Below are 57671 nucleotides of genomic sequence, written 5' to 3'. Positions count from 1 at the left end.
CTGGGCCTGCCCGGCTTGACCAGCCTGGTGCGCTACATCCATGGCTCCGATGCGAATGTCGGCTTGGTGCGTGACGGCACGTCGTGGGAACGCGATTTCGAATTGGCCTACACAGTGCAAAGCGGCCCGTTCAGAGACGTCAACCTGAGTTGGCGCAACTCCAGCGTGCGCAAAAGCTATGGCGAGGATTACGACGAGAACCGGTTGGTGGTGGCCTACAACCTGAATCTGTTTTAACGCTTCTGGTAGCCAGATAGCCGGTCTGCTTTTTCCGGCTCTCCCGCTAGAGATAACTCAAGCCTGATTTTTTTCTTAAAACGTATTACCCCAGGCTATCACTGGATGCGCACAAGTGATTATCCAGCACCCGCCCCCGTGGCTAGAGTTTGCGGACTTGAAGCGCTGGGTTGTCGGCGCTCTGCTCAACTGAAGGAGTTGAATAATGAAAATAAAATCCATCCGTACTCGTGTCTTCGAATGGAAGGGCAAGGTCGTGCCGCCCCAGGCGCACTTTTGCACCAATGCCAGCGACATCCTGTTCGAACGTGGTGACGCCATGGGCTCGTTCCGTTTCCATGGTTGGCTGGTGGTAGAGGTAGAAACCGATACCGGCTTGGTGGGCATCGGCAACTGCGCGCTGGCGCCGCGTGTGGCCAAGGAAATCATCGACACCTACCTGGCGCCCATTGCCATTGGCGAAGACCCATTCGACAACGAATACATCTGGCAGAAAATGTACCGCCAGAGTCACGCCTGGGGTCGCAAGGGCATTGGCATGGCGGCCATTTCGGCAATCGACATCGCCATCTGGGACATCATGGGCAAGGCCGTCAACAAGCCGGTGTTCAAGTTGCTGGGCGGGCGTACCAAGGAGAAGATCTGGACCTACGCGTCCAAGCTCTACGCCAATGACGATCTCGATCTCTTCTTGGAAGAGGCCCAGGGCTATCTAAACCAGGGTTTCACCGCGCTGAAGATGCGTTTCGGCTACGGTCCCAAGGATGGTCCAGCGGGCATGCGCAAGAACATTGAACAAGTGCGGGCTCTGCGCGAGCTGGCCGGGCCGGACGTGGACATCATGCTGGAGTGCTACATGGGCTGGACCCTGGAGTATGCGCGGCGGATGTTGCCCAAGCTGGCCGAGTTCGAGCCGCGTTGGCTTGAAGAGCCGGTCATCGCTGACGATATCGAAGGTTATATCGAGCTGAAGAAGATGGGCATTATGCCAATCTCCGGTGGCGAGCATGAGTTCACCTCTTACGGTTTCAAAGACCTGCTGGAACGTCGTGCCGTGGATGTGATCCAGTACGACACCAACCGCGTCGGCGGGATTACCGCTGCGCGCAAGATCAACGCCATGGCCGAGGCCTGGTCAGTGCCGGTTATTCCCCATGCCGGGCAGATGCACAACTACCATCTGACCATGTCCACCACGGCCTCCCCGATGGCCGAATTCTTCCCGGTGTTTGACGTCGAAGTGGGCAACGAATTGTTCTACTACGTATTTAAGGGCGAACCGCAACCGGTCAATGGCTTCATCCAACTGGATGACAACACCCCGGGCTTGGGTCTGGAAATTTCTGATGAGTATTTGCACGACTTCAACATCATCGAATAAGGCGGGCCTGACAATGCGATTGATTCAGTTTGAAGATCCGCAAGGGCAACGGCAGGTTGGCTGTGTCGACGGTGCGCAGATCCAGGTGGTGCGGGATACCCGCTCTACTCGTGAACTAGCACTGAGTGCGATTCGCAATGGAGTCAGCCTGCGGGATGAGGTGTTCAGACGCGGCACCGACGCGGGGCCGTTGTATGCCGAGCTGCAGGACACGGCACGGGTCCTGCCACCACTAGACCATGAAGACCCCGCCCACTGCCTGGTCAGCGGCACCGGCCTGACCCATCTGGGCAGTGCCGCGACCCGTGACCAGATGCACCAACAGGCGGACAAGGGTACGGCGGCGATGACCGACACCATGCGCATTTTCAAATGGGGCCTGGACGGTGGGAAACCGCCTGCTGGCCAGCCTGGTGCGCAGCCGGAGTGGTTCTACAAGGGGGACGGCAGCATTGTGGTACGCCCCGGTACGGACTTCCCGGTGCCGCCGTTCGCCGAGGATGCCGGCGAGGAGCCGGAGTTGACCGGTCTGTATGTGATTGGCGATGACGGGCAGCCCTGGCGCCTGGGTTATGCCTTGGGCAACGAGTTCTCCGACCATGTGATGGAGCGCCGTAATTATCTGTACCTAGCCCATTCCAAACTCCGTTGCTGCTGCTTCGGCCCGGAGCTGCGGGTCGGTGAGCTGCCGGCAGACCTGAGTGGCATGAGCCGGATTTTCCGTGACGGCCAAGTTCTGTGGGAGAAGCCGTTCCTGTCGGGTGAAAGCAACATGTGCCACAGCTTGGTAAACCTGGAATATCACCACTTCAAATACGCCCAGTTCCTGCGGCCGGGGGATGTGCATATCCATTTTTTTGGCACAGCCACCCTGTCGTTCGCCGACGGGATTCGTGTACAGCCGGGGGACCGTTTCGAGGTCAGTCTCGACGCCTTTGGTGCGCCGCTGCGCAATGGCATCATGCTGACCGATGACGTACTGGCGATTGGCGCGATCAAGGCGTTGTGAACCACCCCATATTTTTCCAGGAGCTAACCATGTCTCAAATCAGTCGTCATAACTACATCGGCGGCGCCTACAGCGCGGCAGGCGATACCATGCTTCAGAGCTTCGATGCGGTTACGGGTGAAGTGCTGGACGGCCAGTTCATCCAGGCGACCCGTGAAGAGATCGATGCTGCTGCTTTGGCTGCGAGCGCGGCGTTTCCGGCTTATCGCGGCATGGCGGCGGCACGCCGTGCCGGGTTTCTTGAGGCGATTGCCGAAGAACTCGATGCTCTGGACAGAACCTTCATTGACATCGTTTGCCGCGAAACCGCATTACCCGCTGCACGCATCGAAGGTGAGCGCAGCCGTACCAGTAACCAGTTGCGCCTGTTTGCGCAGGTGTTGCGTCGCGGCGACTTCTATGGCGCCCGAATCGACCGCGCCTTGCCCCAGCGCCAACCCTTGCCGCGGGCCGATCTGCGTCAGTGCCGCCTGGGGGTCGGGCCGGTGGCCGTGTTTGGTGCCAGCAATTTCCCCCTGGCGTTTTCCACTGCTGGTGGCGACACCGCAGCCGCACTGGCGGCCGGCTGCCCGGTGGTTTTCAAAGCCCACAGCGGGCACATGCTCACCAGTGCCTGGGTGGCGGCAGCGATTGGTCGGGCTGTGGAAAAAACCGCGATGCCTGACGGCGTGTTCAATCTGATCTATGGCGGCGGTGTCGGTGAATGGCTGGTCAAGCACCCGGCTATTCAGGCGGTAGGGTTTACCGGTTCGTTAAAAGGCGGCCGGGCCCTGTGTGATATGGCTGCGGCACGGGCGCAGCCAATCCCGGTGTTTGCTGAAATGTCGAGCATCAACCCGGTGCTCCTGATGCCGGCGGCGCTGGCGTCTCGTGGTGAAGCACTGGCGACGCAATTGAGTGTGTCAGTAACCCAGGGCTGCGGTCAGTTCTGTACCAAGCCGGGATTGTTGATGGGGGTGCGCTCAGCCGACTTTACGGCGCTGGTCGAAAAGCTTGGCGCAAGCCTTGCTTCCTTACCAGCACAGTCCATGCTCAACGCCGGGACGTTGCGTAATTATGAACATGGAGTGCGACGCTTGCATGAACACTCGGGGGTCCGCCATATCGCGGGCGCACCACAGCAGGGTAATCAGGCATGGCCCCAGTTGTTCCAGGCCTCGGCGCAGTTGCTGCTTGATGTCGATAAGGTGCTGCAAGAGGAAGTGTTCGGTCCCGCGACCGTGGTTGTGGAGGCTGCCGATGATGTGCAACTGCAGCACATCATCAGTGCCTTGAACGGTCAGTTGACTTTCACCCTGATCGCCGATGAAGCAGACCTAGCGCAGTGCGCGCCGCTGGTTTCGCAATTGGAGCAAAAGGCCGGGCGCTTGCTGCTCAATGGCTACCCGACCGGCGTCGAGGTGTGCGATGCGATGGTGCATGGCGGGCCTTATCCGGCAACCTCCGATACTCGGGGAACTTCGGTGGGAACTCTGGCCATCGACCGTTTCCTGCGCCCGGTGTGTTACCAGAACTACCCGGACGCGTTGTTGCCGGCGCCGCTGAAAAACTCCAATCCGCTGAGAATTGCCCGCTTGGTGGATGGCCGAACGACATGCGCCGCCCTGGATTGACCAAACCGACAATTTTCTAATGGCAGTTGTGCAGGTCTGCCCATTAGCCGCTACCGATTTGCTCTTGGTGTTGCTGGTTGGCAAGCAGAACTATCGTGCGGAGCAAATTACAGAGCAAATACGCTGTAGGCTGCACCACGTCAGCCAGTGGGCCGTGACATGTGTTCTGGTGCTCTTTGATTGTACTCATTTGCATTTTTCGCGTCCGCCGATTGAGGGTAACACCAATGATTAAATCTATGTTGGCAGGGAAGATACATCGTTTGCGTCTCGTCGGAAGACAAACGTTAATTGAAGGTTGTTTTTAGGATAATTGCTTTTATGAAGGTGGCTATCGTAACGTTGGTGATGTTGAGGCAGACGGCACGTTTCGCTATCGGATCAACTTATCTAGTAGCACACCAAAATTCTCTAGGTATATAGGTAGTCACGTGGATGGCTTGACATTGACTCATGTCAATGGAGACGTTTTTGAATTAATCGAACAAATAGCTTTAACAGTAAGCGCAATTCGCTAGAAGGCCCATGCACAGCCGGTGCCGTCTACACCATCGGCGGCTAAGTAATAAGAATATGGATCAATACTGCCTGTCAGAGATGTATGTATAGTGCATATTCTTGCTCGTTGTTGAATACAGTTCTTGTGTTTGCTGATTCCTTTACCGCAGCCCAATTCACACTTGATGTTAGCCCTGCCGATATGGGCAGCTCCTAAAGGTATTTTTTGAAACTGGAGACAGTGATGTAAACCGACACGCCCAATAACAACGAGCACGGCAGCAAAATCAGTAATGGGCTGATGCTGATTGGGATAGCCAGGTAAATCGTCCACGGAACGATTGCCAGCGGAATAATGGTTCCGCGCGCTTTGTGATACAGGTAGCTCGACTCCCTGCCAGACCCGAACTTGCGCAGATCACGTCGCACCAGGCCATCCACCAGGCCCGTAAACGCCGCCAGTGCAAATAGTGGAATTGTCAGTATCAGGATGACCATCCGTACGCAAAAGGTGAGCACGGTATAAAGCGTGGCCAAGCCGTAATCCTGGAACTTGATCATGACCCGACCGAGTTCGTAGCGCAGGTCGAACATGCCGGCGTGCTGCGGCGACGTGGAGCGAGCGTATTGTGTCAATGTGTGAACGCTGTCCTGCAGGCCGCTTTTTACCATCAGCCATTCATAGGTTGTTTTTGCCAGCCAGGTTGCGGTGCGCCCGGGCTCTTTGATGACAACGCTGTGTAACAAATCCTGGGACAGCCAGCCCAGCTCGTGCTCAAACATCTGCTGGGCGTGCCTCCATCCAGCATCCGGCCAGAGGACGTACATGCACAGCCACTCAACGAGGATGGCGACCAGCAGTGAGCCGAACATCACCCCCAGGAAGTGAAAGGGCGCTGAGATCACCATGCCCAGAAAGGATTTTTGCCCTTCCTGCTGTTGCTGGGTTTTTTCCGCGATATCGGCCATCGCTATGCTCCTTTACGCTAAGCGACTTTGTCGTCCTTGGCCATAAGACGGAAATCGTCGACCAGGTCTTCGGGTAGCGATTCGCTTAGTGACTGATATCCCGGCGCTTGCCACCATTCGCTGTTGGTTCCTGATCCTTTACGCATTCCTTCAACCAGGGTCTGCAGATCCTTGGGCATCACCTCGTCGGGATCACTTGCCGGCAACGGCATACGGATTTTCCAGAGGTTGCCTCCTTCGATCAGGGCAAAGCATTGCCCCTTGGGCAGAGCAACCACATGCGCCGGCTCGATCATTGGCACGCTGACGCTTTGGATCTGGTCGTGGGTGTTGGAGGTAAAGGCCGTCTTGCCGTTGATTGCATCATTGGCGCTGCTGGCCGGTGTGCTGGTAAACACCTGAACCTTGGGTAATTGATTGGTCAGCAGCTCGGCAGTGGCGGTCTCGCGCACACGCAACATAAACAGGTTGTTGAAGTTACCAATGACCTGGCCAGCTTTTGCCCGGTTACCGATCTTGGCTTCAATGTCGCTCATGGTCTGGGTATAGGCGGTGACTTGCATGCCGGCGCCGCCGCCTTTGTTGATCATCGGTATAAATTCTTCGCCCATCAGTTCGTTAAACTCATCAGCATGCACGTTGATCGCCACCTTGGCGCCGGAGGCACCGGGCAAGCCGTCGTCGATACCGAACTTGTAGATGTGACCTGCGACTGACACCAGGTCGCTGAACATTGAGTTCCCAACTGCAGCAGCCACTTCGGTATCCGACAATGCATCCAGTCCCACATAGACCACCGCTCGTTTACGGATGACCTGCATCCAGTCGAAGATGGGCCGCGGATCTTCAAGATCCATGTAGTCAGGCGAAAGCAGCTCGGCAATGCGTCCTGTGGTCAGTTTCTCCAGCAGCGGCAGCAGGCTGGCAACGATCTTGTCGAAGTAGGTTTTGTCATAACGAACTGCTGATCGCAGCCCCTCCATCACAGGGTCGGATATGCGTTGCTGAGTCAGGTACATGTCCAAGGCCACCACGCGCAGCGGGCGGTCCTTCATGGCGAAACTGAGGTTTTTGCGGTCGATCTTGCCCTCAAGCTCGACGATGGTCTGCCAGGCTTTAGGATCATGTTCGGCAAAGTGCTTCTGTGCATACTCGATGAACAGAGCGTCGATGTTGGTCACGTGCTTGAGGATCTGCTCGTAATCAGGCCGACGTCCGAGGGCCACCAAGGCGCGCGCGATGATATTGACGAACCGCCAGGCGAACTCACGGAACGCTGCTGAGTTGCCTTCTCCTGATAGCTGACCGGCAATTCGAGTCGCCACCTCTGAAATACGGCCAAAGCGGCCCACGGCGTTGTAACGTGCGGAGTAGTCAGGCCATCCCAGGTGGAATACATAAAATTCGTCCAGTCGGCCGGCACGCATGCATTCGATGTACATGCGTTTGAGAAGGTCGGCATCGCCTTTAGGATCGAAAACAATCACCACCTCGCGATCAAGGTTCATCTCTTCGTTTTGTGCCGCTGTGCGCTGGCTACGATGGACTGGCTGAACGCGTCGACCCATCTGAACACGGCGTCGAGACCGGCTTCGGCTGCGGGTGCGTCTGATGTCCTGGGTGATAAAAAGTTCTGCCAGACGGGTCTTGCCCACCCGGGTAGTGCCCAGTACCAGGGAGTGTCCAACGCGCTCACCCAGCGGCAAGCTGACGTCAATTTCATGGGGTTCTATACCGTGTAAACGCGGTAATCCACCCACTGGCGGCAGTGGCCGCACCGGGTTAATCGCTACGTTCCACGAGGTGGCTTTGGTCAGGAGTCTGAGTGGAAAGGGGGCGAACTCCAGCCGCTCCTCCATGCGCCGTGCCAGGGAATAGATCGAGGTTGGCTCGACATACTCGGCGTATTTGGGCAGATAGGTGTCCATCAACCGCTGGGTGTGTTTCTGAGTCCAGCGAAAGCCCTTACCGATGAACAGGCGTTCATTACTGACCGGCATGTCCTTGCTGGTCATGGTGTAGTGGGGGAGACGCCGAATATTGCGTCGATACCGCAATACAACCAAAGCCTGTCTCAGGCGCACATATCCAAGAATCAAAAAGCCAAAGGCGGAAACCGCTCCAAATAAGGGAGTCAGTGCAAAGGCCCAGGGCGCAAAAATACAGAGCAGTGCTGCAGCGGCGCAGACGCAGACCGTGTAAAGCTCGACGGCAGGACGAAGCAATGCCTCAATGGTGAAAGAACCGGCCATGGTTGGAGCCTTATATCGCTAAGGGGTTTTCAATGGGAACTGTTCGTCCAGCTCCTGGCTTACTTGTGATATCTCGTGTGAAGCCAATTGATCAGCTAATTTCAAGCGCATTGCGATGGCATCACTTTGTTCTGTGGAGGTCACTCGACCGCCATACAGCCAGACCACATACCTCACTTGCTCCAAGATAAGCTGGCACGTTCGCGGGTCTTCCGGTTGTCTGATCACCACGGTGAGTGACTGCGGTGGTGGCATCCTTGCCTCCTATTGCTGAATGGCTGTGGCAGTAATGAGCAGCGGGTAGTGCTTGATTCCAAGACGTTGCGCCAGATCATTCGAGGGGGCTGGGACCATCTGAAGGCCATCCGCCCAACGCTGCACCTCGGCAAAGCGTTCGGCGCTGGCTACATTCACTACGATCCCGACTGCGTGTAGTTGCTGCAGTTGGTCGCGGCGTTGCGAAAGCCAGGCTTTTGACATTGCGTCGTCGCCAATCAGGAATAGGGGCTGCAAGCCTGGTGCATTGATCACCCGGCCTTGTAGTTCTCCAGGTGTCAGTTGGTCAGAGCGCACTGGAAACGAACCTTGACCGCGCACGCCAATGTTTTCTAACGGTGCAGACTGCCCGGTTGGTTCTGGGACCAGGTCTTGGTAGTAGGGCACGGCGGAAACGCCGCCATGATCTTCAACCACAATCAATGAGCTGGCATTCGCCACGATGGGCGAGATCGAACACAGCAACAGCATTAAGCTCAACATTCTTTTCATGGGTTGTTCGCCATCAAGTTTATGCCGGTTACGCGGCTAAGGTGTTTGGCAAAAGCACGGCGGTAGCGTGCTGCAGGTTCACCACCAGCCGGGCGGTGGTACCGGCCGGCGGCCGTGATCCAGTCTCCGCCCTTGGCTTTTTGTTCTGCGAGGATCTGGGCGGTAACGGAGAGGTTCTTGTAGGGATCCAGACCTTCGCACGGGGAGCTGTAACGGTGACCATTGGCACCTATGTTGGTTTGACCTAGACCAACGTCGACCCTACTGGGGCCTGCGGTTTGAAGCGCAATCATCAAAGCCCTGCACGCATCGCTTCGGGTCGCAAACCGGTAGCCTGCGCCGGCGACATTCAATGTCCAAGGCCAGGGCACTATTTGGCCGCGTAGTCGCGTGCCGCTCTCTTGCAGCGCGACGGAATAGAGCACCTCGGACGGAACGCCGGCAGGCAAGGCAATCAATTGATAGGCCGGTGGAGGGACCTCTGCGCTGTTGGCCAACGCCGCGCCCAACATAAGACAGCCTGCCAACACGGCGCGTACTACTGTCGCTGCCATTGCCCATTCACCTTGCGCATCACCGCAGGAAGCTCGCCGCCGAGCCCAAGGCCGAGCCAGCGGCCTGCATCGTGATTCAGTGTTATCTGGCGGCTGCGTACGCTGGTTGGCTCGATGCCAGCCAGGATTGCCCAGCGGCGGATGGTCTCGTCGTCCCCTTGGCTGCCCACGAAGTAGAGATCGAAGGGTTGTTTCTGAGCCTGGAGGTCTTTCACCCGGGCAATACAGCTGGTGCAACTGTCTTGAACAAAAACGGCTAATCGACCTGAGCCTTTGAGAGCATTTGCCGCCCCGAGGGTTTTAGGAGACAGCGGCTCTGATGAAATTTGAATGACTTTTTCGTTGGGGTATAGGCGAGCGAAGGCTAGGTCATACGCCTTTTGATAAGCCAGTTCCTTGTCGATACGTTGCCGTTCAGCTTGCACCTGCAGTTCAGCGTAACGCCGGCGTTCTTCCGCTGATTTAGCTTCGATACCCAGTGCAGTTAGAGGATCCAGTCCTGGTGAATAGATGCCCCGGGGACCTTCCATGACGGTGCGATAGCGACTCCACTCTTGGGGTGTTAATCCCCACTCGCGGGCCAGTTCTGTCTGGCTGGCCCCTTGAGAAGAGTTCTGGGTTTCGCTGTTCTGCGTACTGGTGATGGACGTTGAAGGCCCTGGAGCAGCTGAGCAACCATAAGCCATCACAATGGCTGCCAGACCAATTATCAACGAGGCGTTTGTAGCGTTCATTTTCTTTGAGGGTTTGAGAAGGCCAAACATAAAGAAGGTCCTATTGCGCGACGGTTATGGTTTGCGGTGTTCCGGCCACCTCGAATCGTGCGGATTTGCCGTCCAGAGCGTTTAGGCGCCAGGCCGTACCCGCCACGGCATCACCCGGTCGGATGAGGTAGATCTGGTTTAACTGCGTGCTGCCAGGCGGTGCTACGGACAAAAAACGCTCACCGCCCCGGTATTCAATACCGACGATGGTGAAGGGCGGCGCTTGCGGTGTGATAACGCTGGTACTGGGCTTCTGGGCGGGACGAGGCTTGCGTACAGCAGCTTTGGGCTTAGACGGTGGGGCTGAAGGTTGCTTGATCTGGGCTTGGCTTAATTCGTGAACACGGCTATCGAGCGTTTCGACATTTGCCTTGAGCACCACCAATTCACCAGAAGACGCGACATTACGAGAAAGATCTTGCACTGATTCGGTTGCTTGCTTCGCAAAGGCCTGCGCGGCATCGATTCGATTTGACAGCGCTTGTTGTCCGGAGCGGAAGTCATCGTTGCTGACCCACTGCTTGCCATCCACAGAGTCTAACCGTTCGTCGACTTTGCTCAGGCGTGTCAGCATTGCAGCGAGGGACTCTTTATCAGCAGTCGTAGACATGCTGATCCTGAGTAGAGATAGTTGATGATGCTCATAGGCCAACATGCCTGTCAGGGCCACAAGGCAGAGGCTGAGTATCACAGTGGTTCGAGTAGGGAGTGGTAGGTTCATGAGCGTCCTCGCGCTTAAGCGAGGGCACCCTCTCAAACCAGTTCCTACAGTGCAGTAGGAAATAGGTTTTCCAAACTGCTTTGATTTTAGGGCTTACCGGTTTTCAACGGTTTGCCTATGGAAAAATTGGCTCACTTGCTTGGCTTTAATCCGTCATGAGCGGCTACCATCGGCCAAAACCGGTCATTTGTGGTAGCTAAAAATCGCCGGAACCGGACATCTGATCCAGTCTGTCACAGGCTTGGAAACGCTGCCTTACCCTCGAAATTAGCCGTATATACACCCGAACTCCACTCAAGCGTCCATGCCGGGGCTCGCAAATACGTAAACCGTTGAAAGCAGGAATGCCAAGGATCGTTTCCAGACGCGACAATCTCCAAGCTTTTTGCCATGATGTCATTTTGCAGGCGCTGAATTTCAGCCAATCGAAGGAGTGAATGGTGCATCTGATTAAATCTTTTACAATTGAAAAGTTATGGGGGCACGCCCCGACTATTAGTGCCAACTTGGATGACCAATTTAATTTTATAATTGGCCGTAACGGCACAGGGAAAACCACCGTTATTAATCTTTTGGCTGCCGTCCTAACCGTTGACTTTGAACGGCTCGACAGGATAGATTTTGAAAAAGTAACTATAGTTTTTAAAGAGCCGGGCAAACGAAAAAATCCATCTGTGGAGGTAAATAAAAAACAAAAAGAGGGTATGCCTTATTGCGACATTAATTATGCATTAAGGGAGTCATCTAAAGATACACCGGTAATCTACGACTTGGACGCACTAGAGCAAGAGCGTTTTTACCGCGGCGCTCCATCCCGCATGATGAGAGAACGGATTTTTCGGGAGCGGTTTGCTGATATTCGCGAAAGCCTTAATTCCCTAATTAAGGTCTCTTGGTTGTCGGTGCATCGTTACAGTGATGACGGGCGCTCACAAGATGAGCGCAAGTTTGTACCAGCAATTGATCAGAAGCTCCGGGATTTAAATAATAGTCTGGTTCGATATTTTTCCACCCTCACAAAAAAATACGCCGATCATACTTTGGAATTTCAGCGGAAAAGCTTCCTTTCTGTATTGACCCCCGAGCGTTTCGAATCAGTATTCAGCTTCGCTAAAAAACTCGATCTTGAGCAGGAAAAGGGGACGCTAGGTGAAATTTTTCAGGTATTAGGCGTGGAGCCCAGACAATACAATCAAAAATTAAAAGTTCATTTTGAAAAGTTGACCAAGGCAATTGGATCGACACGCGAGAATAGCCAAGCTATCGCAGTGGACGATTTCGCAACTCTATATAATGCTTGGCGAGCACACTCACTAGTTGCTGACTATGAAGAGCTCCAGGGTAAAAAAACAGAGATATTCAAGCCGAGAGACTCATTTCTTGAGATTATAAATGCGCTTTTGGAAGGCCGAAAAAAAATTGCGCTGTCAGAAAAAAATGAGATCACTTTTAGCACTGAAATGAGGCTTGGACATGGCAAGCAAGCTAAGCGAAAAGATATTCTTCTAGAAGAGCTTTCGTCAGGCGAGAAGCAATTATTGATTATTTTAGGCGAGGCGCTATTACAACAATCAGCACCATCAATATATATTGCAGACGAGCCGGAGTTATCTCTGCACGTGTACTGGCAAGAGCAGCTTACCTCGGCAATTTCCCAGTTAAATCATAATGCACAGATTATTTTCGCTACGCATTCGCCTGACGTTGTAGGTATACACGACGATAAAATCATAGACATGGAAGAGATTTTGGCATGAAATTTACTCGAACTCGAAGTGGTCTAAAAAATTTCGGCCTATTCTTTGGCGCGGAAATAACTCTTTACGTCGAGGGAAGATTGCTGACGCAGCTTCCAATCGAAGACCCAACTAGGCCAGATACAAAATTTTATAATGCTTTGTGCTCACAGTATTTGTCAGGAAAAAAGGTAAAGGTAAAACTCACAGGAAATCGAAAAAGCGCACTTGGTTATCATGAGAAAATCATCCAGTCATCGATACCAAACTCGCTCGTTATAGTGGATAGAGACTATGATGGCCTGCTACTAAGTCCTTTGGTTAAACCTAAATTGATCCTGACTTATGGTTACAGTTGGGAGAACGACTTCTGGACCGAACCATTGCTTCTGCATACCTTGAACATTTCTACCGCTTCGGATGCGAGTGCAATTGCTCTTGCATCAACAAAATTACGACGCGTCTTGCGGAGATTATCCAAACTAAGCGCGCTTAATGCCGCCGCCCACATTAACGGTGCGTCTATATTTACTGGCAAGAAAAATTCGAAAGGCTTGAATATTGACGCATCATCAATGTTTCCGATATCTTTATCTGAGTACAGGCGGCTTGCCAACAATCTGCCCAATATGTGCCAAGTTATGAGGGAAGTGCACCGCGCTGCACTACAAGCTAAGCAGGAGAACATTATTCAGGGGCATCTTTTAGAATGCGTATCCCTGTTTTTACTATCATATGTTTACACGACATCAACTAGTAGTACTCTGAAGAATAATACAATCCTAGTTAATATAGCTCTAAGTCTTTTTTCCGAAAATCCCGGCTCATACATCTCACCGGCGGCCGATGATTATTACCGAAGAGAGTTTGCTCGTGCTGTTTGATTTTCGGCAGAAGGAGTGGAGTTATTCATCTGAAAGCATCCAGTCGTCCGAGCCCTGTGATATTTGACTTGGAAGTTTTTTATAATTTATTTAACTCATCGCCCTTCCGACGACTCTTGTTCGTTTGCAGCCAGTGACAAAGGGCTGAAATCAATCCGTAGCAGCCCTTCAATTGATGCACAAAACGGCCAATTACGATCGATCAACCGCGCAAATCGCTGAGATCGAGGCTTCGATCAATGCTGCGCGCAATTTGATTGGCCGGGATGTGATCTTCAATGTTGAACGAGTAAAACAGTATCTCTTGTCCGCTCGACAATTGCCCCATTATGCTGCGAGTCCTCCCGCTGGCCGATGACCTGATTCTGCCGTAGACCAAGAAGGATATCTACTTTTCAACAGAATCGGCCAAAAGCGGCCACTCAAACGACTTCTCTTTAACAAGATTATTCATAAGGTCGCCAATCGCATGAAGCCCGGATTGGAAAGGAAAATAAATTTGCCTCCCCTTCGACTTTCAAGGTAGTAATGCCGACAAGGCGGGTAAAAAAGGAGCAACAACTGGACCAAGTACTTGCATATGATCAGCAAGCGATCCCATAAACTTATGGTAATGATCCTTGAAACCTCGCTCTCCAAGGGTAGAGCGCATTCCATTGATGCTACTTTCTAATCCAGGTCTGACCTCGGAAGGAATATCTAACTGTCGTATAGCAGCAAGTAAATCGTTTAAGGTTCCAACTCCACTTACCTCCGAGGAAGTGGCTTCCTGCGAGACATCTCCAGCGTTACCGGTCGCTAGGTTCTGAATGTTTCCTGTTACATATGTATTGAAGATTTGATGGATCTTTTCCTGTGGAATAGGATTTGAATTCAATTGTGCCTCTCCAGCAGTTGGGTCGGTAGCTTCAATCTCAAGAACAAAATTGAGGACTCGCGTTCGCACAGCATCAAGCGCGGCAACTAATGACGCAGCTGGGATTACTTTCCAAGCCTGCATGCAGTTCATGTTTTGATATATATTACTTCCGACCACCGCCACTAAATTTGGATTCCATGCCTCTTGCAGGGTCCCTTCGCTGCTATTCTGAATAAGGGACTCCATGGCAGCAACTGGCATCGTGAAGTAAGAGCGCTCTAGACCCTCTCTCAACTGTTCTGGAATACTAAATATGGGTATGTCAGCGTTCCGAAGCCCAGAGCCGAAAGCTCCGGAAAAATGCCCCTTAGAGTTAACTTCAACAACGCGATAGTCGGGAAGTTCTTCCGTGGAATCGTAACCAGATAACTCATTCTCCACCCACTCTTTAAACTCACTACTACTAAGTCTAGCCGCAAGAACTTTGCAACGCCGCAGCAGCGAAGCAACATCTGCTTTTGAATCGATGGCCGCGTCCTGAATCTGGCGTAAAAGCGACATCAACAGCTCCTTTTTAGTGTATCTATCAGCCGATGGAAAATAAGAACCGGTCTAGATTTGTAGGAATCTAAATTACCGCAATTTGACGCTACTTACCTAGAGGGAAAACTGGCAATCTTCTCGAAGCAGCCTGTCTTAGGCCCGCCATTCGGACTGCCGCTCGTGCTACTGGCGCGGGTTCCTCAATGAGTCCGGTTCCCCTAGAACTAGAAGCTCACTCCAGCTCCACAGGCTCGCTCAAGAAGTCGATGAGCTTCGCCCCTAACTCCGTGGTCCTGCGGGCCAGAATGCCTTGGCGCGACATGGTTGTGCCAAGGCCATCTGTGTTGATAAGGCCGCGCTGATAAAGGTCTCCCCAGATGACTTTGTAGATCCGCTCTTTGCCTCGGAGATCCGGAAATGCATGCTCAATGGCTTGCGCTATGCCGCCCATGCTCCAGCTACTCGGAAACTCTACTCCATGCTTCTGACTCCATTCTTCAGGGCCGTTCATAAGGCTGAGTAGGCGAATGTGGGTCACCGTGCAGACATCGATAAAATTGAGGAACAGCTGTCTCAGATCCTCTTCTGGGCCATGGCCGATTGCGACGTTCAGCACTGCGTTGCGGAGCGCCTCCAGCTTTTCTTGCTGATGACTTCGTATTGCCAACATCGATGCTTGGGACACGGTGGTGATGAATGTTTCGTTGTGCTGCAAGCCTTGCTCGGTTAGCACACTCTTCTCGATCAGATCGTTCAACGCGTTGCCGACCTGATTCATCCACTGAATCCTTCGCTCATTCATTGGCGTGTCGATGATTGAATTGAAAATTTCAACCCCAGCACCGCCTAGGACGGGCACTGCGCCAATCATGATTCTGGCGACGCGGTGAGCTTTTTCGCCATCTGGTTCAATGATTGGGTCGATCAGCTCGTTGTCGATTTTGTTCATCTGGAGCTCCATTAGGTGGCGGATGGAGCAGACATACCTGATACCTCATCCTTAGCCAAGCGCAATGTGGCGGATGAGGCGGCGGCAGGTTGGACGTGCCGCCTAAAGGGCCACTATTGGCCGATAGCTGCCCGCCACGAACGGCGGATATCGGCCAAAAGCGGACCATCGACATGCTATTAACACCTTTGTGATCTATTCATGTCGGTTTGCAGATTTGCATCGATAGTTGATGGAGTTGGGGCATACCTTGTGCAAATCAGCTCCACTCATGCTTAAAATCTGAATCACGTGCAGTCGGCTGCTTCTGAAGCGCGGCTGGCTGTGAACACTGCGCATTTTCTAGTCATTACCGTATGGAATTGAGTCATGCAACGCATACTTTTAACTATTTATTCTAGCGGCCTGCCTCTGGCAGCGGCTGTACTCGAACTTTAGGCTTTCAGGATCGTTATGCGACCTCACTCACTAAGCACTGCACTTATTACTGAAAATGCTTTTCAACTCGTCGCTTGGAGCGCCGGTGCCAAAGAAGCTCAGAGCCATTTCGTCGATAGCGATGACCATGGCGCATTTGGAGCTACAAAGCCGCACTACGTTTACCGTTTGCAAACTACAATCAGCGAGCTGTTGGTCGTAACTGCTACCAAGATAAGAATTCTCCAGGATTCGCTGAGCAAGCTAATTTTTGATCCGGGGGAGATGGCAAAGGTTGACGCTAACGTCTCGGGAGAGCACCCATCGGCGTATCTGACGAGCAGCCAAGTCCACCTCTCGATCCGGGAGACATGCAATAAGATTATCCACGCGACATCAGTGGCATTCGTAATGCGAAACGCATATGGGCAGACGGAAGAGTTTGCATACTGGTCAGAGGATCTCGCAGGTTTTTGGTTCAGTGGAGAAGTTCGCCTTAAAGGTGAAAACAGAGGTAAGGAGTGGGAAGTTTTACTTAACCCTGCCCAATTTGGTGTCTGTATTGTCGACTACATTAATGAGCTGGAATCGGGTCATGAGATTCATAGGGCGTGGGAATAAAAACCAACAGTTCGCTCTAACCGACGATATCGAAATGTCGCTACTGAAAGGTTTCTGCTTTCTGCGAAGAGCATTTAGGGGGGGTAGCTGTCGTCTCGAGGTAGCTAGCGACCCAGAGCTGACATTCTCGGAGCGCTGGTATCATGCCTGAAGGACAGAAGAGTCCTCCTCTGAGGCTGTTGTGTGTCCCAAAACCGAGTGTTCGATGAGGCTCTCATAATGTAGTGGCATTTAGTTAATTCGAAAGGCAAACTAAAGCTCTTAATTCCTACGGAAAAACCAAGGAGGTTCCGTGAGTCCTGAGATCGTCAATACATATGAACAAATTTCCCAGTTGCCGGCCAAAGTCCTGCCGCTTTTCGCGAAGCACAACATCGACATTGATCCAGATTCGGACCTTCAAAAGATGCTTGATCGCTGTGCTTTAGCGGGTCAAGGAGTCTACTCAAGTGCAGATAAGCTGGAGGTGTGTCGCGCACAGCGAGTCTTGCTTGCCATAGTCGCCTGCAGCGACGAGCCGGAAATTAAAGAGCCGCTAAATCGTATTGCATCGAGCAATCTCGACTTTTGCTCTACTGAACATTCGCTAGGACAAGATGCTGTTTTTGAACTGGAATTCTTGCAATACGTCAGGCATAGAGGACTGACGGCAAGATTGGGAGAGCCTGACATTATCGTAAGCGCTCCATTCGGCGACTATTTTGTCGCGTGTAAGTGCATCAACTCATTAGCTAACTTCAAAGGGCAATTGCGCTCAGGCACCAGCCAGGTCAAAAAGCTCGGTCACGGCTGTGTAGCGTTCAATTTAGAGCGGCAAAGCAAGCTGATACAGCCGTTGAAGGTGGAGCAGGCCAAAGAAGTTAAGGCGATTTTGGACGCAGAACTCAGTGAGTTTTATGCCCATAACACAGAGCGGTTCAATCGTCTGCTGGTGGACGGAAGCCTTGATGGTGTCGTGCTTCAGATTTCTTGCTTCGCGGATATAGCAGAGAGCGGCTTGGATCTCAACGTGTGTACACACACGGTCTTCTACTCTCGTCAGAATCTCCAGGGGGGCGAGGCGCATGATCGTTTTGATGGGTTTAGGCAATCTATGAGAGGACAGATGGGGTGACGCTAGCTTTTCATCGATGAACAGTACGTCCGAGGGATCCCCCTAAAGCTCTCAGAACAAAGCCCGCGCCAAGAGGGCCGGCGCGGGTCATCTGTCAAGCTTTCCCGTATCTGTATTCGTGCCGTTATACGCTCGGTTCGACAGAGAGGGGAACGATTAAGCCACAATTTTGAAATCAGCGGAGTGGCGCGACATGGCATGTGATGATCATTTTTCCCTTATTTCCCTTCAGCTTGGCCAACCCCTGCTTGATGTGCCCAGCGTCTTCGCCAATCGCCCCGCTGGGCATTCCAAGCGTCGTCTCCGACTTAGGTGAAATCTTGCTGTTCATCATGATGCATTAGCTCCATCAAGGCTGCTTCCAGACCGAGTTGATTCTCGTCGATCCTTACCGGCACGCCGATAACGAATAATCCTCAGCAATAGCGTCGACTCATTTCGAAAAAAACAGCATTCACCGGCATCCCCTATGTGCACGGTAGTGATGGATGCTTAGAAATTGCTACAAAGCATTGCATGTTTGAGAGCAAAGCCTTGCTGGCTGGGGCGCGGGCCGCCCAGTCCATCATCGGATCCAGCCAATAGCTGCTTTGGCGGCCAATAGCGGACGTTTACGCTAAGCTCGCTATCGGCCAAATCGGGCCAGTATGCGCTGATCGACACTTGGCACGAGGTCGTTCAAGTCAAGAATCGGGGCGCTGTAATCGATGCCGAAGTCTCGTGACCAGAACGTCGGGAACAGATCTTCATGGATTGATAGTGATCCTTCAGGTCTTCAGCGCTTGCTGAACGATAACCGCGCGGCGAACAACACGAAAATCATTCCGGTGGTGCGATCCATCCAGCGAATCACCTTTTCCCGGCGCAGAAAACCGGACAATGGCTGCGTCGCGCCAATCAACACCAGTGACCAGATCAGCCCGAGCACCACGTGAATGCTCACCAGCCCGAACGTCCACGGCACCAGAGGTTGGCCTTGCGGAATGAACTGCGGCAGAAACGACACGTAGAAAATCCCGATCTTCGGATTCAGCACATTCCCCAGCATGCCCTTGAAGAACCAGTTCGTCCCTGGCTTGCCGTCGGCCTCGGTCGGTGCCAGCGAACGGCGAGGGCGCAGCAGCATGTTCAACCCCAGCCACGCCAGATACGCCGCGCCGCAATACTTCAACAGGTTGTAGGCCAGCTCCGACACCGCGATCAATGCCCCCAACCCAAATGCCACCGCCGCGCCCCATAACAGGCAACCGGCGTTGATCCCCAACGCTGCACGTAAGGCCTGCTGCTTGCCTTCAACGGTGGCGGTGCGGAGCACCAGCGCGGTGTCGAGGCCGGGTGTCAGAGTCAGCAGCGTGGCAGCGAAGGTGAAAGCGAGTAGGTTGTCGGCGATGGACATGGCGCGTGGGTTCCCTGTGCTGGATTGGGGAACGGTAGCGGTTTCAGGCTGGGAGATCCAGCAGGGAAATCAGGCACGGTTCGATGCGGTCGGGGTGTATCTCGAGGATCGCCAGCGTGACCGGCAACTTGAAGCGCCGAGGGCCGGCGCTGCCGGGTTTATGTAGAGACGGTTATCGTGCCATTCGATGCGAGGTTTGTGGGAATGGCTGGTGATGATGAGCCTGATGCACGGATCGAGCTCGACGGGGACGTCGGCGATGTCGTAGACGAGCCTGGGAGCCGGCCACGTCGTCACTAATGCCGAGGAGCTCTCGGCAGCAGGGGGCTGCTACTGACCGTGTTATACCTCTCGCAACCGGCAGCTAATGGTCGACTCCCGCCGGCCAGAGCTCACTCCGTGCGCTGGTCAAATCCGCTTCAAACAACTGGTCAAGTCGAATGCAAATGGGTGGTCAAGTCCATCCAATTACGCACATGATTACCTGTGTACAAAAAATGGCCACCCGAAGGTGGCCATGCAGTCATGCAGCAATCAATTGTCTTGCGAGTGCCATTTCAACCGAGTCCCCATCCTGGTTTAACGAATCAAGGCCCGAATCAGGAACATCTCCCGACGTGCTTTGCGCCACGGCGATCTTTTTGGCCATCAGCTGCAGACAGGTGATCTGAGAGCTGTTGGCATAGCCAAAGAAAATCACCCGCACGGATTGCTTCTGCCCAATCCGCCAAGACCGCCGAGCTGCCTGTTGAAGGGTGTACACGTTGTACCCCGTCTGCAGGAACGCGATGGTCGGAAAGTCGAGCAGATCCAGACCGGTCTTAACCAGCTCCGGGTTGGTGATCAGCACATCGATCCCACGATCTACCTGGTCGAGAATCCAATCCTCGCGCCTGGCGGTATCGACTGACGCCCTTAACACCGCCACCTTCAAACCGGCCTGTTCCAGCAACCGTTTGAGACGTGAAGTAGTGTCACGAGTGCCGCTGTACACGGTGTAGACCAAGACTTTGCGGCCTTTGGCTTTTTCCGTGAGGCAGAGGTCGAGCAGTGCCTGTTCCTTGGGCATACGTTGCTCATCTGCAAAGATCGACGGCACAAAAGCCAGCGTGTCCTTGCTGCGTGGGTGTTTGACAATCTCCGGCCGGAAACAGCAGTCTGGCCAGGCCAGCAATACGTTGAGTACAACCCCCAGAAGGGTCGTATCTCGGCGTGCCAGTGCCTGGCGAAGCTCCTGGGTCAGTTTTCCTGCCAACTGCTGATAGGCTGAAGCCTGTTCTGCAGACATGGCTCTGTCGATGAACTCCTCTTGGTACGCCGGCAACACGTTCCCACCGATATCTTTGAGTTTCAGGAACACGGTAAACGGCAGTACGAACCGGTGGATGCCTTTTGGACCGAAGCCTGGGGCCTTCACCGTTCGCACCGAGAGTTTTTTACCCTTGGCGGTTTTGTGTGACTCGTTATCTCGCTCGGTGTAGATATCCTTCAATACGCCGTGATCCCGCATGAACGACATGGCCGCAGGGGCCATGCTGCCGCGTGCGTTTGGTCGATAACCGTCCTCGATCATGCGGCGGGTAAGGATCCGAAATAACAGATAAAACAAGTCGTCGGCATAACCGCCCATAAGCGTACCGGTCAGCAAAACACACTTGCGTGCTTTGGCTGCCAATACGCCCATGGCCTGGCCCTGAGCCGAACCACTGTTTTTGTACTCATGGCCTTCGTCCACCACCAGCAGGTCGAAATATCCATCAGGTAAGTAGCGCTTGATGAATTCAGTGGGTTGGTAACCGCCTTCACCAAATCCAAACTCGATGTTGGCCATGGCACGTTCCATACGCTTGGCCTGACGGTCGTTGAAGATGAAATTGCCTTGAGCGTCCATCAGGTTGATGAACTCGCTGACGTTATCGATCAGCATCGAGGCGAGAAAGTCCTCCCCGAAGTCGTTCAGCAGTCTGTCAGCGCGCACTGGGCCAATGGTCGGAATACGGCACATTGACTTCAAGATGGTTGCTCGGCGCGTTCCGCTTTCAGTTTTGCCTGGGCGCATCAGCGTCCAGAGTGGGCCTTGGCAATGAGGGCAGCTACGACGGCGTTCCTCTTGGTGAAACTCTTCGACGGTTAGCCGGTTGCCTTCCTGATCCTCCAGCAGCCGTCCGCAGTCGGGACAACCGGCAAGGTGATGGTTACCACCCGCACGCCGCGGCCAACACACCGAACGCCAGTGAAACCCCATCCGCATGCGCACGCGCCCGAGGATGAAGAACTCCTGCCGCCCGTCGTAAGGCTCGTTCAGTTGGTCGCGCAGCTTGAGCAACTTGACCAGGCTGTCGGGTCCGTTGAGTACCCAGACGCGTGCGTCTGGGATGGTTTCGAGAATCTCTCGCCGCCACTTGTAGACCAGGTGTGGAGGCGAAACGATCAGGGTGCGGCGATAGCCGGCTTTGTGCATGACGGCGGCTACAGCGATGGCCATCATGGTCTTGCCAGTGCCCATTTCCGCGTTGATCACTGCAGCCTGCTCGTTACGATCCAACAATAAAGCTGCAACGGCTTGTACCACTTCGGCCTGAGCGGAGAATGGCTGACGTTTGAGTTCATCCATCACTCTTTGCCGGGCTGGGTTGATGTGACCGGCGTAAACAGGTGGATTTGATCGGTTGAGTGAGTCCAGCAGCTCATCACCGAACTCGTCGATGAATTCGGTTAGTCCGATGGAAAGAGGTGAAAGTGGGGTATGTGATACGTCGTTCATGGTTGTTTCTCCTGGAAGGATAAAACAGGGCATGCACGACACCCCTGGGGGGTATGGTGAATACCCTGGGGGTTGGTTAAGGGAAGGCCTTATAGGCTGGTAGAGAATCAGTAGTCCGATGGTAGCAACAAGGTGGTTACGCTTCGGTCGGCTTCAGTGATGATCCAGAGCCGGGTTTCATCCCCGGCGTCGATGTCGTAGCTTGAGAACAGACGCTCTCCAGTAGTCAGGGCTCGCTGGTTACTGCTCCAGTCTTCCTGGGGCAGCTCCCCCCAGTCGCCGGAGAAATGCCGTCGCAAGTAGGTGCTTGGATCGAGGTGGCCAAGTTCCACCAAGTGGTGTACTGATTGGGTCAATACCAGGCGTCCGGCTTCAAACGTCACGTGTGAGGTGATGTTCGAGGTTACCGGTGCAATCGGTTTGTCAGGTTCAGGTTGCGGATCTGCCGAAGAGCTGATGGTGACAACGCGTCCTTGGTTGGCAGAGCCTGGCGTCATGTCCCATGCCCTAATGATGGGCACGAAACGATCGGTCAGGATCCTTACCTCAGAAACGTTGCCGTCCTCGTCTTCGGTAAACTCGGTCTTGCGAACCTTGTCTTTGTAAGTATCGCCTTTGAGCACCAGCACTCGACCGGACTTCGAGGTAACGACGCCTGATATTGCGCCGGCAGCCAGGGCTAATGCCAAGTGCCACCGTGACAGCTCTCGTACTGGTGGTCGTGGTTGAACACCCGTTTGACCAAAGTGCAGTGTGAAGTCTGGCCACATACCGCGAAGCTGTTTGACTTCAGAGCTGAGCTGCTCCGGTTCGAGGCTGATGCGATAGAAGTGCTCCAGTTCGCTGGTCGACGACAGGACCCTATAGGGCTCCCAAGACCAACTCTCAGGTAAAACTTCTGCATTCAACGTCCCGGCGCCGATCGCCTGAAGTCGTGCGCGTACGTATTTGACTTCTTGCGGTCGAGCCAGGTCTTGGCGGCGGATTCGTATACCGAATATCACCACCTGCTTGAAGGTTGGATCAGCGGCGTTGTAGATCCGCAGTTCAGTGAAGTGATTGCATAGCCAGCTGCAGAGTTCGTCGTCCAGCACATAGTGTGGAACGATGAACACCAACACGCCGCCGTACTGCAGCAGTGGAAGCGTCCGTTGATAGAACATCTTCTCCAGACGCCGGCGTCCATTGCCCTGGTACTGCGAAGCGCCAGAGTGATCCGCGACCAGATCGCCGTAGGGTGGGTTAAGCCAGAGCAAGCCAAAGGCCTGGCGGCTGATCATAGTGTCCATGAGGTCGCTGTGCAGCACGCGATCCAGCAGCGTCCTGCAGTGCTCAGCACGCTCTTGGTCGTATTCAACTGCGAATGTATCTGTGCGGTCTCGCCCAAGAAAATGAGCTGCTTCGGCCAGGGCAACCCCTTCGCCGGCACATGGATCGCAGATCCGCATCTTGCCGGTGGGAGAGGGGGCCAATGCCTGCAGGGTCCGTTCCAGAGTCGTTTCGTCGGTAGGGTAGTAGCCATTGCGAGCGAAGTTGCGCGCCAAGCGTGGGAACATCAAGGCCATGATGAGGCTCCTGATTCGAGGCTCAAAACTGAGCGTGGGTTGAGAGAAGCCCCTGGCGGATCAGATCACCCAGGGCGGGTTCAAGTACGTCGAGCTGCAGCGACAAACGCCAGGCCGAGATAGCGCCTAACGATCCCGGTAGGGACTGCAACATGTCGTGTTGGGTGAGCACTTCCATAACTTCGTTATGCCAATGCGGTAGCAGCGGTAATGGGCATGTATCCATGACCAGGGGCCGAAGCTTTTGATGAGGCGATTGCCCGTCCTGTAGAAGGGCGTAGGAGAAGTGGTTGGCCCGGTCTGGCTGCGCGCAGCGCCGGTCGAACAGCCAGAGGTGTACCAGGCTGCCGAATAACGTCCCGCGAAATTGCCGGGTGGTTCGTTTCTCCAACATGTCGACGTTGGGGAAGACTGGAAGACTCCGGCCGTCGACGACGATATGAAACTGGTCCAGGCCGTTTTCAGCAGAGCCGAGGGTCAGTCTTGCCAAGAACTCCTGCAGTGCCGTGTCACGGCCCCAGGCCGAGAGAAACACCAAGTTACGCTGCTCGTCGCAGGCACAGGCATCCACATACAGATCAGGACATTCATCAACCTGATACAGTCGTGTGAGAGAAGGTGTGGACATTGAGCATCCTCCGGATCGGAGGGCAGCCCCGGTCCCAGAAGGGCAGGACGCTGCCCCTCTGGGTTAATGGTAGGTGGTTTAACGATCGCGCTTGAATGAGCGGGTGTGTGGATCGAAGCTTGTGGTCGTGTCGCCTTGGAACAACGGCGATTGACCAATCATTCAGAGATTTACCCGGTACAGGGGGCGCAGTTGTAGGGCAGCGTTCGCTTGCGTTTCTGTCAGTCCGATTTCGGTGAAGTGCTCGTGCATTTCGTCATCATCGGACACTTCGTTGTTGGTCAGTTGGCCTTCGACGGTCAGCAGGATGTGTTCACCGATGTCTGAGAAAATAGGATTCATAACGTGCTTCCTTGGTGGTGTGGCTCCCGCAAGCTGGGAGATTGGCAATTCCAGGTTTGTTGCTTGAAGTCCAGCACATAGCCAAGCTCGCCGAGGCGAGTGCATTGCTGACGTAAGAGCTGACGGTCAACGGTGGTGTCAAGTTTGACGGCATGCCCCAGTGGCCAGATCGTGCCAAACAGTACCGCGTCTAGCTCTGTGGCATTTTCCGAGCTGGGTAGTGGCATCCCAAAGGGGGCATCCTCTGGTGATGACGGTTTATCGAAGTTGCTTACAGTCGTTGTGATGGGGAGCGTTTTGCGCTGTCGCGCTGGCTTTGTTTGAGTTGAAGACGATTCTTCATCTATGGGATCTGGCTCGCTGGGTGAAAGCTTGGCAGCGTCTTCCGCCGTCAAGTTGTCCACGTCGTCGAGACTCATGCTTTCGAGCTTGGCCCGGATCTCAACCACTAACCGGCCGGCGGTTGAGTAGTACGAGGGGCGTATTTCAGTGATGAGGAAATCACCTCTGTATTTGCCTTCATCGTATTGGTCGAGAAGCGCGTCTTTGATAACGAACTCGCCGATTGAGGTGGATAGCCGGCCGACGTTGAAGTCGCCATTGCGGCCGCTGATAGTGCGGATGGCCAACTGGCCTGGGATGTTGATCATGGGCAGCTCCACACTGCATGGGTGTAAGGCTACGAGCATTACTCGCACAATGAAAAAAGCCCGACAGTGTCGGGCTTGGGGTGGTGCAGTGAGTTCAGAATGGTTTATGGGCAGGAGGTATGGGTTTCTTCCTTGAGTGAGATGTAGAGGTAGAAAGCGCCAGGTGGCGATTCAATTCTGTCAATTTTCAGGTCCAACCAAACTCGATCTGTGCTGTTGCCGGCGGGCAGCAGCCGATAAAGGCCGAAATGGATCAGATCGCTGTCAGGTTGCAAATTCAGCTCTCGGTAGGCCTCCAGGACAACATTGCCTAGTCGCTCACTGATAACAGATACATCCTGTGGGTTTTCAATATGCACCGCTTCTTGCCAGGCCCGAGGCGTTAAAACGACCGGGAGTTTGAGCAAGTCAGACGACACGAGGTTATTGGTGTTTTGCATGGTTTACTCCAGGTGAGAAATCACCTGGCCCGTACGGGAGGTGATTTCCCGTAGGGTGTGTTTTGGACGTTGTGGCGTGAGTGCCAGAAGCCGTCAGTGTTTTAGGTTGTTAGCAATCGTCGAAATCGTCTGGATCTGGATGCAGATCAACACGACTGCGAGCTTTCCAGTACTCATCGAGGAGCCCGAATTCCGTAAGCATTGGGTTAGCTTTTGGAGTGATTCCAGTAAGGACGTCTATCTCTGCCAGGATACTGATCTTGAACGACGCTTCATCCCGAAGGAATTGAGACTCAAGGTATCTTGGGCCATCCTGTGTATCGAGGGCTGTTTCGATTGGAAGTTTTTTTTCCAAATCAGTGTAAACGCGAGCTTGAGCGGCAAGTAGACCGATCTCGATCAGCAGCTCCAGGCGTGGGACGAAGTGCATCATGGTGGATCTCCTAGGTTCGGAAATCACCCATCCCGAAGGGAGGTGTTCCCTTCGAAATATCAGAATTGAAAGGCACCCCGGGGGATGCCTTGTTCTCAATCATGCGGACTGACGCATTTGCGCGTCAGGCTGTTGTTGACCATCTTCCGAATTGTCATCAGCGTTACCTTCCTGGTTTGCCAGGAGCTCAGCAGAGTCTTTCGGTTTGGCTTGGTAGACAGTATCGCCATCGACCTTGATCCAGCCGATAAAAAGAAGACGTCCTTTGAGGCTGGCTCCAGGTTGACCCTTCTTATCGCCCTTTTCATAGATAAAGCAGTCGGTCCAGATGTCACCGATACGGAAGCTCACAAGGACCTTCTTTCCTGCATCAACAGCAGCTTGGCTACGACGAATCAGCTTTTCAGCTTCGGCGCCGACGACATTGCAGTCGATGTAGGAGTACTCGGTGTCGTTAGACGAACCGCGTAATGCAGCAACAGTGACAGCCATGAATGGCTTGCCCTTGCCGCGTGGTTTCACCTCACGGATACGGTTGAGATAACCAATACCAGTGGTGTGCAGGTCGAAAAACTTGGTTTCGTTGGTTTGAGTAGTGCTCATGGTGATTCTCCAATTTCGAAATAGCAGAAAGCGGAGAAACACTTCGCCCTTGGGGGAAAGTATTCCCCGCGAGGGTGGGTAGAGCAAAAGGGGTTGCTTAGTGCAGCATGAACTTCACTGCGGTGATAATCACACCGGCAGTAAATGACATCATGACGCCCATGCGCAAAGTGAGTTTGAGTTCGACCTGAGCGATATCAGATTTCAGTTCAGTTCGAAGAGCGGCAATATCAGCCTTGGTTGCGAGTAGCGATTGCATGTCGGTCTCCAAAGCTTCAATAACTGCATTTGCTTTCTGTTCCGGAACGTTGATCGAAATCAGCGCTTGGTAGAGAGCCAGTTCGGTTTTCATCAGACCTCCAAAAAATTGAGAGGCCTGCCCTGACGGGAAAGGCCCGTCATGGGTGGGAAAGGTGCTTCCATCGACAAAGTCGACTGATCGCGCTACCGGAAGCTATGGCGATCTTGGGAGTGGATCAATGCGGTAAACCGCATCGTAGTCTTTCGGATCCAGACTACATGGGCATGTTGCTGACGACGTCAGCTATACATGGGTACAGCATGAAAAATCCTGTTGCTGATTGTCAAGCCCCAGGTGAAGGGTTTCAGAGAAACCTCCCCAGCGGGAGGTTTCCTGCTGGGGTGAATGAAAGAGGTTTAGCAAGCAGCAGGTGTCAGCTGTTGAGCCTTGCCTGGGAAGCGCCGTTTGCGCGCCGGCTTTTCGACCTCACGAGTATTAGCCTTGTACCAAAGATTCAGATCAACACCTTTGGCACGGACCATGGCTGGCAAGTGATCCATTTCACGAACCATGCTGTCAGAAACGCAGGGTGGTGGAAGCTGCCCGTGAGATTTCGCCTGCGGCTGATCTGCTGGACGTATGTTCGACTTCTTCATGGCACGCAAAAACTCTCGGGCAACAACGCCGAGTGCAAAACCGAAATTATAAGTGAGTTTGGACATGGTGATTCTCCTGCAGGTTGAGATGCGGAGAAAACACTGGCCCTGTGGGGAAGTGATTCCCCGCGAGGTGAGTAACATCAGATGCTTCTATCGACGATTGTCGACCGACCGCGCTACCAGAAGCTCAGCGGTCTTGGGCGAATCAACACGATTGACGTGTCGCAACCTTAAAGATCCTGGTTGCCTGGGCATGATGCCGACGACGTCAGCAAAGCACGCTCATATAATCGAGGGGGGATTGAGAGGTGTCAAGCGGGGAGGGATATTTCGGTGAGGTCAAAGCAGATCGAATTTTGCAGGAGAAGCTACCGAGAGTAGCTGGGTCAACAGTCACTCTCGGATGTAGTACTAAGCGTCTTTCAGAAAAAATACCACCTGTGTGGGATAAAGGCGTCATCGATCCCTGGGCTGTGATCTGAACGTCTCACTTCCTACACCTGGCCGATTATCGTGGCTGAGGCCAGCAAACATAAGGCACGCATCCGCGCACAAAGGGAGCCCTGCGTTTCGCCGGCGGGCCACCGGCAGGGAAAAGCAGCTACCAAAGGGTAGCCTGATAATCCTTCGCAAGATCATCAGGCTACCCTTTGTGTGAGCTTTAAAAAATGTGGGCCACAACACCAGTGTGGCCCTGAGATTACTGTGCTTCGAACCTCATCAAAGCCCTATGTGCCTTTGAACTCGCAATTCACGAGTTAGACGGCTGCGTGTCTGGCTTGAACAGGGAGACACAGGGAAAGCTTTGAACCAGATCCGCACGCCCTTCCCGGAGCTCAGCGTGCTTTGGGGATGGAGATGAGGCGAACCGCATCTCCGGGCGCTACTGATGACCGCCAGTAGCCAACGGGGTGGAAACGTTGTTGCGTGCATTATGTTGTTAGGCTGGTGGATATGCAACATAGCCAGTGTTGACCTGGGCTTTGGTCAGTTCACTGCAGTGACGGCACCATCAGGTACTGCAGATGGAATAGGGATACCGGTCACTCCAGCTTTCGGGGAGACAAGCACTCCCGCGCGATTTACACCAACGGTAGTCGACTGAGTCAGATCGACCAGCGTCGATGGCATCCCCGCCGGCGCCGTGCCGTTGTAAAAGGTGTAGGTTGTTCCGGCATTGATGTAGGCCTCAATACCGAGCGGTTTCAAATACCACATCGGTAGGTTCAGTGCAGTGTCGTCAGGCTTTCCAGAGAAGCCAGGATTGGACTGCGCAAACCCGGCGGCAGCCGATCGGTAAACAAGAAAGTTCCGTCCAAGTGAATCAACTGAGGCGAAGTCGGAGGCGGTTTGGGCCCGTTGCTGGGTTTCCATCAAGATCCCCGTGGCAATGATCAGAATCATCAAAACAGCCCATTGCAGTGTCATATTTGGTGATCTCTACGCTTGCGAAGGACAGCAAAACAGGCATGCAATGTTCTCATTCATCTTTGTAGCAAGAATAAGAGACGCACGGATTGCAGCCACCGATGGCAACGGCAAACTGGGTATTTGTTCGGTAGCCCACTGGACAACTGCATGAACCTGTATATGGATTTGGCCCAGGGCAGCCGCCAGCCGTATGCGTGGCTGTCCAAAATGAACCGCCCCATCTGCCTGCGCCGCCTACACCTTTCCATACGCCGTTCTGACAAGAGAGCACTATTCCCACTGCACTCTTTGCAATGAGCGTGCGATCGCTGCAGGCGGAACCTTCTGTAGCAAGGCCCCCGACGGAGATGAATTCGTTGGTGGCGATTCGATCGTAGGCCGTTATTTTGCCGGTTGAAGTGATCTTCCCACCCCAGAGCTGGCCGCCGGTTGAGAAGTTTTTGTCGTTGTACACCTGGACCCAATCGGGGCTGTTCTGATAGATACCGCCTCCCCATTTTTCGCTGTACCAGCCAGTGTCGCCCCGAGTTCTGAACCATCCACCCGTGTACGTTTCGCCCGTGACGTTCGCGGTCGCCGCGTTCACATTCGCGGTTGCTGTGACGTTGCGAGCTGTCACGTCGGCTCCAGTCGTAACGTTGCCAGAGGCGGAGATGCTCCCTGCATTATTAATGTTGTGGTTGCCCATACCAAGGTCAGTATTCATCGTGTTGAGCTCAGGATGATTTGGCACAGCATTTCGATACAAGTAATCGTTGGCCAAGGCGCCGTCCATGAGAAACAGTGCACTGGCAGTGTGGCCTGGCCCAGGCGCAATGGAGTAATTACTGAGCGCGACTTGCCAGCCACCGCGGATGCCTTGAACGACGTTAGGGTTGGTTGTAGATATGAAACCACCAGGTCCTCCAAGGTTTTCAGCAATGGCACGCACACCCATTTCCGGAAGCGTCTGTCCGCCCGTGGTGACCACAATCGCTTCTAGCTGATTGGGATTGGGTTTTCGAGCCAGGCCTAGAATGGTCTGCCCGAAAACATTGGTAGAGCTGAAACCCGCTGGCAGGTAGTTGGTACTGATGAGCATCGGCACCGTAATTTGCACTGGCACGGTAGCCGACGCATTAGCGAGCACTACGTTGAAATTGTCCTTCAAGTACTTGGCCTGGGCCTCTGAAATAGTTCGCTGCTGATCGGCCGCAATTCGATAGTCCTGGCCATCCATTTGTTTGATTTGCCAAACCATCGCCAAGGTCACAACCACACCAAATACGAGCAACCCGATTGCCATATCCAGGCTCAAGAAGCCCTGTTGTTTAGTTTTACTGGTCATTCCAGAGGCTCCTTGATGATTGGTGAGCGATATCTTGTTCCAGCAGTGTGATCTTCCCTGCATGGACTTTCTCTCGAATGCTGGCACTGTCAGAACCCGTGAAGAGCAGGCTCTGCAGTGTCAATCGACGAGTGCCCTCACTGCCCGACGACAAAGCCTGGTGAACGACGGCTACAAGCCCTTTGGAAAGTAATTCACGGGCGTTACTCAGCAGGGGCTGCGCTAGGGCTGATATACGCTCAATACCTTGAGTGACGCTGCCGGCATGGCCGGTGCAAATAATTAGGTGCCCGTTGATGGACGCCTGAATGACTTGTGCGGCGGTTGCACTGTCGCGAATTTCACCGACAAACAACAAATCAGCTCGGGTGCGCAATGCCAATATCAACGCCTCCTCGTAGCCGCCCATCCTGCGTGAGACTGGAACCTGGATACAGCGTCCATTGCCGTGTTGACCGTTTAAATAGGGTTCCGGTGGGTCCTCTACAGCGACGCAGATTCCCCCCCAGGTTTCAAGACGCGCTTTTACCAGCGAGGCCGCGCTGGAGGTTTTCCCAGAGTCCATTTCGCCGCAGATAAAAATCAGGCCACGGACTGTTTCACTCATCAGTTCGTCCTGGAGGTAATCAGGCAAGCCCAACATGTCCAAGGGACGGATCTGAACCGATGATTTGCTCAGGACGAAAACGGGCTTGCCGTTCAAGTCCAGCAGCTGTGTGACGCGAAGGACTACTCCATCTTCAATCAGAGCGAACTCAGGATCCTTTGTCTCAGCGTATTTCGCTTCACATTGCACACGTAAGCGGTCAAGCGCTGTCCGCCACTCGACGGGTGCTTCAACCCTTCGCGCCTGACCCGGCAGGCCTTTAGCGTCGGCAAATCCGTCTCCCAGATACAGGTCGACGAATTCTGCTTCGGAGATCACGCTCACACTGGACTCCTTAGTACGAAGTCCAGGCGATGGTATTGGCATCCGATGAGCAACTGGTCGCAGCGGCTACCGCTGTGATTTCGCCGGCAATGGCGGTACCACCGTTGATCGCCGTCGTGGTCTGTTTGTCCTTGGCCATGTTGGACGCAAGCGTGATGCAGGCATTCTTGGGAAGGTTGGATTCGGTGATGGTGAAGGTCATACCATTACTGGTCACAGTAACGGCGCCGTTCCAACGGTTGGATAAAGCGTTGCCATTAATGCTCATGCCGCCTGTGGCCTCCAGGTTGATCAAGGACGGGGCCAGGTTGGTACCGGCCGTTGCGTACCCAGTTGTGCTTTTCAGCCTTTTGGTATTGCTCAGCAATGTACCCAGGTTGCTCTGTTCGATGGTGACGTCCGAGCTGCCGAACGTCCTGTACCCCATGAACACGATAAAACCGAGTGCCACGGCGATCAGCATCAGCCAGAACATCCCGTCCAAGGAAAGGAATCCGCGCTGGTTTTGGCGGGTATTTGTTCTCATCTTTACGACCTCATTTGGGTTTATTTAAGGGTTTCAGTCACATTGCCGGCCAACTGGAAGATGCCGATCACTACCAGAATCATCATGATTCCCATGGCCATCGAGGACACCCCAATAAGCGACTTCGCGATGGCCTCGACACGCTGGAGCGTTTGCTCCAGCCAGCGGTTGGAAAACCTTTCCATTGATTCGGCGAAGCCTTTGCGGGTGGCGAGCACTTCAAGAAAATGCATGGCCATTGGGTCTGGAAATTCATGGCCAGCAAGTTTCAAGGCGGTACCGAAGTTTTTGCCGGCACTGACACCGTAATGAATGGCGCTCAACCGTTCCTTGAGCCATGGAGATGCGTTGCGCTGCAGCGACTTCAATGCGTCGAGCTGGTTGATGCCTGAGCGCAACATCACGGCCATGTTGAGCAAAAAGATGGAACCGTGAAGCGCCTTGTAGACCGACCAAGGGGGAAGGTGCTCTGCTCGGACTCTCAGTACCTGGAGCAATTTGTTCAACTGTAGCTTCCATGACGGGCTGGCGGCCGTGATCTGAAGTCCGCAAAACACCGGCAGGGTGAAGATCGATACGAGGATGAAGATGACGACCGCGATCAGGGTCACCAGTCCGTAGTGGGTCACGAAATTCGATAGGGCGTAGAGAAACGCCGGCACACCTGTCCAGGCATCGGGATTGGAGCGCTTTGTCATTGAAGGCACCATCCACGCGGCGATCACATACAGCAGCGCTGCCATAACGCTCCACACCACCGAAGGGTAAACCGTGGCTGAGGCCACCAGCTTGCCGATCCTCTGGCGTACTTCAATAATCCTCACGCAATCCCTAAAGGCCTGCACCAGGTTGCCGGTCTCTTCCCCGGAAGCGATCAGTGAGTTTTCGTCATAAGGCACCCAGCCTTCGCATGAAACGCTGAACGACTTACCTCCTTTGACCGATTGCGCGATTTCACGACAGGCAATCGATACGGGATGACGTTTTTGGCCGTTATCACTGAAAGCCCGCGCAACAGTATTCAGGGCATCTTCAAGTGAAACGCCATCCCCATGGATGCCCATGAGGCTCTCATAGAATTGGATTCGCTCGTTTTTGCCGAACTGTTTGGCGTAGAAGGTTTCTGCCCAGCGGTTCAGCACCGCTCTGATTTCACTCAGCATGGGCGAGCTCCAGGGTTTGCCGGTCAAAGTCCAACGGCCCGACCATCATTTCGGCGTGACGTGGATCTACCAAACCTTCTTTTATCTTGAGGATTGTGTGGGCAGTTTTGGTGATACCGCCCATTTCCTTCACCCAGTATCGGCGTGCTGCACTGGCCCCTTTTGTATTGAAAACGTGCATGAAATTGTTGTCGGTGATGAGCGCCTCCGCGGCTACCGTACGATCAACGACGCCCAAACCTTTGCAGTGTGGGCATCCAGAACCTTTGAGGTAGGTCAGGTCGACCGCGTCCAGGCCGCGCAGGCGTTGCACCAGTGCACCGTTGAGCTGGTCCAGATGAGCAGCAGCAGGTACACGACAGTGAGGGCATAGCACGGGAAGCAAGGACTGATTGACGATGCTGGTCATCAGTGCGGGATCTGTCACGAGGTAGCGGTCTACCCCCATGTCGATTAGCCGCTGAAGCCCTGCCACTGAGTTATTGGTGTGCAATGTGGAGGACACCAAGTGCCCGGTCATCCCACCACGGAAAGCCGCTTGGGCCGAGGCCAGGTCTCTGATCTCCCCATACATCAGCACGTCCGGATCGAGTCGCATCGAGTTGGTGATGCCGTCGCTCCAGGTTTCTCCTGCGCCTAAAGGGGACTGGTTGGCCATGATTGGATATTCGGGCGGATCCTCCATGGTCAAAATGTGTTTTGTGCCACCGCACTCTTCATAGAGCAGGTTCAGGTTGACCTGCTGAGTCTTGGATTTGCCGGATCCTGTGGGGCCGGTGACCAAGTTCACGCCATAAGGAAAGCTGCGGATACGGCTAAACGCCTCAATTTGCTCGAGGAGAAAACCGAGAGCCTCAAGGGTCATTTTGGTTTTGTCGTCATACAGCAGACGCAGAACCATCAGAGGACCTTCTACGAGCGGCCTGGTGGCAACCCGGGCACCAAACAGACCAAGTTGATCCACGTAGGATCGTTTGATACGTGCGTCCTGGCTGACTTGTGGCTGGTAGTGGTCTTTCGCAACATCACACATGCTGTTATAGAGGGATGAGCAGAGCTCAAGGCCCACCTGACTTTGATGCTGCTCTGCCTCCCACAACAGCCCGTGGATGCGAAAGAAGATCTTGGTGATGTCGTGGCCCACAACAAAGTGAACATCGCTTGCATTATCCCGATGTGCCTTGCCTAGCAGTTGTACCACCTGCGCCTGGCGTTTGGTCTCGGTGGTCGAGAGGGCTCTGCCATTGGCGTCGTCATTCGCCTGGTAGAGCGCCTTGATCGTGCTCATCGAGCAGACCTTGACCGCAAACTGATGATTTTTGTGTTCTAACTCATCCTCGAAAGCCATGACATAGGGATCGGTTTGATGCTGGGCAGACACATAAAGGATTCCATCGTTGGTCAGTGCGCACAGCTGACGTAACTCCGGTTTCAGCTCGAACGATCCGCCAGGCGCAGTGAGCAATTGCTGATGCGAATTCAGCAGCGCGGCAGCGGCCTCATCGAGAACTGGTTCCGCTTCAGTTTGTATTTCAGTCAAAGTCGTCATTGGCTCGCACCTTCACCGTTGTCCTTGGATAAACCCGGGCAGCGTGCTGGCTGACGGGATACTGCCGGAGACCGGGTTGCTACTACTGGAGGCGCTTCCCGGTGGAACATTGGAAAACCCGAGGGGAAAGCGCTTGCCATCACGTTCCAGTGTCACGCTGTCCAGGGTGAGGTTCGCCACGCGGTAGCCTCCTGGGAGTTCCCGCGACGAGGCGTCAGCGTCCACTTCAAATCCGCTGCTGTAGAGCAACGTGGCACGAAGCCGCCTTGCGGAGCCGAATATGGCTTTAACGACAGGCAGTTCTTGCTGGGTATCGGTAGCGCGTGTGGCGGTAATAGGGGGTGGGAGTAGGCCTTGAGGTACGAATGAGGCTGGAGACTGAGCGGTTGAATGGTTGTCTTCGCCATTGATTGACCGCTGAGCCTGAGCCCTTTCCGCCTGCGCTTTGAGGAGGATCGTCTGACTTTGAACGATGGCCAGCTCTCCTACGTTGACACCGGCCAGGTTGCTTTCTGCAGCGAAGCTCACAGAGGAGCCAAGAGCAATCACGGCGCAGATCAACTGCAGTTTTTTATTTCGCATAAAGGTCACCTGTTACTGACCAGATAAGATGGCCAGCCTGATACTCGGTTTTGATTTCACTCAGCCGTAGGCCTTGACTGGGGGCACTGGACAAAGAGTCCAGTGGCGTAATCCCGGTGCTGTAACGCAGTTCGAATAGCTTCCACTGAGGTGGAGGAGGCGGTGGTGGAGCAGGCTGACCAGGTACTGCCGGCGGGATCGGAACAACGACCGGCATCTCTTTCAAAACGGGGTTTTGCCCGAAGCTATTCAGCCAGGAAGATAAGTTCGCCAACATGACGATCGCTTCTTCGAGCGGTTCGTCGCCTGCAGCCGGTAAGGAAATGTCGAGCTTCAACGTGGCCGAGTTGCCCTCGTCAAAAAAGGCTGGCCGATCAGAATAGTGGCCCTGAGTGGCCTGTATCAGTTCATCGGCCGTGCTATTGCCCGTGCGCTTGTACGATGACAAGACCTGTGTGCCATCGCAGATCGCCTTCGTGAAGAGCCATCCTTTAATGGACAGGGGGGACTGATAAATAACGTTGCTGCAACCCACAAGAAAGTCTGTGACGGAGGGCCGTTTAGCCCAAGGGTGCTCCAGCGCCTGGGGCAACTGTTCCACGCCAGACTCTTGCTGCAACCTGGCTAACTCTGCGAGTCGAAGCTGTTCAGCCTGGAAAGCTGCTTCTTTGGCTATCCGGTCCTGATGACTCTGCCATTGAACCCACGCGATGATGCCGGCAACGATCAGCGCACCAACCATCGTCAGTTGCACCAACTCTGCTTTGGATAACCCAAAGACAAGTGGCCTCAGTCGATACTCACGTTTCAAATGCGAGGGTTGGAGCAGCTCGTCAACGTCGAGCGGTTGGCCACCCATTTCAAATTCTGAAGGCAGGTACTCCTGGCTGAACTGGATGCCCCGACTGCGCTGCTGAACGACTCTCCGACGAACCTCGGCACCGGTGCCGATCATGTCGCATCCGGATATCACGCCTCCTTGAAACACCGCGACAAGGGCGTATTGGTCAAGGTCAGCGTCCGTTCTCCAGGCCGCAATCCACGAGTCCCCCAACTGGCCTGCCAGGGTCGCTGCGAGCGAGTACATGCCTTTGGTGACTTCGTCACTGCGCGCAACGAAACCGGCCTGGATGATGGCCGGTGTTCTGCGAATGGCGACGATATCTAACTGGTGTTCACGGCCGTACTGCCGTGCTTCCTTCATGTGGCCGGTGACGCTGCCCAATGGATGCCAGCGTAGGCCTGTGACGAATGATTTTCCTCTGTGCTGCAGGACCTGGACCCGCGCAGAGCGTGTGCTTTTTGCGATTTCCGCGGCCATGACTTAACCCTTGAATGCGCTGCAACGCAGCAAAGGGCTGGGGCAAGAGCCCCAAGGATCATTGGCGGCAGGAATACTCCGGGCGCTAGGGCTTCCAGTGTCGCTATCAACAACAGGTGTAATCAGCACGACCAGCACGTTGTGCTCCGTGCTGCGGATGCGACTACCACCCAGGCCGAAGAATCCAGGATCACCGACACCGGATTTGGTCGCGTTTTCGCTGTTCTCCTCAAAGCCGGTCAGAACCAACGTTTGGCCGCTGCGCAATTTGACTTTGGGAGACAGGTTCCTGGTGTCGTAATCGACTGTCTGAACGCTGGAGCCGTTGCTGGTGAAGGGCGTGAAGGTGGGTTTGCTGCTCATGCTCAAGGTGACCATCAACAGCAGGTTGTCCTGGTCGATAATGCGAGGAAGCAACATCATGTTGAACCCGCTGGTGATCGTTGCGGGAGTCAGTGATGTGGACGATCCGACCGAGGCTGTTGTGGTCGTAGAGCTCGAGGCAATATAGCTTTGCACGTTACCGACTTGGATAGGTGCAGGCTGTAAGTTCAAAGTTGTGATCGAGGGAGATCGGACGTTTGAAACTCGATACTGTTCAGATAGCGCTTTAATGATCAGATTCGACCCAGCCCAAGGTGACTTGGAGGTATCTAAAACATTGAACGAGCTGGAGACCGCATTAGTGGTAATTCCAGTGGTGGCATTTTTTAGGGAAAAGCCCCACTTGCTGCTCAGGTTAGTGTAAACCGCAGACCAATCTAGGCCTGTTTGATCCTTGTCGGTGAGGGTCACTTCGAAAACTTTGACATTAAACAGCACCTGGCGGGTGATGCTGCGGTTGAGGGAGGCCAAGTACTTCGAAACGTTGGAAAGAACCTCCGGGCGATCGCTTACCGTCAAAGTCCCAGTGGACCGAGAAAGGAACATACGACCCTGCGGCTGCTGGCTTAGCATCGCTTGGACGTTTTTTTCAATGTCCCCGATCAGTGATGTTTTGATTGAGACGGTGGTGCTCTGGTTGCTGCCAGACTCGCCCGACGCGCCTGATGATGAAGATCCGCCACCCCCTCCGGAGCTCCCGCTGCCCGTGGATGTCAGCAAACCGGATTTCACAGTGCTTTCAATGACCTGATCATCACCAAAGGCCCAGACATCGAACGTTTTGGTATCGAAGTAGGTGATGTGCACGCTGCGATCATCGGATAAATAGTTCCATGCCAGGCCCTGTTGAGCGGTCACCTGATTCAACAAACCAGACAGCTTGCCGCTGTACTTAACTGGGATTGAACGAGGCGCAAAGAGCCCATCCATACTCGAAGATCGGGCGTTGCTCGGCATGTTGCCGATGACACCGGCTGGCATGAAACTGGACAAGTTATCCGGCGAGGCCATAACCGGAGGCGAATTAGATCCTGCGTTACCTTGATTGCGAATGGATAGGACGCTTGGATCGATCGCATCTGGAGCCACGATGACCGGAACGCCACACTCGCTCGTGATGTAGTTCGCGACCTCTGCGATCCCAACGTTGTAAGAAGGGCGATAAGTAATGTCGCAATCCATAGCCAGCGGCAAACCGCGCTTGGCGACCATGGGTTGCATTGAGACCCAAGGCTTGTCACTAAAAACGACGGTTTCGCGTGCCGGCTCTTGTTGCTGACTTCGCAAGAAGCGGCTGTATTGGGAGGCGGTCGCTGCGTCGTTTTCGGCACGGCTGGCCGACTCATTCACGCGCTGCAGTGAGCAGGAGCTGATCAGAGCCATGACCAGTAATGAGGCTGTGCCTCGAATCCAGAGGCGTACAGTCATCATTTTTTCCTCTCTGCGATGTAAAGCACCAACTGTGCTGGGCTGCCGTCCACGACGAATGACCGAGGGGCTGAGTCGTACAGCGGAAAGATCTCTTTGATAGCCTCTTCAAAGCTGCCTTCGAATCGAAGCGGGGCGTCAATGGGGTAATCCAAGTCGTCGACCTTCCAGATCAGCGTCCATTTGGCCCTTGCTGCCCAGGCTTCCACGGTTTGCCGAAGTGTTGAGCCAGTGGTCGCCGTCCATATCTGGGCCAGCGGCTTTGGAGCGGTTACCACCGCGAGAGCAGGCTTTGGCGCGACTGAGGTACTTGAGGCAACGTTTCCAGACTTCCCAATGCTTGCAGGCTGAGTGGTAGAAGCGTTAAGCGGCGAGTTGACTGCCGGGCTCGATGTGGATTTCCCGGAAGAGGTCGTAATAGAGCCATCCTTGGCGGGCACTGCTGGGGTAGATACTGGGGTTGCAGCTGCAGGTGCTGCAGGAGCGGTTTTGATCGGCGCCGGTGAGGGTACGGCGGCGACCACAACGGTGCTGGGCGTTTCGCCGCTGGTGGTGTTCTTCGGAGTCGCTGAAGCCGATGGAGTGGAGGGTACGGAGATGGCTGCCACTTGGGTTGGGGCAGTGCGCGATGTTTCCGGGAGCTGGTAACCAGGACGCAGCACGTAACACACCTGGCGATTCACTTCGTCCACCTTCACCTGCCAGGCCGGACCTGCGAGTACTTGCAGCGTGTTGCGCAGTGTCATGGGTCCAAGCTTGTACTGGGCCGCGGGGAGTGGTCGCGTGTAAAGGATGTTGACGTGATCGGTGTCGGGCGAGCACAGCGTGTAGCCGGAACGGTCCACGACGTATTGCATAGCATCGCGCACATTGGGGTGCATGTTGGCAGGAATGCTGATGTCAATGATCTGAGCCATCAGGTCACGCTGACCCGAGTCAGGAAAGGTACTGACCAGGGTGTAACGCCCATAGCGTACGACCGGTTCTTTTTCAGGCACGGCGCCGCTGGGGTAGAGGTCCGGCGTCAACATGTCCGGGTTACGGCTGCTATCAAACGCCGGTTTAGGCGCCTGTGGCGTGTGGGTTGCGCAACTGGCGACGAGCGCGAGCAGGGAGAGTGTGGTGAAGTGCCTGATCATGTGCCGAAAGGCCCCCTTTGATGATGGAGGCACAGTGACAGTCGGTCATTGACGGTGCAGCAGGAAATAGAGAACTGCGTCGCAAGGTTTTTATGCGATCGCTAGCTCGTTGGGCGATTTCTCACGCCAATGAAAATGACCGGTTTGTTTTCGCCCGTCTGCGGTTCTTTTCAAGAAGAGCCCACATGCTCACGCAAAACGCTACAGCTCCCCCAAGATCCATGCAGAGCTGATCCGTCTGAAAAAAACCATGGGCTGCAACCTGGCCCATTTCCCATTGCAGGGAGACCAGGACGTAACTACATGCTAAAGCACCCGTCCAATGGGTGAGGTAACTGGGGCGTACCCTTGTCGTCAGCCATCTACGAAACTGCACAAATGCCAATATTCGCATCTTCGACTTTATGAAATGTGGCTTATTTGTAATGGAGGTGGCGAATAGAATTATTGCTACAAATGCAGCTGGTACCGCGAAGCCTGTTGTGAAGTGTTCAACAAGGCTCGCATTTCCAAATCCAACAAGCTTGAAAACGCCGCGTATTGGGAGGTGTGTCTCGTAGCGGCTTAAGTATGCAAATAGCGCACACATGAGGGCGGTGGCTACTAGAAAGTACAGCTTAATTGGAAAAGACGTTCTTCTCATAACTACCCCATAACAATTTTTCATCTTCGCGAATTTTACACATAACGCGGGTGCTCAAACCAAGCTGTCAGCACAAGAATATTGCGGAATCCAGACTTGAGGAAAGCCTACTGAATTGCTTACAAGTAATTCACCAGTTCGGATCTAGTGTTGGCCGCTGCATCCGGCTCTATCAGGTCGCTCGCTAGTTGTCGTTTATCCATCAGCATTTGCCATAGCATCTGATCAATGGTGTTTTCCACCAAAGGGATTTTTACAATGACCATGCGTAGTTGCCCATTCCGGTAGGCTCTATCCTCAGCCTGATCCTGTAGTCCTGGCGTCCAGGGCAGCCCCAGGAACATGACATAGTTGGCAGCAGTCAAGTTATTTCCGGTACCGGCGGCAGAAGTGGTCGCAGCGAACACTCTGGCGTCAGGATCACTTTGAAAACGGTCGATCGCTTTTTGGCGTTTGCCGAGGGAGTCACTGCCTACCACGGTAACGCAACCGTATCCGGCTTGCTCGCACTCAGTACGCAGCGTGCTGACGGTGTCCTTGAACTCACAGAACAAGATGACTTTGTCTTCCACATCCAGTTCGCTCAGCAGCTCCATGACGACCCGAACCTTCACCTGCTCCAGCAACTGGCGCAGCGAGCCTAGCCTGGCAAGACTTGGTCTGTCTTCAAAGCGTATCCGGTCGTATTCACGACGTTCCTCGACTGACAGCTCTACCGGCAAAGTCTGCCGTTGCTTACCCTTGAGCTCCGTGAGCACGTCTTTGCGGCGCCTAAGCATCCAGTCGCCAATCGCCTCTCGAAGGTTCTTGCGAAACTCTGGGCTGCCGGCGAACTGTTCGCAGAACTCTTTGAGTGACAGCTTCCCAACGGGATGGCCGGAAAGCCGCAATAGCGTGTGAAGTTCTGACTCTCGATTCAGGACGGGTGTACCGGTCAACAAATAGCGATTGGGCACCTTGGCGGCAATGTCGAAGCCATGGCGTGTCCACGCTGCGGTGGGCTCTTTCAGGCGGTGAGCCTCATCGATGATCATCACTTCAAAATGGCCGGCCTGCAGGACATAGTCGCCCAAGCGCTCGTAGTTAATGATGGTCCACTGCAACGAGGGATCGAAGACCTGCTGGCCTATTCTGGCCTCGGGATACACCATCTGGATTTCACGTTGCCAGTTGATAATCAGGGTCGACAAGGTGATGACGAGGATGGGTCCGTCTCCCGCTCGAATAGCGGCGGCGATGATGGCCTGACGTGTTTTGCCTAGGCCCATGTCATCAGCGAGTAAAGCGCTCGTTCGTTGCAACAAATGCCGGATGCCTGCCGGTTGATGGTCCAGCAATGAATGCCCCGTCAACGCCTGGTCGATTTGCTCGCTAGTGAACTCGGTCCGCTCGATGGATGGCACAGCGGCAAGGTAAACGTCTGTTGAGACTTCCTCCTGCCCGACTGGGGCTGCGCGCTCTTGCGGCGGGCCTCCGAGGCTGATGCGGGTGACTTCATCAGCGGGAACAATGGAACCGTCGGTCAGCAGCTCCTGCACGGTATCCAGGATCTCGAACTGATCTTCATAAAGCCCCAGCTCAAGGATGAGGTTGGAACGCACCAGTTCGGCGGTCGAATCAATGCGCCAAGACTTGGACTGGCCAAGGAACACTCCGTGCATACGCCGAGATACCGCAACGGCTCCAGGGTGATAATCGCCCGACAGCAGAATGCCTCCCTGAGCCAGTGGAGCAATTCGAAACGTTAGACCCCAGGTGAATGCTTGCCGGTCTGGTGATTGTTGTGCTGCTGAAAGTTTTGCCGAGAAGGTCTGCCAGCTCTCGTTGAAACGGCCTTCCGTCAATTCCATCAGACGGTGGAAGAGCAGATCCAGGTCATCCAGCAATTTACCCTTGGGCAATCGCCAGTAGCGATGTTGAGGATGCTCCGCACGGCGTATGTAGAACCCATCACGCTCAAGAAACAGGCGGTTGGCCCCCTCGACGTACTGCAGCAGAATCCCGAAGTCATAGCCGTCGAAAATCACCTTTTCGACAAGATGGGGCCGACTATTCAAAAGGCGCGGACGGCTCATGTTCTGCTCAGGCGCTGGTTGATCCATTCTGTGCACGCTTGAGCGTGTAGCTTTTTCCGGTTTCGATTGGTATAGCGAGGCATGGATAGTGTGTGGTCGGGCCATTCCAGGTTGATCTGGAGTTCACCCGATTTGATTTTTGCCCAAAACCATTGGTAAGCCCGGTCAACCCTTGAGCCCGACCTAGGGGTGCGATTGCGGAGCCCTCTCAGCTGTATCGTGACCAAGTGTTTAGGAGTCAATTTTGCTGGTGTCTTGCCCCAGGCACTCTCATCCATTTGGATTTCGGCAGAGGCCAATGATTGCCCGTTTTCGCGTACTGAAAAAAGACGGCAGTTGCCTCGATAAGCGCTGTAGTCGTAACCATCAATGCAATGGCCTAGCGCTCGATGTTCTGCATCAAGGTCCGCTGGGCATTTCAGCTCGACAATTTGCAGCCCATTCGGGCTTACGAGAAGTGTGTCGTTCGAATTAAGCAGCGTACTCCAGGGCCTTAAAGAGTCTGCTTTTGTTTGGGGATCTGCGGCATCAAGAGCTTCACGTATGTCTGTCAATGCCAGGTGAAAGCCATCCACCAAGCTGGCGATCTGGTGATAAGTAGCGGTAGCAATGAAGCTTTTGAGTTTTTGCAGTGCGTCACGGGCATCGGATCCGTCGCTTTCATCAATGCTATTAAAAACATCATTCAGATCTTGTAGCTTATCAGCAATTTGAGGCCAATCAGGGTTGGACCACTCTGTCGGGCATCCTGAGAAAAACCTGCTCCAGTCTTTTGTCTGCTCCGAAAGTTGATAGGGAATCTTATCCAGCAATGCAAAAAAGGTTTTCCAGTGCGTCTTAGTCGATGGGCGGCGGTTGCCCATTGATGCTCCAAGCAGCAATCGATGCCACGGAGTTTCCGGACCTTCACGGTTTATTCGTGTCAATGCGCTGCCGGTATCAAAAACGCGTTGTTGGCCCAAGTACCGAACTGATGTTCTTGGAGCTTGTAAGAGCCATGCCAAGATGTCGATCAGGGGGAGGCCAGCGTCCGTGATACGGCCCACTAGGCATTCCCTGGATTCCACGCAGTAGTCGTCGTCGCGCAAGATAGGTCGAAACTCTTGAAGTTCATCCCATGGGCTTTCCAGGAAAATCTTTTGCTCTTCGTCCCATGGCCAAGGCCATTGGTTGGCCAAAACTAAGAGAGGGATTAGCACCGGTTGAGCCTTGAGGGCTTGTAGTCGAGATACGCGGTTCCCTTGAGCCAGCCAGTTATAGAGCTTTGGGGAAGGGCACTGCGCTGAACGAATAGCGAATAGAAGTTCCTGGTCCAGGCACTGGCAATACTGCTTCAGCGTGCTGCCGATCTGTTTCAAGTAAAACTGCGTGCGCGGGTTGAAGTAACGATTGTTGCTTACCGACGCATCCGAGCCTTTGCGAATAAAACTACCCAGATCCTCAACCGCGAGCGCAACTGCTGCCGCTCGTGCAGACTTGCAAAACGACGTCAGAAGCACATCAGCAAACCAACGCCCCTTAAATCTCAGCAGCAGCTGCTGGGCTACCTGGACGGACGGCTTTTTTTTATGTACGCGATCTTTAGTTACGATCTTGCAGGCCATTAATTGCTGGCCGTCGAAGTACTGAAGCTGGTTGCCGATCCTGGCCAGAACCTGGCGCGTTTGAGCATTGGTACTGTCCCATGCCACACACCAGCAGCGGGAGTGGATAATAGAGTTGAGGTAATGCTCGGTGAACGAGGTCAGGAGGGAAGGTGAGATCTGAAAGTGCAAAGCCCAAGTCTGGGCCACTTCAATCTGGCGATCTGAGAACTTTTCCAGCTTCGGCGCTAAGATGCGCAGTCCCAACACCGATTGTCTATTCTGTTCGCTCACCCATGACCTCCTCCGCAATTCGCAGAGGAATGTCAGGTACGGAGGAGGTACGTTCCAGCGTTAATGCATAACGCCTTTAGCAGTGAATTATGCTCTCGGTAGTAAGGGTTAAACCCCTCTGGGTTTATCGAGGTCTGGTTTGCCATTCAGTGAGGGAAAGCTGACTTTGCAGCCATTGGATCTGAATCCGGTACAACCCCAGAAGTCATACCCGCCGTCCCCTTTTTTCTGCCGCCTTGCGAGAGGTTGATTGCATTTAGGGCAACTGTAAGTCTTACTCGCCGGTGCCGTTCGGGGACTTGATACCATGGGGACGCTAGGCATCCCACGTTGCTGTGACAGTTCCTCTTCCAGGCGCTTATGCAGACGTGCAACGACGGCGCCGTAGGTGTCTTGGCCCTGGGCGATTTTGTCCAAATCGCGCTCCAACTCCCGCGTAAAATCCAGCTCCACGAAACTGAAGAACCCTTCGAGCTTTGCGATCGTTTCTTCACCCAGCGAGGCCGGTACCAACTTACGGCTTTTTTCCTCGATCAGTCCTTTGCTGGTGATGTTCTTCAAGATCGAGGCGAACGTACTGGGACGACCGATACCGCGCCGTTCCATTTCTTTGATCAGGCTGGCCTTGGTGTAGCGTGACGGTGGTTGAGTTTTCTTCTTCAGCAGTTCGCCGCTGTGGACTGAAAGAATCTGTTTTGGAGTGAGCGCTGGAACAGGGTTGTCTGCTTCTGCGTCTTCCTCCTCATCCGTATCATCGCCCTTGAGCACCTTCATCCATCCCGGATGACAGAGTGTTTTTCCCGATGCAGTGAAGCGCAGCGCTTTACCGCCAGGACCAACGGCGAGCAGTTTCGCAGTGCGCACGTCGTAGATGGCGGCTTCGAGCTCGCTGGCCAATGCCCGAACCCAGATCAGCCTGTACAGGGCCAGTTCGTCATCGTTTTCGCCGGCGGATCGTTCGGACCAATAGGTCGGTGTGATGGCAGGGTGGCCTTCCTGCGCGCCTTCGGCCGCTTTGAACGTGCGCCGTTCATCTACGGCTTTCATGCCAAGGGCGTTGGCTACGGTTCGAATATCCGCCATGGCTTCATCCGGAACATTGGGGTTGTCCGTCCGGTGATAAGTGATCACGCCTTGCTCGTACAAGCGCTGGGCAACCTGCATAGTCTTGTCCGGATCCCATTTCAAGGCGTTGCTGGCAGCTTGTTGAAGGGTCGACGAGATGAATGGTGCGGGAGGGTGACGTTCGGCCTTCCAATCCTCGCAGGACTCTACAACGACGTTGCGTGTGCCGGCGACCATTTGTGCCAGGTTGGTGTCCTGAACGTAGGGGAAGTCCTTGCTTGCGAAATCCGGTACCGGTTGCCACTCGGCATACCAAGTGGTGCCCCGACTTACATCGGCAAAGAACAGACGCACGCCAAAGTGATTGATCACCTGAAAGTTGCGGATCTCGCGTTCGCGCAATACCACGAGAAACACCGCGGGTGATTGAACGCGGCCAGCAGAAGTAGGTTTACCCATCAGGCGCCGCAACTCTTGGGTCACCAGGTAACCCACCAAGCGATCCAGAACACGCCGGCATTCCTGTGAGGCAACCCTGTTCAGATCGATTTGTCGTGGATTGGCCAGTGCCTCTTCAACGCGCTTGAGAGTGATCTCGTTGAAGGTAATACGTTTGTAGTTTTTGACCGCCAGTACCTGCTGGATGTGCCAACTGATGCTTTCACCTTCACGATCAGGGTCGGTTGCGAGGTAAATTTCACTGGCCTGTTTCGCTGCGGCCTTGATCGTTTTGACGGCCCTGGCGCTCTTATCCAGGATCTCGTACACCGGTGTGTAGTTTTTACGTACTCCGGTGGTGATCATGCTGTCGTCCTGACCTTTGGCCGGCAGGTCGCGGATGTGCCCACCACTGGCAACCACCTGCCAGTCTTCGCCTGGGCGTAGCTTCTTCATCATTGGCTGGAGCTTTTTCAGCTTACCAGGTGCCTCGATGATCAATAGCTTCACGGTGTGTCCCTCTCAGATAATCAGAGCGGGACTGTTGCGTCAGGCGGGTAGGGCTACAATAGGAAATGGTCAATGCGTGGGGGAGGGCATTATGCGGCTATAGGTCCAGCGATAGCTGCTGTGCCTGGGCAAAGCCCTTTAGCCATGACGCACGCATAGCGGGGTGTTGGTAAGGGCAGTCATACACCCGTAGCCCTTTCCGCGCAGCGGCCGCACCAGTGTCTAAGACCGTTAGGTGAGGATTGTTGCACCGTCGCCTGTCAAAGGCTTTAGGGAAGAAAGCGTTATCACCCCACGCCGGTTGCTCCACGATGCTCAGATTCATATTCCAGCAGATCCGCGCTTGGCGCGATTTTTTTACGGGAGTGTGTTGCAGCCAGGTGCCGGGATGTCGAACCAATTGGCGGCCCTTAGCCAATGCACGAAAAACTCGACGGACTGACCACTTCGTCGTTGAAAATCGTGTAAATCGCCATGAAGCTCAAGATCCTCAGACTCATCATCCCAGTTGAAAAGTTCGAAATAGTTGGTGTCGTAGCGATCAGGGTTCAAAAGCTCTTGTATGAATCTTCGTGCGACGAATGAGCTCATGTCACTGTAGTCATCAGCCCAGACGTCTTTATCACGCCAACCAGCCTTTATCCAGGAGGCGAGTCGAATGTTATCGGTTACACCGTAGAAGTCTGCTGCGTTGACGTCGCTCTCATCACAGTACCGCCAGTACAGCCGTCCCAACGTGGGGTGATCCGCTGCTACCAGAAGCCAGCCATCTGGACACCTCACCTCATCATCGTCCCGCATTGTCACACACCTTAAGGCTTCACGATTGGGGAGGGAAAGACGTTGATGTTTTTCCCTCCACCACGAGCTTCACGATTGGGGGGCCAAAATTAAGCCCCTGCAATCAGAATTGACGGTCGGGGTCCGGGTAGTCGTCGAAATCAGGGGCAGGTTGCGGACTGGATTGATCACGTGACGTGCTGCCTTGGCTCTGCGACGGTGACAGGGTCACGCTCGCAATCCTGTGCGGCAAGATGGCGACCCGCGAGGCTTGAACCTTCAGAGCCGCATTTTCCTCACCGTCTTTTTCCCAGCGATCCATTACGGCTCGGCCGGAAACGATCACGCGCATGCCCTTCTGAAACAGGTGCGAGTAGTGTTCAGCATCTTTGTGCCACCACTCGACGTTCGCCCAGAAGCCCCCGCGATCTTCGAACCCGCCTTTACCGTCCGGAATCGAATTGTCGAAGTAGACGTTGACCCGCATGAGCCTCCGTGGATCTTTGTTGCCGTTAGGGAATTCTTTGAATTCCGGCGTGGAACCGATATTGCCTTCCCAGCCTTGTACGGGTGTGGACATGAGTGTTCTCCGACGTTATGGATGTTGCGTTTGATTGGTGAGCTGCTGCAGTCGAGCGGTGTACACGGCCTCTGCCTGGCCCATTTTTTCGGCGCACTCGGCGGCCTGTTTGGCAATTGAGTGCATCAAGCTCATTTGCATATTCAGCGTGATGCGCTGCAGTTCCATTGCGTACAAGTCCTGCAGCATGGTTTCTGGTGTTCTGGATGAGCCCATCATGTCTGCCCAAACACCGACGCCCATTCGGCGGTCCGTCACCTGCTGCCATCTCAGAAATTGGGTTCCGGCCTGGGTGTTCTGTTCGGTCAGTCGAACTGGCACAAGGGTGAATGGATACCGGCGAGCCTGGCTCAGCACTTCCTGGGCAAGTGCTTTCAGTTCCGATTCTTGAACCCGGCATAGATCGGCAAATTGGCTCAGCTCCCCCTTACCTTTAAAAGGCTTTAAAAGGCCTTTTAGTGAGGCAGCCTGTGGCAGTCGTTGGAAGGCATCCTGTTGCAGTGGTCGGAAGGCGGTCTGTTGCAGCACGCCGTCTTCTGAGGACGTCTGGCCCATGACCATCAGCCTTCCTCGGCATCATCAAAGTGATCATTCACCTCGGACTGCTGTTGGCCGCGAATGATGGGGGGAGCAAAGTTGGAGCGGCGGGTGCCTTCCAGGATGTCCTGCGGCAGTTCACCGTAGCGCTCGTACATTTTGCGGGCTGCTTCAGCCTTGGCATTGTTGGCGGCAAAGTCATCGCGTGCAGCGCCGGAGTATTTGTAGATCTGGGCCAGACCAAAAAGTCTGCGCAGTACGGCTGCGCCTTCATCGATCCAGGTTTCCATGTCATGACGACCGACGAGACCGACGTGCTGGGCCAGCAAAATGCGCCTGACGATTTCGTCGTAGCTAGTCAACAGGTATACGGCTTGGAAGCCAAGTGGATTGGCGATGTATAGAGGGAGGCTGACAGGCTGGATGGACAGGTTCTCGCTGATGCTGATGGCCGGGGGAAGGGAAGCCATGGCCGTGTCGAGACGATCTTCGATGGTTTTGAGTGCCTCCTTAGAATCGCGGATCTTCTCTTCAAGCTGGATCATCCACCAATCTGAATACGGATCATCCTGCTGGGCGCCACGTGACATGCGATTGACAACAGTGCAGAAGCCCGACAATCCGATGATGCCAACCTTGACATCGTTTTTTGGGCGTCCCATCCAGATCCGTGCAGCATGATGGGTGTGAAGGGTGAGCTTCACTTCGCTGCGTAGTGAGCCAATATTGAGCCGGTAATTGTCAGCCATGGTGCAGTTATTCCTTGGAAAGAGGATTGACATGGCCATGCTGCAATTGGGCTGCTACGGACGCAGCAATAAATCCATAGTCAGACGGAAGGGGATTTGTTGAGGCGTCTATATATAGAAGGAGGGCCAAAACCTCTGAATGGCCGCAGCCACCGATATCCTTTCCTGGCTGGGTGTTGTGGGCCACAACACTTGAGTGGCTGCGATCACCGATGTCCGTTTCTGGCTGGGTGTTGTGGACCACAACACCCAGCCCGCTGCCGTCAAAGATGTCTGTAACGGGTGTAGTGGTGTGGCCCTCCCTGGGTGATTGATTGGTACGTTCACCCTGAGTCATGTGTTTGCACTCTGGTTAGGCTTTAGCAGATGCAGCATCTCGCTAAGTGTTTTATTGGCAGTCTGTACGGATTCTGGCTTGCGTGGAGTCACGATCGCTTTTAGTGGTTGAGCAACCTCCACGTTGCTTGAGCTTGTTGACGGACCTCCTGTGTTCACTTGGCCGAGACGTGGCTTGTCATCTGGTTTCCAATTGCTGTTGAAATCACCTCGTACCGCCGTGGTGACAAGCGTCATCAGATACCCAAAAGGGTTTCGTACGCTCCCCGCGTCACAACGGTGCACCCATTGTTTGATGAGCGCTGGTTTCACCTCTGGAGGGACTTTCTGCAACGCCACCAGGGCACTCTGTTTCTGATCCGTGGGTAGCCGGTGCAGGGCATCCAGGAAATCTGCAGCCGTGTCATCTGACGCGGGCGGTACATGTACAGAGCTTTTACAAACACCTTTGTTTGTATCTGTATACGTACTATATGAGTTCGGATTCCGAACTGAGTCCGAACTCAGTGAGTTACGGCTGAGTTCGGATTCCGAACTCAGGGTGGAGGCAGGTATATTTTGCAGAGTTCGGGTACCGAACTCTGGCGGAGTCAAAGGCTCAAGGGCTGTTTGCTGAACCCATGACTGGCTGTTCAAGCGAGCTTCGATGATGTTCATCCGAGTTGGTAATCGCTGACCAACCTCCGGATCTGCGGCGAACTCCTTCCAGGCTATTTCAGCGACTTCACGAATCGCCTTGGTCTGATGCTCCATCGATTGAGCGAGTAACTGCAGATAGTCTTTGTCGAACTCCAGCGCTTCACCGGGCGTTACAGGTTCATCGTGAAGGAGGTAGACGTTGCCTTGAACCTGACCACTGAGGTCATTACGCACGCGACGACCGAGGCTGAGCCAGCGAGTCAGGCGAAGGGTGACCAAGGCTTTTGATACCGTTTCACGGGACGCCGGTCTGCCGGGTAGCATGCCCAGGTATGGCCGTAGCTGCTCATAGGTGGGGAACGCCGTCAGGCCGTCGTCATTAATCAGTAGGCGGAATACCTGCCAGGCATTTCGCTCAAGCGGAGACAATCGATCATCCAGAAGCAGTCGACGAGGAACTGTCTCATGAGGGTTACCGCTGAAAATAATGCCGGAGTAGGGCGCTGAGCCCTCAATCCCCGGTGGCATCGACTCTTTTTTCTGACGTAGATGAGCCTCAAGATGCCCTGATGCAGAGTCCAGAAGTGTCGAGAAGGGGAGCCGGGACAACTTCATAGATCGTTGTCACCTTGCCCCAGTGTTACTGCCGGTATGGCCAACTGTTGGTTGGCCGCTGACACCAGCTTCAAACCTTTTGTGAATCCAGCGCTAGGATGCGAAGGCGGATAAAGACCCTCTCTGATCCAGGACTGAACGCGATGCCAAATAATCGCTAAGCTGAGGTTTTCCGTGCCTTCAGCTGAGTCTGCGCCCTGTGGGGCATTGAGTTCTTCTGCCACCAGCATGGCCACGTCCAGCAACGCCAGGCTGTCATCCAGCTCAACCTGATGCTCTTTCATCAGGTGGGTCCAGCGGTACCAAAGCTGAGCATCCATCTCTTCGCTGAACTCTCGCCACCTGCCACGGCGTGCTGTTACGCCTATCACCAGGCGTTGAAGGGCAACGTCTTGGGGGGACAAGCCAAAGAATTGTTGCAGCATCTGCGTCGTAGCGCCCAGTCGGAGCGCACGTTCAATCATGCGCACTTCTTCGTCAGAACGTTGTGCCCCGGTCAGCAGCTTCTTAATGATGTCCCCGTCAATCGTGACGCTGCACCATGAAACGGGAGTGTTAAGCAGCAAGCTAAGCGCTGAAGGTTGTTGAAGCTGGGCCAAAATTTCGGGCTCCAATCCCATCTCTATGCAGCGACGGAGTTGACCGTTGCGCATGTAGTGCAGCACCTGAGACAGGATGGCTTCATTGATAGGTGTTTTGGACATACGACACTCTCCCTGCCATCGACCCAATCAGCTAGGTGAACTCGGATTGTTGTTGGCCATTGACTTGATTTCTAAGTCGATCAAACGTCTTGCGAGACGAATAATTCGAAAGAGCTTCACCAGCGCGCCATCGCTCAGACGATTCGTGTTATCTGGAGATTGATCCTTGGCATAGGGTTGACCCAATAGGATCTGGCCGAGCCCCGCTGCAAACTCGAAGTCGGTAAGCGCGTCGACCTGTAGTTCAGGCTGTTGCTGAATCATCTTCAACGCGATGGCGGTCGATCCGCTTAACGACTGAAGCAGAGTCAAGGTGTGATGAGCTGTGGCAGTGACTTCTATGTCTTCACTCGGGTGGCGATAGCTGAAGCCCACACCGCCGTCCACGTCCAGGAATTCCCCAGGTGCATTGACTGTACTCGCCACTTCCCGTGCCAACTGAGCAATATGCTGACGCAGGGTGATGGGATTATCGATCTCGCGTTCGATGTACCAGAGGTCAGAAATGGGATTCAGCCCACCGGCTTGGACCGGGATGGCCACCAAAGCATTGGCAGCAAAGTCAGGCAGTATTTCCCCGTCAAGTGCTGCGACTTCGCGCTTCATCTTTTCGACCCGGGCAGATGTTTTCACCGGGCTCGCAACGTGCCCGTCTAGCCGGCTCTTCTGTTCCTCCGGACTCATTTGTTCCAAGGGCGGAGGCGTGAGCTGCGGCTTGTGGGGCTCTTTGCTTTGTTGTTGTGTAGTGCTCGTTTGAATCGCCCCCCCGGTTTGGGGGGCGGGCGATTGTTGTGCCAGGTTTTGAGGGGGATTGTTACCGGTCTCGGTCGAGCTAACTCCCTGCGCAACACCGCCGAAGGTTATGCTGGGTTGAGGCAGTTCGAGTATTGGTGTGGATCTGCGCAATTGGTCCTGATTCTGGGTAATCTCCAGCAGAATTTTCTCGTACCCGAGATTCAGTGGCTTTTGCAGTTGCGCAATCAACTCGTCCTGAAACCGCTGAAACAGAAACTCTTCGGCATCGCCCTCAAACTGGGACAGAACATCTTGGAAGACTGTCTCGAATTCAAGAGGCAACTCCTTTTCTTGCTGCTGGTAATTTCGCTCCCAGCATTGAAAAGCTGTCTTGCGCAGCGATAGTAGCTTTATGATCCGGTCTACTCCGAGTCCGGAGTACAGCACACCAGGAATCGTAGGTAACAAATAACGGATTGCATCCAGCATGCGGCTCAAGTGTGATGCCGAAATTGGATATCCGTCGTCACCTAGCCGCCGCGAAAGCTCACGCAGCGAGATAGGCTCCCCAACCTCGTTCTCATAGAGCGCTCTCGCCTTATCGACACCGATTGCCCGCTCGATGAACAGAAGCTGCCCCTGCAGATCGTTTTCGGCCAAGTGCCCGGTGAGAGAGATAATCTCCCCCCGGACTGCATCCCATGGACGAAACAGGCAGTGGAACCTGAAGAATTTCTCGTCCCCAGTCTCACGATACAATTCATTGAGAATCGCGAGACGAGTGTTGCCGCCGTTCCTGATCCGGAACTTCTCCTCACCAGGCTTACGGGTTACGGGCGGTGGCGTATCCAGGCCGCGCTGACGGATCGACTCCTTGATGTCGTCGTATTTTGGGTTGCGCGTCGTCCGTGGGTTTTCGTCATACGGCAGCGTCTCATCCAATGTCAGCAACATCGGTGTGTCGACGATGGGGTCGCTTAAGCGAGCGGCAGCTGGCGACTTGGATTCAAAGCCAGGAAGCTGCAGTTTTTCTTTCATGGTCTGGGCCAATGACTGTTTCATACTCTTGCCCCAGCTTGCTCATTGGCCGGAGCTGCAGCCAACAGTTGGTCGATGATCTTGTGGGCTCGATCCAAAGCGGCTTCAAGCCCCGCGGTCGCTTCCAGGCGGTGAACGATTTCCGAGTTCATTGACCGGGTGTTTTCACGTGCCTGCAGTGCGATTCGCTCGCGCATTCCGTCCGGAAGGCGGACTACGAATTTTTCTTCGAGCTGACGTTTGGTTTCATTGCTCATAGCGTTCTCCATTACTTATCGGGCAGGTGTATGTTCAGCGACGTTTCAACTGATCACTGAGTTGGGTAGGCAAACCTTTGATGGTCAGCGTGCTTGAAGCCTCGTCGTACTCGATCTTGTCGCCTAGCAGGTGCGCTTCGAAACTGATGGATAAGCCCTCGGCGCGGCCGGTGAAGCGGCGGAACTGGTTGAGGGTGCACTTGTCCGCCGGGATTTCCCGCGACAAGTCGTAGTCCTTGTTGCGGATATGGTCGTAAAACGCATTAGGCCGATCTTCATCGATCAAGCTCGACAGTTCTTCCAGGCCCATGGGCTCGCCGAGCTTGGCCTGGCTGCTGGCATAGTCCACCAGGGTCTTGGTTTTCTCGCGTGCGGATTCGTCCGGCAGGTCTTCGCTTTCAACGAAGTCACTGAAGGCCTTGAGCAGGGTGCGGGTCTCGCCCGGGCCGTCGACGCCTTCCTGACAGCCGATGAAGTCGCGGAAGTACTCCGAAAACTTCTTGCCGCTCTTGCCCTTGATAAAGGATATGTACTGCTTGGATTGCTTGTTGTTCTGCCACTCGGACACGTTGATACGCGCTGCCAGGTGTAGTTGGCCAAGGTCGAGGTGACGCGATGGGGATACGTCCAAATCGTCCGTTACCGTCACGCCTTCTATGTGGTGCAGCAGGGCGATCGCCAGATAATCGGTCATGCCTTGCTGATAGTGCGCGAATAGCACGTGGCCACCCGTGGACAGATTTGACTCCTCCATCAATCGTTGCAGGTGCTCGACTGCCTCCAGGCTAAACTGCGTGAAGTCCTGGTTACCGTCGAAGTACATCTTCAGCCAGCCACTGAAAGGGTATGCGCCGGACTCTGTATGGAAGAAGCCCCATGCCTTGCCCTGTTTGGCGTTGTAGGCTTCGTTGAGGTCGGACAGCATATTTTCAAGGGCTTGCGAGTTGGCCAATTCGTGTTGGCTGGCATGCAAGACCGAGGGTGTGCCGTCGGGCTTCTTGTCGATCAAGTGAACGATGCAATGACGAATAGGCATTAGATGGCATCCTGAGTACGTTGAGATTGAGTCCGATCAGCGCGACGAAGTCGGGCCTTAGCGTTGAGGCCTGAGCGGTGATCGCTTGAGGTCGACGAGGTGTAAATGGACCCAAGCCCAGCTTTTGTGAACTTGATGTGGCCACCGTGAGTTCGAGAGACGGTCCAGCCGTTAGCCTCAGCAAACTCCACCAAGTGGCGAAGGTTCTCGTGCTGTCCACGTAAACGGCAGGCGTTCATTGATCAACATCCTTGTCTGCCAGAACGTTGCCGGCCTGGATCGCAATGATTTCAGCCTGATCACCAGGAAACTTGGTACCCAGCTCATGTAGAAATTGACGTGTTGCTTCACGTGCGCCTGGCACGCGGAACACGACGCTGCAATGTTGAACTGGCTCTGGATGCCGCAGGTGGGACATCACAGCCACTTTCAACGAGCAGCTTTGCAGGTGACGGGGAACCCAAACCGACCGGAAGTAGCTTGAGAGCAACGCACCTGCGCAGAGCAGTTCGATGGTGAGTGTTGAACTTGCTGTTTCGGATACCGCGATGTAACCGAGCTTCTGAAACTCCAGAAGATCGCCTCGCATACTCAACGGGACTACTGTGCTGTGGTCACGAGCAAGGCGACCGATAGCCTGAGCAAGAGCGTCCAGTTCAACGGGGTTGATCCCCGTTTTATGAGCGTGAACCACGGCCGAGGCTTCGAACCCGGCACCGGCATGAATGCTTGGGAAAAGGGAGGCGTTACTTTGCATCTGACACCTCCAGAAGCTCCTCGATGTCGTAGCTGTTGCAACTGGGGCACACCCATACCTCCTTCTTCCCCCGCGCATTGGTCGGGCAGGGGAAGGCGTGGCTTACGCGATGCATCGGGTGGTGGCTGTCACATTGGCGACACCAGTGAGTGATTGGTGCGACCTGAGAAAAGGTGGACGCCATTGAGTACGCGCTCATTCTTGGACACTCCTGGTTTCCTGACCTAATCCGGCTGATGAGTCCTCGTGATAAGTGGCTATCACTGCATGAGGAACTGGCAGGATTGGTGAAGGCCGATGATGCGAAACAAGCGTGGTGGGATCGGGAAGTAACAGAGCTAGACGCCAGGGATTCGCCGGAGGACGTATGGCGTGTGTATCCCCGGGGATTCCCGGTTCCATGAAAGGATGTTCTTCGACTTCATGGCAGAACCAGGAAAGAGCGCCATGAAGTATGTTGTCGGGCAGTTCGCCTTTTGCGAGCTGCAATAATGAACGCCAGCGTGCTCTACCGCCGAACTTCGAGTCGTACCGAAGGACGTAACTCTGCGGGCGCTGAACCAATCTCAGCTGTACAAGGACCTCGGCTAAGTCGTTCGGGATGCACCGGCGTGGCAGTTGGTTCAGTGCGATGCTGATGGGTGCGCTCAGGCTGGCTGAGTCGACTAGAACAGCTCCATTCACAATCCATGCAGATGGGCTGGGTTCCTCCGTAAGGCATTGCGTAATGGCCTCGTGCAAATGTATGGCAAGAGACTCTTTTGACAATTCATTTAAGATGGTCATGCATGGGCTCCTTGCCAGCCACTATTGGCGCTGAGGTTTGCAAAGCGGGTCTGGTGTGGGATGAACGCCGTGCGCACCGTTCCGGTAGGGCCATTACGAGCCTTGCCGATGATGATTTCTGCAATGCCTTTGTGTTCGGTCTCCGGGTGATACTTCTCGTCGCGGTACACGAACATGATCAGGTCCGCGTCCTGTTCGATAGCGCCGCTATCACGCAAATCGGCGTTGATTGGGCGCTTGTTTGGGCGGCGTTCCAGTTCCCGATTGAGCTGAGAAAGGGCGACTACAGGGCAGTTCATCTCTTTGGCCAGCGCTTTAAGTGCTTGGGAGATAGCGCTGATTTCATTCGCCCGGTTTTCTTGACCTGGGCAGCGCATGAGCTGCATATAATCAATAAGGATCAGGCTCGGGTGGCCGAATCGGCGAGCCGCACGGCGGGATTTGGTCCTGATCGCACCAGGTGTAAGACCTGATGAGTCGTCGATGACCAATCGTTCACCGTAGCTATTGATGCGCGAAACTGCAGAGGTCAGTTTTGGCCAGTCTTCGTCATCGAGCTTGCCCTTCAACAGCTTGCCAAGGTCGAGATGGCCAAGGATAGCCATCAGTCGATAGAGCAGCGCTTTAGCGGGCATCTCCATGCTGAAAACCTGGACCGTACGATCAGGCTTTGCCTGCAGCGCTGTATCCACAAAGTTCAAGGCCAGAGATGTTTTACCCATCGACGGACGTGCGCCGAGGATGATCAAGTCGGCTTCCTGGAAACCAGACGTCATCTCGTCCAGATCGTCCAGACCTGAAGGCACGCCGGTCACTGCTACATCACCATTGAAGTGCTCATCGATTTGCTCGACGACCGCCGTCAGGCACTTGTTGATGTTGACGAACTCCGACGCGCTTTTACCTTCCCCCAAGGCGAAGAGTTGCTGCTCGATGGACTCCTGAACTTCCGTGGCGTCGGCCTGCGGATCTGTGGCTTCGCGAGAGCACTGGTAGCCCAGGGTCATGAGCTGCCTGAGCTGAGAGCGGTTACGTACAATGAATGCGTAGTGCTCTATGTTGGCCACTGACGGGGTGTTTTTGGCTAATTCGCCGAGGTAGGCAAGGCCACCCGCTTCGTCGGGATTCTCCAATGCGTCATGTACGGTCACGATATCGAACGGAATGGCTTTGTCGGCCAGGCTGGCAATAGTCCCGAAGAGCAGCCGATGGTCGTGCCGAAAAAAATCCGAGTAGTCGAGTTTGTCCGCGACGAGATCCCAGGCGTTATTGTCGAGCAGCAGCCCGCCTAATACGCCTTGTTCGGCCTCGACGGAGTGGGGTGGAGATAGGTCAAGGTGGTTCATTTCAACGGCTCCTCACCAATCTGCAGAAAGCCGCTGCCGTTAGCTGCACCCAGAGCTTTGACCATGTCCACTTCGACCTTGGCCGAATTGATCATCACCTGAGCAACTTCGGCCACGGCTTTGGCGCGATCGAGTTCCATTGGCTTGTCGGGGTCGAGCAGGCCTTCAATAGTGACGAACAGGTGATTGCGGAGATCCTCAATCTTGTTTTTCATGTTCAGCCTCACGAATGGTGCGCATGAGTTTGCCGATGGCGCGAATGGCGGACTTCAGCTCTTCCGGATAGCGATGGATGGTGTTGCGGCGCATACGCTCCGCTCGTGTGAGCAGCTCTAGATTGTCGAGAGCGATATGGGCCTTATTACCGTCCTTGAAGCACACGCATTGGTTGATGGGTACGGGACCGTAATGCTCTTCCCACAGCAGGATGTGCACGCCTTGCCAGTCAACTGGTGGGTAACCGGTGTCAGTGATTTTTCGCTGCAGATACCCATCTGGTGTTGTGCGCAGACTGCCAACGGGGAGCCAGTTCTCGGGCCGGTTTCCTGCCTTGAACTGTGTTGTTGCCATGCGGCCGACTGAGGGGAGTCCCTTGACGCCTTTGTTCCAAGGGGTCATGCCCTTGGCAAAGCGGTGCTCCGTGCCTGAGCTACCATCAAATCGGCCACAGAGATGGCTGCTTAGGAATTCAGCGCTCTTGGATATGCCAAGGCGTTTGGCCTTGGCATAGACCTGATAGACGCTGAGTCCGATTTCATCGGCCAGGGCCTGGGTCGT

At 54.3% G+C, this 57671-nt stretch carries 56 protein-coding genes and 1 pseudogene (2 of these 57 running past the window's edge); 8 read left to right on the top strand and 49 right to left on the bottom strand.

The features are described from left to right. From HX805_RS11960 to HX805_RS11945, 4 genes are all read left to right on the top strand, one after another. Window positions 1–237, top strand: the final stretch of a protein-coding gene (locus HX805_RS11960) for an OprD family porin (protein ID WP_137205908.1). The gene continues 1011 nt to the left of window position 1, outside the view; only the last 237 of its 1248 coding nucleotides appear in the window; its start codon lies off the left edge, out of view; its stop codon occupies window positions 235–237. A 205-nt stretch (window positions 238–442) separates the two neighbouring features. After that, window positions 443–1618 (top strand): L-rhamnonate dehydratase, encoded by a 1176-nt coding sequence (locus HX805_RS11955; protein ID WP_137205907.1) that lies wholly within the window; start codon window positions 443–445, stop codon window positions 1616–1618. A gap of 13 nt (window positions 1619–1631) precedes the next feature. Further along, complete coding sequence (gene araD1, locus HX805_RS11950) at window positions 1632–2627, top strand: AraD1 family protein (protein ID WP_137205906.1); 996 nt, start codon at window positions 1632–1634, stop codon at window positions 2625–2627. 29 nt (window positions 2628–2656) lie between these two features. Further along, window positions 2657–4240 (top strand): aldehyde dehydrogenase (NADP(+)), encoded by a 1584-nt coding sequence (locus HX805_RS11945; protein ID WP_137205905.1) that lies wholly within the window; start codon window positions 2657–2659, stop codon window positions 4238–4240. A gap of 711 nt (window positions 4241–4951) precedes the next feature. On the opposite strand, the gene HX805_RS11940 is transcribed toward HX805_RS11945, so the two are convergent. From HX805_RS11940 to HX805_RS11915, 6 genes are all read right to left on the bottom strand, one after another. Beyond that, complete coding sequence (locus tag HX805_RS11940; protein WP_137205904.1) at window positions 4952–5707, bottom strand: TIGR03747 family integrating conjugative element membrane protein; 756 nt, start codon at window positions 5705–5707, stop codon at window positions 4952–4954. 17 nt (window positions 5708–5724) lie between these two features. Further along, window positions 5725–7959, bottom strand: coding sequence for a type IV conjugative transfer system coupling protein TraD (gene traD, locus HX805_RS11935; RefSeq protein ID WP_137205903.1), 2235 nt, complete (start codon window positions 7957–7959; stop codon window positions 5725–5727). A 264-nt stretch (window positions 7960–8223) separates the two neighbouring features. Beyond that, window positions 8224–8727, bottom strand: coding sequence for an integrating conjugative element protein (locus tag HX805_RS11930; protein ID WP_137205901.1), 504 nt, complete (start codon window positions 8725–8727; stop codon window positions 8224–8226). After that, a complete protein-coding gene (locus tag HX805_RS11925) occupies window positions 8724–9281 on the bottom strand; it encodes a lytic transglycosylase domain-containing protein (RefSeq protein WP_137205900.1) in 558 nt (185 codons plus the stop codon). The genes HX805_RS11930 and HX805_RS11925 overlap by 4 nt, the downstream gene beginning before the upstream one ends. After that, the gene (locus tag HX805_RS11920) at window positions 9266–10045 is read right to left on the bottom strand and encodes a TIGR03759 family integrating conjugative element protein (protein ID WP_137205899.1); all 780 of its coding nucleotides are present in this window, start codon (window positions 10043–10045) and stop codon (window positions 9266–9268) included. The genes HX805_RS11925 and HX805_RS11920 overlap by 16 nt, the downstream gene beginning before the upstream one ends. A gap of 10 nt (window positions 10046–10055) precedes the next feature. After that, window positions 10056–10766 (bottom strand): methyl-accepting chemotaxis protein, encoded by a 711-nt coding sequence (locus HX805_RS11915; RefSeq protein ID WP_137205898.1) that lies wholly within the window; start codon window positions 10764–10766, stop codon window positions 10056–10058. Window positions 10767–11206: 440 nt separating this feature from the next. Between HX805_RS11915 and HX805_RS11910 the strand changes: the two genes are divergently transcribed. Further along, window positions 11207–12523 carry an AAA family ATPase gene (locus HX805_RS11910; protein ID WP_137205897.1) on the top strand — a complete coding sequence of 439 codons (1317 nt, stop codon included), beginning with the start codon at window positions 11207–11209 and terminating at the stop codon, window positions 12521–12523. Further along, window positions 12520–13386, top strand: a complete 867-nt coding sequence (locus tag HX805_RS11905; RefSeq protein ID WP_177116880.1) for a DUF4435 domain-containing protein — start codon at window positions 12520–12522, stop codon at window positions 13384–13386. Before HX805_RS11910 ends, HX805_RS11905 begins: the two co-directional genes overlap by 4 nt. Before the next feature lie 517 nt (window positions 13387–13903). Here HX805_RS11905 and HX805_RS11900 read toward each other — a convergent pair. Both HX805_RS11900 and HX805_RS11895 read right to left on the bottom strand, forming a co-directional pair. Next, a complete protein-coding gene (locus HX805_RS11900; RefSeq protein ID WP_137205894.1) occupies window positions 13904–14806 on the bottom strand; it encodes a hypothetical protein in 903 nt (300 codons plus the stop codon). Between the two features lie 214 nt (window positions 14807–15020). Further along, window positions 15021–15737, bottom strand: a complete 717-nt coding sequence (locus HX805_RS11895) for a hypothetical protein (RefSeq protein WP_137205893.1) — start codon at window positions 15735–15737, stop codon at window positions 15021–15023. Window positions 15738–16190: 453 nt separating this feature from the next. Here HX805_RS11895 and HX805_RS11890 point away from each other — a divergent pair, with 453 nt between their 5' ends. Then, window positions 16191–16775: a hypothetical protein gene (locus HX805_RS11890; protein ID WP_137205892.1), complete on the top strand. Its 585-nt coding sequence runs from the start codon at window positions 16191–16193 to the stop codon at window positions 16773–16775. A gap of 292 nt (window positions 16776–17067) precedes the next feature. Further along, window positions 17068–17889 (top strand): hypothetical protein, encoded by an 822-nt coding sequence (locus HX805_RS11885; RefSeq protein WP_137205891.1) that lies wholly within the window; start codon window positions 17068–17070, stop codon window positions 17887–17889. A 175-nt stretch (window positions 17890–18064) separates the two neighbouring features. Here the strand turns inward: HX805_RS11885 and HX805_RS11880 are convergent, their stop codons facing one another. From HX805_RS11880 to HX805_RS11685, 41 genes and pseudogenes are all read right to left on the bottom strand, one after another. After that, complete coding sequence (locus HX805_RS11880; RefSeq protein ID WP_244657471.1) at window positions 18065–18223, bottom strand: hypothetical protein; 159 nt, start codon at window positions 18221–18223, stop codon at window positions 18065–18067. Between the two features lie 441 nt (window positions 18224–18664). Beyond that, window positions 18665–19285, bottom strand: coding sequence for a LysE family translocator (locus HX805_RS11875; RefSeq protein WP_137205890.1), 621 nt, complete (start codon window positions 19283–19285; stop codon window positions 18665–18667). A 43-nt stretch (window positions 19286–19328) separates the two neighbouring features. Beyond that, window positions 19329–19558 (bottom strand): annotated as a pseudogene (locus HX805_RS32330) (metallophosphoesterase family protein); the annotation flags it as partial. Window positions 19559–19808: 250 nt separating this feature from the next. Then, window positions 19809–22049 carry a DEAD/DEAH box helicase gene (locus HX805_RS11870; protein ID WP_137205889.1) on the bottom strand — a complete coding sequence of 747 codons (2241 nt, stop codon included), beginning with the start codon at window positions 22047–22049 and terminating at the stop codon, window positions 19809–19811. Between the two features lie 107 nt (window positions 22050–22156). Next, window positions 22157–23614 carry a DUF6094 domain-containing protein gene (locus HX805_RS11865; protein ID WP_137205888.1) on the bottom strand — a complete coding sequence of 486 codons (1458 nt, stop codon included), beginning with the start codon at window positions 23612–23614 and terminating at the stop codon, window positions 22157–22159. Window positions 23615–23636: 22 nt separating this feature from the next. Next, window positions 23637–24242: a hypothetical protein gene (locus tag HX805_RS11860; RefSeq protein ID WP_137205887.1), complete on the bottom strand. Its 606-nt coding sequence runs from the start codon at window positions 24240–24242 to the stop codon at window positions 23637–23639. A 162-nt stretch (window positions 24243–24404) separates the two neighbouring features. Continuing rightward, window positions 24405–24584, bottom strand: coding sequence for a hypothetical protein (locus tag HX805_RS11855; protein WP_137205886.1), 180 nt, complete (start codon window positions 24582–24584; stop codon window positions 24405–24407). Continuing rightward, window positions 24581–25234 carry a DUF3275 family protein gene (locus tag HX805_RS11850; RefSeq protein WP_137205885.1) on the bottom strand — a complete coding sequence of 218 codons (654 nt, stop codon included), beginning with the start codon at window positions 25232–25234 and terminating at the stop codon, window positions 24581–24583. The genes HX805_RS11855 and HX805_RS11850 overlap by 4 nt, the downstream gene beginning before the upstream one ends. A 104-nt stretch (window positions 25235–25338) precedes the next feature. Next, window positions 25339–25674 (bottom strand): hypothetical protein, encoded by a 336-nt coding sequence (locus HX805_RS11845; RefSeq protein WP_137205884.1) that lies wholly within the window; start codon window positions 25672–25674, stop codon window positions 25339–25341. Window positions 25675–25783: 109 nt separating this feature from the next. Continuing rightward, complete coding sequence (locus tag HX805_RS11840; RefSeq protein WP_137205883.1) at window positions 25784–26107, bottom strand: hypothetical protein; 324 nt, start codon at window positions 26105–26107, stop codon at window positions 25784–25786. 99 nt (window positions 26108–26206) lie between these two features. Continuing rightward, window positions 26207–26710 carry an STY4534 family ICE replication protein gene (locus tag HX805_RS11835; protein ID WP_137205882.1) on the bottom strand — a complete coding sequence of 168 codons (504 nt, stop codon included), beginning with the start codon at window positions 26708–26710 and terminating at the stop codon, window positions 26207–26209. A gap of 97 nt (window positions 26711–26807) precedes the next feature. Continuing rightward, complete coding sequence (locus HX805_RS11830) at window positions 26808–27062, bottom strand: hypothetical protein (RefSeq protein WP_020302989.1); 255 nt, start codon at window positions 27060–27062, stop codon at window positions 26808–26810. Between the two features lie 305 nt (window positions 27063–27367). Continuing rightward, window positions 27368–27673: a hypothetical protein gene (locus HX805_RS11825; protein WP_137205881.1), complete on the bottom strand. Its 306-nt coding sequence runs from the start codon at window positions 27671–27673 to the stop codon at window positions 27368–27370. 924 nt (window positions 27674–28597) lie between these two features. Beyond that, window positions 28598–29038 (bottom strand): type IV pilus biogenesis protein PilM, encoded by a 441-nt coding sequence (gene pilM / locus HX805_RS11820; RefSeq protein WP_137205880.1) that lies wholly within the window; start codon window positions 29036–29038, stop codon window positions 28598–28600. Between the two features lie 52 nt (window positions 29039–29090). Beyond that, entirely contained in the window at window positions 29091–30368 is a 1278-nt protein-coding gene (pilV, locus tag HX805_RS11815; protein ID WP_137205879.1) for a shufflon system plasmid conjugative transfer pilus tip adhesin PilV, read from the bottom strand. Continuing rightward, complete coding sequence (locus HX805_RS11810) at window positions 30358–31299, bottom strand: ATPase, T2SS/T4P/T4SS family (RefSeq protein ID WP_137205878.1); 942 nt, start codon at window positions 31297–31299, stop codon at window positions 30358–30360. The genes pilV and HX805_RS11810 overlap by 11 nt, the downstream gene beginning before the upstream one ends. A gap of 10 nt (window positions 31300–31309) precedes the next feature. Further along, window positions 31310–31825: a type 4 pilus major pilin gene (locus HX805_RS11805; protein WP_032905001.1), complete on the bottom strand. Its 516-nt coding sequence runs from the start codon at window positions 31823–31825 to the stop codon at window positions 31310–31312. Between the two features lie 20 nt (window positions 31826–31845). Continuing rightward, entirely contained in the window at window positions 31846–32988 is a 1143-nt protein-coding gene (locus HX805_RS11800) for a type II secretion system F family protein (RefSeq protein WP_137205877.1), read from the bottom strand. Then, a complete protein-coding gene (locus HX805_RS11795) occupies window positions 32978–34537 on the bottom strand; it encodes a GspE/PulE family protein (protein ID WP_137205876.1) in 1560 nt (519 codons plus the stop codon). The genes HX805_RS11800 and HX805_RS11795 overlap by 11 nt, the downstream gene beginning before the upstream one ends. A gap of 12 nt (window positions 34538–34549) precedes the next feature. After that, on the bottom strand, window positions 34550–35119 hold the full coding sequence (gene pilP / locus HX805_RS11790; RefSeq protein WP_137205875.1) for a type IV pilus biogenesis protein PilP: 570 nt from the start codon (window positions 35117–35119) through the stop codon (window positions 34550–34552). Then, on the bottom strand, window positions 35109–36440 hold the full coding sequence (gene pilO2, locus HX805_RS11785) for a type 4b pilus protein PilO2 (protein WP_137205874.1): 1332 nt from the start codon (window positions 36438–36440) through the stop codon (window positions 35109–35111). The genes pilP and pilO2 overlap by 11 nt, the downstream gene beginning before the upstream one ends. 3 nt (window positions 36441–36443) lie before the next feature. Beyond that, on the bottom strand, window positions 36444–38252 hold the full coding sequence (locus HX805_RS11780) for a PilN family type IVB pilus formation outer membrane protein (protein ID WP_137205873.1): 1809 nt from the start codon (window positions 38250–38252) through the stop codon (window positions 36444–36446). Next, window positions 38252–39391, bottom strand: a complete 1140-nt coding sequence (locus HX805_RS11775) for a TcpQ domain-containing protein (protein WP_137205872.1) — start codon at window positions 39389–39391, stop codon at window positions 38252–38254. The genes HX805_RS11780 and HX805_RS11775 overlap by 1 nt, the downstream gene beginning before the upstream one ends. Window positions 39392–40153: 762 nt before the next feature. Beyond that, a complete protein-coding gene (locus HX805_RS11770) occupies window positions 40154–42109 on the bottom strand; it encodes a DEAD/DEAH box helicase (protein WP_047541118.1) in 1956 nt (651 codons plus the stop codon). After that, on the bottom strand, window positions 42106–43986 hold the full coding sequence (locus HX805_RS11765) for a hypothetical protein (protein WP_177116879.1): 1881 nt from the start codon (window positions 43984–43986) through the stop codon (window positions 42106–42108). Before HX805_RS11765 ends, HX805_RS11770 begins: the two co-directional genes overlap by 4 nt. A gap of 108 nt (window positions 43987–44094) precedes the next feature. Continuing rightward, window positions 44095–45999 carry a type I DNA topoisomerase gene (topA, locus tag HX805_RS11760; RefSeq protein WP_137205870.1) on the bottom strand — a complete coding sequence of 635 codons (1905 nt, stop codon included), beginning with the start codon at window positions 45997–45999 and terminating at the stop codon, window positions 44095–44097. Between the two features lie 97 nt (window positions 46000–46096). Then, window positions 46097–46309, bottom strand: coding sequence for a CrpP family ICE-associated protein (locus HX805_RS11755; RefSeq protein WP_137205947.1), 213 nt, complete (start codon window positions 46307–46309; stop codon window positions 46097–46099). 47 nt (window positions 46310–46356) lie between these two features. Continuing rightward, window positions 46357–46800 (bottom strand): hypothetical protein, encoded by a 444-nt coding sequence (locus tag HX805_RS11750; protein ID WP_047541124.1) that lies wholly within the window; start codon window positions 46798–46800, stop codon window positions 46357–46359. Between the two features lie 103 nt (window positions 46801–46903). Further along, window positions 46904–47359, bottom strand: a complete 456-nt coding sequence (locus HX805_RS11745) for a single-stranded DNA-binding protein (protein WP_047541125.1) — start codon at window positions 47357–47359, stop codon at window positions 46904–46906. Between the two features lie 15 nt (window positions 47360–47374). Further along, complete coding sequence (locus tag HX805_RS11740) at window positions 47375–47914, bottom strand: DUF3158 family protein (protein ID WP_047541591.1); 540 nt, start codon at window positions 47912–47914, stop codon at window positions 47375–47377. A 5-nt stretch (window positions 47915–47919) separates the two neighbouring features. Next, entirely contained in the window at window positions 47920–48645 is a 726-nt protein-coding gene (locus HX805_RS11735; protein ID WP_047541127.1) for a PFL_4669 family integrating conjugative element protein, read from the bottom strand. Between the two features lie 7 nt (window positions 48646–48652). Beyond that, the gene (locus HX805_RS11730) at window positions 48653–48982 is read right to left on the bottom strand and encodes a hypothetical protein (protein ID WP_177116878.1); all 330 of its coding nucleotides are present in this window, start codon (window positions 48980–48982) and stop codon (window positions 48653–48655) included. Beyond that, window positions 48979–50235 (bottom strand): STY4528 family pathogenicity island replication protein, encoded by a 1257-nt coding sequence (locus HX805_RS11725; RefSeq protein WP_137205868.1) that lies wholly within the window; start codon window positions 50233–50235, stop codon window positions 48979–48981. The genes HX805_RS11730 and HX805_RS11725 overlap by 4 nt, the downstream gene beginning before the upstream one ends. Further along, window positions 50232–50939 carry a DUF2857 domain-containing protein gene (locus HX805_RS11720; protein WP_047541131.1) on the bottom strand — a complete coding sequence of 236 codons (708 nt, stop codon included), beginning with the start codon at window positions 50937–50939 and terminating at the stop codon, window positions 50232–50234. Before HX805_RS11720 ends, HX805_RS11725 begins: the two co-directional genes overlap by 4 nt. A 27-nt stretch (window positions 50940–50966) precedes the next feature. Next, window positions 50967–52736, bottom strand: a complete 1770-nt coding sequence (locus HX805_RS11715) for a ParB family protein (RefSeq protein WP_047541133.1) — start codon at window positions 52734–52736, stop codon at window positions 50967–50969. After that, window positions 52733–52969, bottom strand: coding sequence for an Arc family DNA-binding protein (locus tag HX805_RS32515; protein WP_020303012.1), 237 nt, complete (start codon window positions 52967–52969; stop codon window positions 52733–52735). The genes HX805_RS11715 and HX805_RS32515 overlap by 4 nt, the downstream gene beginning before the upstream one ends. A 34-nt stretch (window positions 52970–53003) precedes the next feature. Further along, window positions 53004–54005: a nucleoid-associated protein YejK gene (gene yejK, locus HX805_RS11705; RefSeq protein WP_137205867.1), complete on the bottom strand. Its 1002-nt coding sequence runs from the start codon at window positions 54003–54005 to the stop codon at window positions 53004–53006. 235 nt (window positions 54006–54240) lie between these two features. Further along, entirely contained in the window at window positions 54241–54762 is a 522-nt protein-coding gene (locus tag HX805_RS11700) for a hypothetical protein (protein WP_047541138.1), read from the bottom strand. 782 nt (window positions 54763–55544) lie between these two features. Further along, a complete protein-coding gene (gene dnaB, locus HX805_RS11695; protein ID WP_137205866.1) occupies window positions 55545–56894 on the bottom strand; it encodes a replicative DNA helicase in 1350 nt (449 codons plus the stop codon). Further along, window positions 56891–57109 (bottom strand): hypothetical protein, encoded by a 219-nt coding sequence (locus tag HX805_RS11690; RefSeq protein WP_137205865.1) that lies wholly within the window; start codon window positions 57107–57109, stop codon window positions 56891–56893. Before HX805_RS11690 ends, dnaB begins: the two co-directional genes overlap by 4 nt. Next, window positions 57093–57671: the 3' portion of an HNH endonuclease signature motif containing protein gene (locus HX805_RS11685; protein WP_047541146.1), read on the bottom strand. The gene runs 141 nt beyond the window's last position; only the last 579 of its 720 coding nucleotides appear in the window; its start codon lies off the right edge, out of view; it ends in the stop codon at window positions 57093–57095. Before HX805_RS11685 ends, HX805_RS11690 begins: the two co-directional genes overlap by 17 nt.

It is taken from the genome of Pseudomonas sp. G5001 (assembly GCF_013385475.1).
Classification (GTDB): Bacteria; Pseudomonadota; Gammaproteobacteria; order Pseudomonadales; family Pseudomonadaceae; genus Aquipseudomonas.
Note: the sequence above shows the minus strand (reverse complement) of the source record. Positions and strands in the feature narration are given on the sequence as shown.

Excerpts from the sequence above, each read along its gene's own strand:
- HX805_RS11720 (WP_047541131.1), bottom strand. The coding sequence starts at position 50,939 with ATGTCCAAAACACCTATCAATGAAGCCATCCTGTCTCAGGTGCTGCAC.
- HX805_RS32515 (WP_020303012.1), bottom strand. The coding sequence starts at position 52,969 with ATGAGCAATGAAACCAAACGTCAGCTCGAAGAAAAATTCGTAGTCCGC.
- HX805_RS11850 (WP_137205885.1), bottom strand. The coding sequence starts at position 25,234 with ATGATCAACATCCCAGGCCAGTTGGCCATCCGCACTATCAGCGGCCGC.
- HX805_RS11725 (WP_137205868.1), bottom strand. The coding sequence starts at position 50,235 with ATGAAGTTGTCCCGGCTCCCCTTCTCGACACTTCTGGACTCTGCATCA.
- HX805_RS11905 (WP_177116880.1), top strand. The coding sequence starts at position 12,520 with ATGAAATTTACTCGAACTCGAAGTGGTCTAAAAAATTTCGGCCTATTC.
- HX805_RS11845 (WP_137205884.1), bottom strand. The coding sequence starts at position 25,674 with ATGCAAAACACCAATAACCTCGTGTCGTCTGACTTGCTCAAACTCCCG.
- HX805_RS11855 (WP_137205886.1), bottom strand. The coding sequence starts at position 24,584 with ATGAATCCTATTTTCTCAGACATCGGTGAACACATCCTGCTGACCGTC.
- HX805_RS11740 (WP_047541591.1), bottom strand. The coding sequence starts at position 47,914 with ATGGGCCAGACGTCCTCAGAAGACGGCGTGCTGCAACAGACCGCCTTC.
- HX805_RS11750 (WP_047541124.1), bottom strand. The coding sequence starts at position 46,800 with ATGCGGGACGATGATGAGGTGAGGTGTCCAGATGGCTGGCTTCTGGTA.
- pilM (WP_137205880.1), bottom strand. The coding sequence starts at position 29,038 with ATGACACTGCAATGGGCTGTTTTGATGATTCTGATCATTGCCACGGGG.
- HX805_RS11925 (WP_137205900.1), bottom strand. The coding sequence starts at position 9,281 with ATGGCAGCGACAGTAGTACGCGCCGTGTTGGCAGGCTGTCTTATGTTG.
- HX805_RS11940 (WP_137205904.1), bottom strand. The coding sequence starts at position 5,707 with ATGGCCGATATCGCGGAAAAAACCCAGCAACAGCAGGAAGGGCAAAAA.
- HX805_RS11830 (WP_020302989.1), bottom strand. The coding sequence starts at position 27,062 with ATGAAAACCGAACTGGCTCTCTACCAAGCGCTGATTTCGATCAACGTT.
- HX805_RS11730 (WP_177116878.1), bottom strand. The coding sequence starts at position 48,982 with ATGACTCAGGGTGAACGTACCAATCAATCACCCAGGGAGGGCCACACC.
- pilV (WP_137205879.1), bottom strand. The coding sequence starts at position 30,368 with ATGACCAGTAAAACTAAACAACAGGGCTTCTTGAGCCTGGATATGGCA.
- HX805_RS11805 (WP_032905001.1), bottom strand. The coding sequence starts at position 31,825 with ATGAGAACAAATACCCGCCAAAACCAGCGCGGATTCCTTTCCTTGGAC.
- HX805_RS11880 (WP_244657471.1), bottom strand. The coding sequence starts at position 18,223 with ATGATGAACAGCAAGATTTCACCTAAGTCGGAGACGACGCTTGGAATG.
- HX805_RS11770 (WP_047541118.1), bottom strand. The coding sequence starts at position 42,109 with ATGAGCCGTCCGCGCCTTTTGAATAGTCGGCCCCATCTTGTCGAAAAG.
- HX805_RS11875 (WP_137205890.1), bottom strand. The coding sequence starts at position 19,285 with ATGTCCATCGCCGACAACCTACTCGCTTTCACCTTCGCTGCCACGCTG.
- HX805_RS11690 (WP_137205865.1), bottom strand. The coding sequence starts at position 57,109 with ATGAAAAACAAGATTGAGGATCTCCGCAATCACCTGTTCGTCACTATT.
- HX805_RS11745 (WP_047541125.1), bottom strand. The coding sequence starts at position 47,359 with ATGTCCACACCCGTACAAGGCTGGGAAGGCAATATCGGTTCCACGCCG.
- HX805_RS11890 (WP_137205892.1), top strand. The coding sequence starts at position 16,191 with ATGCGACCTCACTCACTAAGCACTGCACTTATTACTGAAAATGCTTTT.
- pilP (WP_137205875.1), bottom strand. The coding sequence starts at position 35,119 with ATGCGAAATAAAAAACTGCAGTTGATCTGCGCCGTGATTGCTCTTGGC.
- HX805_RS11800 (WP_137205877.1), bottom strand. The coding sequence starts at position 32,988 with ATGCTGAGTGAAATCAGAGCGGTGCTGAACCGCTGGGCAGAAACCTTC.
- HX805_RS11915 (WP_137205898.1), bottom strand. The coding sequence starts at position 10,766 with ATGAACCTACCACTCCCTACTCGAACCACTGTGATACTCAGCCTCTGC.
- HX805_RS11700 (WP_047541138.1), bottom strand. The coding sequence starts at position 54,762 with ATGCAAAGTAACGCCTCCCTTTTCCCAAGCATTCATGCCGGTGCCGGG.
- HX805_RS11825 (WP_137205881.1), bottom strand. The coding sequence starts at position 27,673 with ATGTCCAAACTCACTTATAATTTCGGTTTTGCACTCGGCGTTGTTGCC.
- dnaB (WP_137205866.1), bottom strand. The coding sequence starts at position 56,894 with ATGAACCACCTTGACCTATCTCCACCCCACTCCGTCGAGGCCGAACAA.
- traD (WP_137205903.1), bottom strand. The coding sequence starts at position 7,959 with ATGGCCGGTTCTTTCACCATTGAGGCATTGCTTCGTCCTGCCGTCGAG.
- HX805_RS11895 (WP_137205893.1), bottom strand. The coding sequence starts at position 15,737 with ATGAACAAAATCGACAACGAGCTGATCGACCCAATCATTGAACCAGAT.
- araD1 (WP_137205906.1), top strand. The coding sequence starts at position 1,632 with ATGCGATTGATTCAGTTTGAAGATCCGCAAGGGCAACGGCAGGTTGGC.
- HX805_RS11860 (WP_137205887.1), bottom strand. The coding sequence starts at position 24,242 with ATGTCCACACCTTCTCTCACACGACTGTATCAGGTTGATGAATGTCCT.
- HX805_RS11920 (WP_137205899.1), bottom strand. The coding sequence starts at position 10,045 with ATGTTTGGCCTTCTCAAACCCTCAAAGAAAATGAACGCTACAAACGCC.
- HX805_RS11945 (WP_137205905.1), top strand. The coding sequence starts at position 2,657 with ATGTCTCAAATCAGTCGTCATAACTACATCGGCGGCGCCTACAGCGCG.
- HX805_RS11840 (WP_137205883.1), bottom strand. The coding sequence starts at position 26,107 with ATGATGCACTTCGTCCCACGCCTGGAGCTGCTGATCGAGATCGGTCTA.
- HX805_RS11735 (WP_047541127.1), bottom strand. The coding sequence starts at position 48,645 with ATGGCTGACAATTACCGGCTCAATATTGGCTCACTACGCAGCGAAGTG.
- HX805_RS11900 (WP_137205894.1), bottom strand. The coding sequence starts at position 14,806 with ATGTCGCTTTTACGCCAGATTCAGGACGCGGCCATCGATTCAAAAGCA.
- pilO2 (WP_137205874.1), bottom strand. The coding sequence starts at position 36,440 with ATGGCCGCGGAAATCGCAAAAAGCACACGCTCTGCGCGGGTCCAGGTC.
- HX805_RS11955 (WP_137205907.1), top strand. The coding sequence starts at position 443 with ATGAAAATAAAATCCATCCGTACTCGTGTCTTCGAATGGAAGGGCAAG.
- HX805_RS11930 (WP_137205901.1), bottom strand. The coding sequence starts at position 8,727 with ATGAAAAGAATGTTGAGCTTAATGCTGTTGCTGTGTTCGATCTCGCCC.
- HX805_RS11865 (WP_137205888.1), bottom strand. The coding sequence starts at position 23,614 with ATGGCCTTGATGTTCCCACGCTTGGCGCGCAACTTCGCTCGCAATGGC.
- HX805_RS11775 (WP_137205872.1), bottom strand. The coding sequence starts at position 39,391 with ATGATCAGGCACTTCACCACACTCTCCCTGCTCGCGCTCGTCGCCAGT.
- HX805_RS11870 (WP_137205889.1), bottom strand. The coding sequence starts at position 22,049 with ATGAACGACGTATCACATACCCCACTTTCACCTCTTTCCATCGGACTA.
- HX805_RS11715 (WP_047541133.1), bottom strand. The coding sequence starts at position 52,736 with ATGAAACAGTCATTGGCCCAGACCATGAAAGAAAAACTGCAGCTTCCT.
- HX805_RS11795 (WP_137205876.1), bottom strand. The coding sequence starts at position 34,537 with ATGACGACTTTGACTGAAATACAAACTGAAGCGGAACCAGTTCTCGAT.
- HX805_RS11780 (WP_137205873.1), bottom strand. The coding sequence starts at position 38,252 with ATGACTGTACGCCTCTGGATTCGAGGCACAGCCTCATTACTGGTCATG.
- HX805_RS11835 (WP_137205882.1), bottom strand. The coding sequence starts at position 26,710 with ATGAGCACTACTCAAACCAACGAAACCAAGTTTTTCGACCTGCACACC.
- yejK (WP_137205867.1), bottom strand. The coding sequence starts at position 54,005 with ATGCCTATTCGTCATTGCATCGTTCACTTGATCGACAAGAAGCCCGAC.